Origin of the sequence: Kitasatospora sp. NPDC051914 (assembly GCF_040680995.1) — a bacterium.
Classification (GTDB): Bacteria; Actinomycetota; Actinomycetes; order Streptomycetales; family Streptomycetaceae; genus Kitasatospora.
In genome coordinates this window covers 1-56,119 of sequence record NZ_JBFAXX010000045.1, presented here as the reverse complement: position 1 = coordinate 56,119, position 56,119 = coordinate 1, and the positions used below count along the sequence as shown (strand labels likewise).

The following is a 56,119-nucleotide window of genomic DNA, read 5'->3' as shown; positions in this document are numbered from 1 at the left end:
GCGGCGACCTCGACCTCGGACTGGCCGACGCCGACGGTCTCCACGAAGATCACGTCGCAGCCGGCACCGTCCAGCACCCGCAGGGCCTGCGGTGCGGTCCAGGAGAGTCCGCCGAGGTGGCCGCGGGTGGCCATGGAGCGGATGAACACCTCGGGGTCGGTGGCGTGGTCCTGCATCCGGACGCGGTCGCCGAGCAGGGCGCCGCCGGAGAACGGCGAGGACGGGTCGACCGCGAGCACGCCGACGCGCTTGCCGAGCCGGCGGTACGCGGAGACCAGCGCGGAGGTCGAGGTGGACTTGCCGACGCCGGGCGAGCCGGTGAGGCCGACGGTGTACGCGTTGCCGGTGTGGGGGGCGAGGGCCGCCATGGCCTCACGGAGCTGGGGGGCGGCGTTCTCCACCAGCGAGATCAGCCGGGCCACGGCCCGCGGGCGTCCCGCACGGGCCTGCTCGACCAGCGTCGCCACATCGACCATGAAGGTTCTTCTCCTCGATCCGAAGCGGGGGCGCACCGCGTGGGTTCTCCACGCCGTGCGCCCCCGACGGTCACGCCGAAAAGGTCAGCCCTGGGCGGGGACCTTGATGATCAGGGCGTCGCCCTGGCCGCCGCCGCCGCAGAGCGCGGCCGCGCCGGTGCCGCCGCCGCGGCGCTGGAGCTCGAGGGCCAGGTGGAGGACGAGGCGGGCGCCGGACATGCCGATCGGGTGGCCGAGGGCGATGGCGCCGCCGTTGACGTTGACCTTCTCGTCGGTGACGCCGAGGTCCTTCATGGACTGGTGGGCGACGGCGGCGAAGGCCTCGTTGATCTCGATCAGGTCGAGGTCGGCGACGGTCAGGCCGTCCTTGGCGAGGGCGTGGGCGATCGCGTTGGACGGCTGCGACTGCAGCGAGTTGTCCGGGCCGGCCACGTTGCCGTGGGCGCCGATCTCGGCGATCCAGGTGAGGCCCAGCTCCTCGGCCTTGGCCTTGCTCATCACGACGACGGCGGCGGCGCCGTCGGAGATCTGCGAGGCGGAGCCGGCGGTGATGGTGCCGTCCTTGGTGAAGGCCGGGCGCAGCTTGCCGAGGGTCTCGACGGTGGTCTCGCCGCGGATGCCCTCGTCCTGGCTGAAGAGGACGGGCTCGCCGCGGCGCTGCGGGATCTCGACCGGGACGATCTCCGCGTCGAAGATGCCGTTCTTCTGGGCGGCGGCGGCGCGCTGGTGCGAGGCGGCGGCGATCGCGTCCTGCACGTCGCGGGCGATGCCGAGGCGGGTGTTGTGGTTCTCGGTGGACTCGCCCATCGGGATGTTCTCGTACGCGTCGGTGAGGCCGTCGTACGCCATGGCGTCGAGCATCTCGATCGCGCCGTACTTGAAGCCCTCGCGGGACTTCGGCAGCAGGTGCGGGGCGTTGGTCATGGACTCCTGGCCGCCGGCGACGACGACGTCGAACTCGCCGGCGCGGATCAGCTGGTCGGCGAGGGCGATGGCGTCCAGGCCGGAGAGGCAGACCTTGTTGATGGTCAGCGCCGGGACGTTCATCGGGATGCCGGCCTTGACGGCGGCCTGGCGGGCCGGGATCTGGCCTGCGCCGGCCTGCAGCACCTGGCCCATGATCACGTACTGGACCTGGTCGCCGGTGATGCCCGCGCGCTCCACGGCGGCCTTGATGGCGATACCGCCGAGGTCTGCGCCGGAGAAGCCCTTGAGCGAGCCGAGCAGGCGGCCCATCGGGGTGCGTGCACCCGCGACGATCACAGAAGTAGTCATGAGACGAGCCCCTTCGCGCGTCAGGCATGAGGGTGGGGGGATGCGGCTCAATGTACTGACACGTAACCCGTGCGTCACCGGCGCAAGGGTGTGATCAGCGGCACTGTCACCCCCCAGTGAACACCGTGTCATCGCGGAGGTGTCGGATTCCGGCCGAAGTGCGGCCGCCCCGGGGGCGTGTGAGCAGGCTCGCACCCTCGGTGGTGGCCAAGGCTCGGCCCGATGCGCTGCACTGGTGCCACCCTCGTCGACTCCCACCTTGGAGGCCACCGCCGTGCTGACCCGTATCGACCACATCGGCATCGCCTGCTTCGACCTCGACAAGACCGTCGAGTTCTACCGCGCGACGTACGGCTTCGAGGTCTTCCACAGCGAGGTCAACGAGGAGCAGGGCGTCCGCGAGGCCATGCTGAAGATCAACGACACCGGTGACGGCGGTGCGTCCTACCTGCAGCTGCTGGAGCCGACCCGCGAGGACTCGACGGTCGCCAAGTGGCTCGCCAAGAACGGCGAGGGCGTGCACCACATCGCGTTCGGCACCGCGGACGTGGACGGCGACGCCGCGGACATCCGCGCCAAGGGCGTCCGGGTGCTGTACGACGAGCCGCGGATCGGCTCGATGGGCTCGCGGATCACCTTCCTGCACCCCAAGGACTGCGGCGGTGTGCTGACCGAGCTGGTGACCTCGGCCGGTTCGGAGCACTGAGCCCGGACGGAAGCGGAGGGGGTCGTACCGCAACGGCCCCCTTCCCGACCCGTCGGTAACCTCGGAAAACCTCCACTCGGCCATTCCGCTGCAAGCCGGGCACACTACAATGCCCAGGTGCGCCGGAGCTCCGGGAAGGACCGGTCCGAGGGGCACGGCCGAAGGCGGGAACGGGCGGGGCGACCCGACTGCTCCCACCGCAGGGGAGTCCATTGAGCGGGCACGGCTGAACAGTCGCAAGTCGGATCTGTCACCATTCTCCACTAGGCAAGAGTTCGCCCAGGAGTCCACTCGGACGGGGGAACGCGGCACGGCCGCGCACCACCGGCCCGGCGGACTCCGACCGCGGCAGGAACCGCGGCTGCAAGGACCAGTCGGTCCGGCCCCCAGGACAGGGAGAGGGGCGCCGGCACGGCCGGGTCGAGGACGCGACCAGGAGATGGATGGGACCGCGGAGTGCGGGGCTACGACCGCTACGAGGTTGAGGATCACCTCTCCAAGTTCGAGGCCGAGATGGATCGGACTCGCAAGGAGCGTGACAAGACCATCCAGCATGCCGAGGACCTCGCCTATCAGGTGGAGGTGCTCCGGGCCAAGCTGCACGAGGCCCGGCGGCAGCTGGCTCAGCCGCGTGCCTTCGACTCCGTCTCGGGCCAGGCCGAGCAGCTGCTCCGCACCGCCGAGATGCAGGCCGAGCAGCTCCGCGCCGATGCCGAGCGCCAGTTGCGCGAGTCCCAGGCCGCCACCCAGCGCCTGATGGCCGAGGCCGCCGAGCGCACCGCCCGCCTGGAGTCCGAGTTCGCCGCCCGGCGCCACCAGCTGGAGGAGGAGCTCAACGAGTTCCGCCGCTCCGCCGAGCGCCACGTCAAGGAGAACGTCTCCTGGGCGGAGCAGACCCGGGCCGGCACCGAGCAGGAGGCCCAGCGCCTGCTCCAGGACGCCCGCATCGAGGCCGAGCGGATGATGGCCGCGGCCCGTGCCGAGGCCACCGCCCTCGCCGACCAGGCCCGCGCCCAGACCGCCGCCGACGTCGACGCCGCCCGCGGCGAGGCCCAGGCCGCCGCCGAGGCCGCCCTGCACCGCGCCCAGACCGACGCCGAGCGGCTGCTGCGCGCCGCCTCCGAGCAGGCCCAGCAGGCCAGCGCCCAGGCCGAGGAGCTCCGCGGCAGCGCCGCCAACGAGGCCCAGCAGCAGCTCGCCCAGGCGCACGCCGCCGCCGAGCGCCGCCTCGCCGCCGCCCAGGCCGAGATCGGCGAACTCAAGCGGCAGGCCCTGGAGGACCAGGAGCGCGCCGAGGCCGCCCTCGGCCGTGCCCAGGCCGAGATCGAACGGCTCCGCGCCGAGGCCCTCGCCGAGGCGGAGCGCGCCCGGCAGGAGGCCGCCGACCAGCTGGCCGCCGCCCGCGACGCCGCCGAGCGCCTGCAGGCCGAGGCCGCGGCCGCGGCCTCGCAGCGGGTCGCCGACGGCGAGGCCGCCAGCGAGCAGCGCTCGCTCACCGCCAAGGCCGAGATCGCCAAGATGGTGGCGGCCGCCACCAAGGAGGCCGACCTCATCAAGGCCGCCGCCGCGACCGCCCAGGCCGAGGCCGACGCCGCCAAGGCGGCCGCCGCCGAGGAGAGCGAGCGGCTGCGCGCCACCGCCGAGTCCGTCGCCGCCGAGCTGAAGGCCGAGGCCGAGGCCGCCATCGCCGACCTGCGGGCCGAGGCCGAGGGCGAGGTCGCCGCACTCCGCGCCGAGGCCGAGGCCGCCGCCCAGACGCTGCGCGTCGAGGCCGAGGAGCGCGGCCGCACCGACGGCGCGAAGGACGCCGCCGTCCACCTCGCCAAGGCCGCCCGCCGGGCCGAGGAGGTGCTCGCCCGGGCCACCCGGGACGCCGACACCACCCGCGAGGAGGCCGCCGCCGAGGCCGAGCGGCTGCGCACCGAGGCCGCCGCGGAGGCCGAGCGGCTGCGCGCCGAGGCGATGGCCTCGGTCGAGGAGGCCCAGAACGCCGCCCTCGACGACGCCGCCTCCATCCGCGAGCAGATGGAGCGGATGCACGAGGAGGCCGCCCGGCTGCGCGCCGAGGCGGAGGAGCTGCGCGCCCAGGCCGCGGCCGAGGCCGACCGGGTGCGCAGCGACGCCCGCCGCCAGGCGGTCGTGCAGATAGAGGAGTCGGCCAAGAGCGCCGAGGAACTGCTCACCCGCGCCAAGAAGGACGCGGACGAGCTGCGGGCCAGCGCCGCCAACGACACCGAGCGGCTGCGCGCCGAGGCCAAGGACCAGGCGCTCGCCACCCAGGGCCGCGCCGAGCAGACCCTCGCCCGCGCCCGGACGGAGGCCGAGAAGCTCCTCGACGCCGCCGACCAGCAGGCCCAGGACGCGCTTGCCGCCGCCCGGGCCACCGCGGCCGACCACCGCACCACCGCCGAGCGGGAGACCGCCGAGCTGCGCCGCGAGGCCGCCGAGGACGTCCGCCGGATGCGTGCCGACGCCGAGGAGGCCGCGCAGGCCCGGCAGGCCGAGGCCGAGGAGGCCGCCGGGGCGGTCCGCGCCGAAGCCGCCGCCGACGCCGAGCGCGAGCGGGCGGAGGCCACCGCCGACGCCGAACGGCTGCGCGCCGAAGCCGCCGCCGACGCCGAGCGCGAGCGGTCCGAGGCCGCCGCGGAGGCGGAGTCCGTCCGCGCCGGGGCCGAGGCCGCCGCCGAGGCGCTGCGCGAGGAGAGCCGCCGCGAGCGGGAGGCCGCCTCCGACGGCCTGCGCCGCGAGCAGCAGGAGACCGCCGAGCAGCTGGCCGCCGCCCGTGCCTCCCGGGAGGCCGCCGAGCGCGAGGCCGCCGAACTCACCATCCGTACCGCGGCCGAGACGGCCGCCGTACGGGAGGCCGCCGAGGCCGAGGCCCGGCAGCTGCGCACCGAGGCCGCGGAGGCCCTCGCCGCCGCCCGCGAGCAGGCCGACACGCTGGCCGCGGACGCCGCCGAGCAGTTGGAGAAGGCCCGTACCGAGGCCGAGGAGACGCTCCGCAGGGCCCGCGACGAGGCCGGTGCGCTGACCGCGGGTGCCGAGGAGGAGGCCGCGGCCGTCCGCCAGTCGGTGGCCGGCCTGCACGAGGCCGCGTCGAAGCAGATCGCCGAGCTGAAGGCCGCCGCCGAGCGCGACGCCGCCGAGGTCCGCGAGCTCGCCGACCGGGAGACCGCGGAACTGCGCGAGCGGATCGCCGCCGAGGTCGCCGCCGAGCGGGAGGCCGTCGCCGCGGAGATCGAGCGGCAGCGGGCCGAGGCCGCCGCGTTCGACACCGCCCTGCGCCAGGAGGCGGAGACCGAGCGGGCCGCCGCGAAGGAGTTCGCCGAGCAGCACCGTGCCGAGGCCGAGGCCGAGGTGCGCCGCATCCTCGCCGACGCCGAGGAGCGGGCCGGTGCCGCGGTCGCGGAGGCCGAGGAGTTCTCCGCGGCGCTGCGCACCGAGGCGGAGGAGTACGCCCTCGCCACCCGGAAGCTCGCGGACGACTACGACGCGTCCACCCGCAGCCGGGCCGACGCCTACGACATCGAACTCCGCGAGGCCGCCGAGCACTTCGACCGCGCCACCCGCGAGCAGGCCACCTCCGTGCTGGAGAAGGCCTTCACCGACGCCGAGCAGCTCGGCGAGGAGGCGCAGACCACCGCACTGGCGACCACCGCGGCCGCCGAGGAGCAGGCCGACGCGATGGTGGCCGCGGCCCGCAAGGAGGCCGAGCGGCTGATCGCGGCCGGCGAGGCCGCGGGCCAGGCCGAGGTCGAGAAGGCCCGGTCGGACGCGGACGCGCTGCTCTCCGAGGCCCGCCGGGACTCCACGGCGATCCGTGACCGTGCCCAGGAGCTGCGCGAGCGCACCGACGCCGAGATCGAGGCGCTGCACGAGCGGGCCCGCAAGGAGAACGCGCAGGCCATGAAGTCGGCCGGCGAGCGGGTGGACGCCCTGGTGACGGCCGCCCAGGAGCAGCTGACCGAGGCCGAGGACCAGGCGGTGGCCACCGTCGCGGAGGCGGAGGAGCGGGCGGCGAAGCTGGTCGCGGCCGCCGAGGAGCGGGCGTCCGAGCTCACCTCGGAGGCGTCCGCGGAGGCCAGCAAGGTCCGGATCGCGGCCGTCCGCAAGGCCGAGGGCCTGCTCAAGGGCGCCGAGCAGAAGCTCGCCGACTCCACCGACCGCGCCGAGCGGCTGATCGAGAAGGCCGAGGCCAAGCTCGCCTCCACCGAGGAGGAGGCCGACCGCAAGCTGGAGGAGGCCTCCGCCGAGGCCGAGAAGCGGCTGGCGAAGGCCGACGAGTCGGCGTCGGAGCAGCTGCGGCTGGCCGAGGAGGAGGCCGAGCGGGTGCTCGCCGAGGCCCGGGCCGAGGCCAAACGGATCACCGACGAGGGCCGTCGGGAGCTGGACGAGCTGGTGCGCCGGCGCAAGGACATCAACACCGAGATCTCCAGGGTGCAGGACGTCCTCTCCGCGCTGGAGGCCTTCGAGGCGCCGTCGCCGGTGCAGCAGGCCAACGGGGGAAGCAGTGCCAAGAAGGACGGGCCCCGCGCCGGAGCCGGTGTGGGCGCCCAGCGGTCCGCGGGCAGCCGCCCCGGGAACCCGCCACCCGATTGAGCGGACATTGTCCGCGAAGCATCGGCATTTCGCCGATGACACACCGATAACGTGTCAGGATTCCCTCAACCATCTCAGCGGTCTGACGACAGGAAGCCCAACATCCCATGAGCGACAGTCACTCCCCCCACGGCTTCGACCTGGTGCGCCGTGGGTACGAGCGCGCCCAGGTCGACGAGCGGATCACCAAGCTGGTGGCCGACCGTGACAGCGCGCTGGCCCGCATCGGTGCGCTGGAGAAGCGCATCGAGGAGCTGCACCTGGAGACCCAGACCGCGCAGGCGGCGGTGACCGAGGCGGAGCCCTCGTACGCCGGCCTCGGCGCCCGGGTTGAGAAGATCCTCCGTCTCGCCGAGGAGGAGGCGAAGGACCTGCGCGACGAGGCGCACCGCGCCGCGGAGCAGCACCGCGAGCTGGCCGAGGCCGCCGCCCAGCAGGTCCGCACCGAGGCGGAGAACTACGCCAAGGACCGCAAGGCGAAGGCCGAGGACGAGGGCCTGCGGATCGTCGACAAGGCGAAGAGCGACGCGGCGCAGCTGCGGGCCGAGGCCAACAAGGACGCGCAGAACAAGCGCGAGGAGGCGGACGCCCTCTTCGAGGAGACCCGCACCAAGGCCGCGCAGGCCGCCCTGGAGTTCGAGACCAACCTGGCCAAGCGCCGCGAGCAGTCCGAGCGCGACCTGGCGGCCCGTCAGGCCAAGGCGGAGAAGCGCCTCGCCGAGATCGAGCACCGCGCCGAGCAGCTCCGCCTGGAGGCGGAGAAGCTGCGCACCGACGCCGAGCGCCGGGCCCGCCAGACGGTGGAGACCGCGCAGCGCCAGGCCGAGGACATCGTGGCCGACGCCAACGCCAAGGCCGACCGCGTCCGCAGCGAGTCCGAGCGCGAGCTGGCGGCGCTGACCAACCGCCGCGACTCGATCAACGCGCAGCTGACCAACGTGCGCGAGATGCTCGCCACGCTGACGGGTGCGGCCGTGGCCGCGGCCGGCTCACCGTCCGACGACATGGGCCTGCCCGTCCAGCAGTCGCGCTGACGCACGTGCCGTGAGCCGGCCCCCGCCCCACCGGGCGGGGGCCGGCTCGCTGTTCACCGGCCGGTCGACGGACCGTCAGTCCGAATCCGAGCGCCCGTCGCCGCGGCCGCGGGAGGCTGATCGGCCATGCGACTCACCCGTACCGCCGTGCTCGCGGCGGCCGCCCTGGCCCTCACCGCCCCCGTCTGTGCCACCGCCACCGCGGCGGAGCCGCCCGTGCCGCGGCACGACGGCACCTGGACGTACCGCTCCCCCGCCCCGATCGGCGGCGGGTTCGCACTCGGCGGCTTCAGCGACCTCTTCCCCGCCGACTCCTCGGGCCGCGAGTTCTGGACGGTCACCGACCGCGGCCCGAACGCGGACGCCCCGGCGGACACCGACAAGATCTTCCTGAAGCCGGACTTCACCCCGCAGGTCCTGCGCATCCGCCTCGCCCGCGACGGCGGCATCGAGGTCCTGCGCCGCATCCCGCTGCGCGTGCCGCACGGGCGGACCGACCCGGTCACCGGCACCCGTTTCCTGACCGGCCTGCCGCCCGCCGCGCTGACCGCCGAGCGCCCGGTGGACATCGCCGGCAAGGTGCTGCCGAACGACCCGTACGGGCTCGACAGCGAGGGCTTGGTGCGGCTGCCGGACGGCTCGTTCTGGATCAGCAGCGAGTACGGCTCCAGCCTGCTGCACTTCTCCGCGCGGGGCGTGCTGGACACCGTCCTGGTGCCGGCCGGTTCGGCGTACACGGCGCCCGGGGTGCGGGTGCTGCCGATCCTGCCCGCCGTGGAGGCCAAGCAGAAGAACAACAAGGGCCTGGAGGGCCTGACCGTCTCCGCCGACGGCCGCACGCTGTACGCGGCGCAGCAGACGCAGCTGTCCAACCCGGACTCCAAGGCGGCGAAGAAGTCACTGGTGCAGCGGGTGTTCCGGATCGACGTCTCGCGGACCCCGCGGGTGACCGGCGAGTTCGCCTACGCCCGGGAGGCGGACAGTGCGACCGACGGCGGCTGGTCGACCTCGGCGATCGCCTGGCTGGGCCCGGACCGGCTGCTGGTGGAGGAGCGGGACGCGGTGCGGCCGACCGTCCACACCCGGCTGTTCGAGGTGGACTTCCGTTCGGCGACCGACCTGCACGGCACCCGCTGGGACGACCCGGCGACCGTGCCGGCGCTGGAGCTCGACCCGTCGGCGGTGGTGCTGGGGACCAAGCGGCTGGTGTTCGACGCGGCGGCGGCGGGCCTGGCCAACGGCAAGATCGAGGGCATCGCGGTGCGGCCGGCGCAGCGCGGTGCGGTGGAGCTGTTCCTGGTCGGGGACAACGACTTCGGCGTGGAGGCGGTGAAGGACGGCGCGGTGGTGCCGAACAACGCACCGGGCCGGGTCGACCGCTACACCCTGCCGGCGGGCTCGGTCTCGCTGTCCCGCCGCTGAGCCTCGGCGGACCCCGGGCGGGTCGTCAAGGGCGATCGGGAACCGGATGAGGGGCGCGGGGAACTGTGCGAGGCGGGAGGCGCTGCGCCGTCCCTCCCGATTCGCGCGGTTCCCCGCGCCCCCGTGGGGCCGACCCCGCGCGGCTCAGCGGACGCGCTTGAGCAGGTCGCGGACGGCCGCGTTGAAGGTCTCCGGCGCCTCCAGCGAACTGAGGTGGCCGACTGCGGGGATGACGGTGAGTTCGGCGTCCGGCAGGGCCTCGGCCATCAGCCGGGCCTCGCTGAGCGGGGTGACGGCGTCCGCCTCGCCGACGATGACGGCGGCCGGGACGGTGACCTTGCGCAGCGCGTCCAGGGAGTCGCCGCGGGCGGCCATCGCGCGCTGGGCCCAGGCGACGGCGTGCGGCGGGGCCTCGGCGATCATCGCGCGGACGTGGGCGACCAGCGACGGGTCGGTGGCGGGCCCGAGCAGGCCGTCCTCGATCTTCTCGTCGGCGAGGATCTGCACGCTGGCCCGGGCCTCGACGGCGCGGGCGATCCGCTCGCGGTTGGCGCGGGCCTGCTCGGTGTCGGGGGTGGCCTTGGTGTCGGCGAGCACCAGGCCGGCGAGCCGGTCGCGGTGGCGGCGGGCGAAGGCCATCGCCGTGTAGCCGCCCATGGAGAGGCCGCCGACCACGGCCTTCTCCAGCCCGGCGGCGTCCAGCAGCCGGGCGACGTCGTCGGCGACCGCGTCGAGCGAGGGCTCGTCCTCGCCGAGCGGGGCGGCGCCGAAGCCGCGCTGGTCGGGGACGATCACCCGGGCGGACTCGCCGGCCGGGCCGGGCAGCCGCTCCAGCTGGCAGGCCCACATCCGGGCGGAGAGCGGGAAGGCGTGCAGCAGGACGATCGGGGTCCCGGTGCCGTTCTCTTGCGCGGCCGGCGCGCTGGGGAGGCTCATGCAGCCACCGTATTGCGGCTCGCCGAGGGGGCGCAGCCACCGCAGCCGTATGTCCTTTTTGTCATAGCCTGGCGAGGACTGAGGGAGCGGGAATGATCGAGCTGCACGATCTGACGAAACGCTACGGCGACACCTTGGCCGTGGACGGACTGAGCTTCCAGGTCCCGCGGGGCGTGGTCACCGGCTTCCTCGGGCCGAACGGCGCCGGCAAGTCCACGACGATGCGGATGATCCTCGACCTCGACCGCCCGACGGCCGGCCGGGTCACCCTGGACGGCCGGCGGTACGGGCAGCTCTCCGAACCGCTCACCTACATCGGCGCACTGCTGGAGGCGAAGGCCGTCCACCCGGGCCGCACCGCCCGCGACCACCTGCTGTGGATGGCCCAGAGCAACCGGCTGCCCCGGCACCGGGTGGACGAGGTGCTCGAACTGGTGGGTCTGAGCGCGGTGGCCCGCAAGCGGGCCCGCGGGTTCTCGCTGGGCATGAGCCAGCGCCTGGGGATCGCCTCGGCGCTGCTGGGCGACCCGGAGATCCTGATGTTCGACGAGCCGGTGAACGGGCTCGACCCGGAGGGCATCGTCTGGATCCGCACCCTGATGAAGGGCATGGCGGCGGAGGGCCGCACGGTGTTCGTCTCCTCCCACCTGATGAGCGAGATGGCGCTGACCGCCGACCACCTGGTGGTGATCGGCCGCGGGCGGCTGCTCGCGGACCTGCCGATGGCCGACTTCATCAAGCAGAACTCCCGCTCGGCGGTGCGGGTGCGCACCCCGCAGCCGGAGACGCTGCTGGACGCGCTGCACCGGGCGGGCGTCGGCGCCGAGCCCGGTCCGGACGGCTCGTGGGAGGTCCCCGACGGCGACCTCGCCTTCCTCGGCGAACTCGCCGCCGAGCACCGGATCACCCTGCACGAGCTGAGTCCGCAACAGGCCTCCCTGGAGGAGGCGTTCATGCAGATGACCGCGGAGTCGGTGGAGTACCGGATCGGCTCGGGCGAGGGCGGGCAGGACCGCCCCGCGGTCGGCCCGGCGGGCACGGCACGGACCGGCCCTGCACAGGCCGCACCGGCAGGGGCCTGGGGCTCCGACTGGCAGGCCCGCAAGCAGAAGGAGAACTGAGATGGCCGCCTTCCCCGCGATCCTGCAGTCGGAGTGGACGAAGCTGCGCAGCGTCCGCTCCACGCTGTGGACGCTCGGCCTGGCCTTCGTGGTGACCCTCGGCCTCGGTGCGCTGATCAGCGTCCTCGCCAACAACAACTTCGAGGACTTCGCGCCCGAGGGCTCGCCGTTCGACGCCACCGGGACGTCCTTCGCGGGGATCATCCTGGGCGAGATCGCCATGGTGGTGTTCGGGGTGCTGGCGATCGGCAACGAGTACAGCAGCGGCATGATCCGGGTGTCGCTGGCGGCCGTGCCGCAGCGGGCCACCCTGCTGGCCGGGAAGTTCGCGGTGATCGGCGCGGTGGCGTTCGCGGTGGCGCTGGTGACCGTCTTCGTCACCTTCTTCACCGGCCAGGCGCTGCTCGGCGTCCACAGCACCTCGCTGGGCGAACCGCACGTGCTGCGGGCGGTGTTCGGGGCGGCCGGCTACCTGACGATGATCTGCCTGTTCTCGGCCGGGGTCACCGCGATGCTGCACAACCAGACGCTGGCGCTCGGCGTCCTGGTGCCGTTCTTCTTCCTGCTGTCGCCGATCCTGAGCGCCGTACCCAAGGTGAAGACGGTGGCGCACTACTTCCCGGACTACGCGGGCCAGCGGATGCTGCTGGTCTACCAGGAGTCCGGGCAGCCGTACGGGCCGGGGCAGGGCTTCCTGATCTGCCTCGTCTGGACGCTGGCCGCACTGGGCGGCGGCGTCCTCGTGCTGCGCAGCCGGGACGCCTGAGGGAGCCCCCGGGCGGCGGTCAGTGCCGGGGGGCGTTGCGGGCGCGCTGGATGCCGGCGCCGCGGCGCTCCCTGGCCCCCCAGCAGGCGCGGTGCCAGTGCCGCCGGTCCTCGACCCCCTGGCCGTAGTCGGGCCAGGCAACCACGTGGCCGACCCCGGGCGGGATCTCCTGGTCGCACCCGGGGCAGCGGTAGAACCGGCCGGGGGCGCCGGCGACCGTCTGCACGACCCAGTCCTCGCCGCGGTAGCTCTCGGTGCGGCGCAGCCCTCCGAACGGGGCCGCCGGAGCGTCCTCGCGGTCGGTGGAGCTCTTCACACGATTGCGACGCGGGGACACGCCGAACCACCTCTCGACAGGGCACGGGGACCCCTCCAGGGTACGGGCCGACGCGTCGCCGAATGTGCCCGTATCACGAGATCGACAGGCTCTCTGGTGTTTTGGGTGAGATACACCCGATCTCCTGGGAAATTGGTGAAACCGCGTGCCTTTGGCACATGACATCGGCTACTCACGAGGTGAGACAGCGGGGTTCGTAGTCCCTGCGGACCCCCGAGGAGGCACCCGATGACCGAGACCAGCCGACGGCCCGACACCGACACGCCCCTGGGAGCGGGCGGCGCACCCGAACCGGGCACCGCCCTGCTCCCCCGCCCGGCGGCGACCGACCGGATCGCGGTCGGCGCGTTCCTGCTCTCCGCCCAGTTCCCGGGGCAGGGCCACGCCGAGGTGCTGACGCGCACGGTGGACGCGTCCGTCGCCGCGGAGCGGGCCGGGCTGGAGGCGGTCTGGCTCGCGGAGCACCACTTCGTGCCGTACGGCATCTGCCCGGACGCCGCGACGCTGGCCGCGCTGCTGCTCGGGCGCACCCGCCGGATCGGCGTCGGCACGGCGGTCAGCGTGCTCTCCACGGCCCACCCGGTGGCCCTCGGCGAGCGGGCGGCGCTGCTGCACCTGACCTCGGGCGGGCGGTTCACGCTGGGCGTGGGCCGCGGCGGCCCGTGGATCGACCTGGACGTCTTCGGCACCGGTCTGGAGGCCTTCGAGTCCGGCTTCCCGGAGCGCCTCGACCTGCTGCTGCGCTGGCTGAACGGCACCCGGGTCGGCGCCGACGGGCCGCAGTTCTCCTTCCCCGAGGTCGCCGTGGTGCCGCGGGCCGGCGAGCCCGCCCGTCCGGGCCTCGCCGACTGGCTCGGCCTCGGCCGCCCGGGGCCCGACGCCGACCCGCTGCGGAACTTCCCCCGGCAGCGCCAGGAGCTCGGCGAGCAGCCGCAGTCCGGCCCGCCGGTGGTCGTCGCCTGCACCTCGCCGACGGGGGTGCGGACGGCCGCCGAGCGCGGCCTGCCGATGCTGCTCGGCATGCACTCCGGCGACGAGGACAAGCAGCAGATGCTGGCCGCCTACCGGGAGGCCTGGAGAGCCTGCGGGCGCGGCGAGGAGCAGCTGGCCCGGGTGGAGCGGGAGCACGTGGCGGCGGGCGTCGTCCAGGTCGGGGACCGCACCACGGCGGCCCGGGCGAGCCTGCTGCGGGCGATGCCGGGCTGGTTCGAGTACGGGCTCGGGGCGCACCGCACCGTCGACGGCCGGGAGCGCCGGATGCGCGACCCGCGCGCCTACACCGAGCTGCTGTGCGACCTGCACGCCGTGGGCACGCCTCGGCTCTGCGCCGACCGGCTGCTGGCCACCGCCGAGCGCACCGGCATCCGCCGCTTCGCGCTGCTCGCCGAGGGCTCCGGCGACCGCGAGGCCACCCTGCACAACATCGAGCGCCTCGGCGCGGAGGTCCTCCCGGAGCTGGAGTAGGACGCGCCGCGGGGCCGGCCAGGGGCGCTCCCCGGCCGGCCCCGCGGGCGGCGTCAGCAGTCGCGCAGTTCCGGCGACTGGTTGAGCAGCTGGGCCCGCACGGACGTGAAGCGCCGGTAGCGCTCCTCGTTCGCCGCGGACGGGGCGAAGACCGCCACCCGGTGGCAGTTCTGGAACGCCAACTGCACGCCGAAGTGCCGCTGGAGGGCTCCCCGGATCGCGTCGCTGGCCATCGCGCGCAGCAGCTGGCCGCGGGCCTGCTCGCTGGGCGGCGGGACGTGGTTGTCGGCGAAGTCGGTGCCGTCGACCTTCGTCTGGGCGACCAGCGAGCTGATCAGCTCCCAGGCGTACGGGAGGGAGGTACGGACGCAGTCGACGAACTCCCTCTCGTCGACCTCGCCTCTCTCGGCCTTCTCGAGCAGGGCCGGTGAGACGTCGAGCGACATTGGGTTCTCCTCTCGCGGTCCACCGCGGCGCGGCCCGCCGGGGTGGTCTTGCGGTCGTGCTCGGTCGGTGCAGTCGTGCTCGGTTCGTGCGCGCGGACGGACCGCCCCGCCGCCGGTCTGACGGCCGGTCGGCGCGACGGTCGGTCGAGCCGCCCCCGAGAGGCCCGGAACGGGCGCCGCGGGAGCGTGGGTGACGGTGGACGGGGTGGCACCCGGGCGCACGACCGGCGCGCGGGCGTGCGCCGGCGCGTCAGCGTCCGGTCGCGCAGGGCGACGGACGCTCACACCAGGGTGACAGGCGATTGCTCAGTGCGACTGCGGATTGCGTCGAATACCATCGGAATCGGTGCCGCAGTAGCCAGATTGGCCGGATCGTGTCGGACCGTTCATCGCGAAGTCTCCGTCCCCGTGGGGCGGCGACCGACCGGCGGCGCCGGGCGGAGGCCGCGTGCACGGCGTGTGACCGTGCGGACACCATGGTTCGCCGAATCCGCGATTCCTTCACCCGCCCCCGCGGAATCGCATCAACTGGCCCCAGTGGGCTAGCGTGGTCGACCGTGCGTCTCGTAATTGCCCGCTGCTCCGTCGACTATGCCGGACGGCTCTCCGCCCACCTCCCGTCCGCCACCCGTCTCATCCTGGTGAAGGCCGACGGGAGCGTCAGCATCCACGCCGACGACCGCGCCTACAAGCCGCTCAACTGGATGTCGCCGCCCTGCACGCTCAAGGAGGCCGACGGCACCTGGACGGTCGTCAACAAGGCCGGCGAGAAGCTGATCATCTCCCTGGAGGAGGTGCTGCACGACTCCTCGCACGACCTCGGCGTCGACCCCGGTCTGGTCAAGGACGGCGTCGAGGCGCACCTCCAGGAGCTCCTCGCCGACCGCATGGAGGTGCTCGGCAGCGGCTGGTCGCTGATCCGCCGCGAGTACCCGACCGCGATCGGCCCGGTCGACATCCTCTGCCGTGACTCGGACGGCGCCACGGTCGCCGTCGAGATCAAGCGGCGCGGCGAGATCGACGGCGTCGAGCAGCTCACCCGCTACCTCGAACTCCTCAACCGGGACCCGCTACTGGCCCCGGTCAAGGGCGTCTTCGCCGCCCAGGAGATCAAGCCGCAGGCCCGCGTGCTCGCCACCGACCGCGGCATCGGCTGCGTGGTGCTCGACTACGACGAGCTCCGCGGCATCGACGACGACAAGCTCAAGCTCTTCTAGGCCCGCCGAACGCGGTCGGGCACCCCTCGGGATCGCGAGGGGTGCCCGACCCGTCCTACGGACCCGACGGGGACACGCTGCCCGACGGGCTGGCGCTCGACGAACCGGTCGGAGACGGGCTCGTGGACGCGCTGGGGCTCGGCTTCGGCGAGGTCGGCGCGGCCGTGGTGCCGGTCGGGGTCGACGGGTGGGTGGGCTGGCCCGGGGTCGCGGTACCGGACTTGGTCGAGGTCGGCTTCCTGCTGCCGCTCGCGCTCGCCGAGGCACTCGCCGAGTCGGAGGCCGAGGCCGAGGGGCTGTCGGACGGGCTCCCGCCGGGTGCGGGCGCGGTGGCGCTGCCGCTGTTGAACGGGATGTCGGCGCCGGAGGAACCGTCGTCGACCGAGGTGCCGGGCAGCGTCCGGCCCGGATCCGCGGAGTCGTCCCCGCCCGTGCCGAGCCCGACCGCGGCGCCGATCACGCCCAGGGCGACCACCGCGGCCGCCGCGGCGACCACCGCACGCCGGGCCTCGCCGGCCCGCGCGGAGCCGGCCAGCCGCCAAGGCGCCCGCGCGATGGCCCGGATGACGGGCCGTCGGCCCACCGGCGCGAGTTCCTGCCCGCCCGCCGGCAGTTGCCGGGCCTCGGACTTGAGCAGGTCGAGCATCCGCCGTCCGGCCGCTCCCGTCCGCGGGTCGCCGAACGCGGCCCGCAGTGCGACCGCCGACTCCAGCTCCGCCAGCGCCCGCTGGTCGGCGCGGGTGCACAGCGCCAGCACCCCGAGCTCGTGGTGGAACCACGCCTCCTCCGCGGTGGCGCGCAGTGCCCTGGCGGCCTCCAGGCCGAGCTTGAGGACGCGTTCCCACGCCCCCCAGCGCAGCGACAGGGCCAGTGCCGGGGCGGCGGCCCTGGCCAGCCGCAGCACGGCCTCCGGGCGGTCCGCGGCGCGGTCGGCCAGCAGGACGCCGACGACGACCTCGGCCTCGGCGGCGATCTGTTCGGTGGTGACCGAGCCGTGCCCGACCCACCAGGAGAAGTGCTCGGCGGCGCCGTACGCGACTGTGCCCGGCTCGAAGCGGCCGGCGAGGAGTTCCTCGACGCCGGTGGTGAGCCGGTGGTGGCCGCCGACCGAGACGGCGAGTCCGGCGTCGACGAGTTCGCGCAGGGCGCTCTCGCCGAGGCCGACGTCGATCAGGGCGGGCAGGTGCGGGGCGGTGGGGCACTCGCCGCCGAGCGCGAGCGACAGCCGCAGGACGGCCTGCGCGGGCTCGCTGAGCCCCTCGGCGAGCCGGACGGCCGGCGCCGCGCTCTCCGCGACGGTCGGCAGCGGCACGGTGCGCCGCAGTTCGCCCTCGAGGACCGCCGGGTCGTCCGGCTCCTCGATCTCCTTGACCAGGCCGAAGACGTGGTTGCGGTCCTCCTGGGCGGCGACCAGGGTGTCCACCGCGAGGTCGCGCTGGCGCAGCAGGGCGGCGGCCTGGACGAAGCGCAGCGGCAGGCCCTCGGACTCGAACCAGAGGTCGACGGCCCAGGCCCGTTCGGCCTCGTCGAGCTGACGGCCCGCCAGGCGGCCTGTGAGGGCGAGGCAGGCGGACTTGGCGAGGCCGGCCACCGGGTGGTCCTCCAGCCGGGTGCCGGGCGGCAGCAGCGGGCTGCCGGGGGGCACGGTCACCAGGAAGGCGCAGTCCGGTGCGGCGTCGAGGAGGTCGTTCAGCTCGTCGGTGTCGACGTCGAGGTCGTCGATGACGACGACGGCGCCGACCTGGGCTAGCAGGGCGGCCGCGGTGCGGCTGTCCGGCCGGTAGTCGGGCGCGTGGTGGGTGGCGGCGAAGAGGTCCTGCAGGATGTCGGCGCCGGTGCGGCGGTGGCCGCTGAGCCGGACGACGCCGTCGGGGGCGATGCCGTCCGCGGCGTCGGCGACGGCGGCGAGCAGGGTGCTGCGGCCGGAGCCGGACTGGCCGACGAGCCGGACGGAGCGGCCCTCGGAGAGCATCGCGACGAGTCGCCGGATGTCGTCCTCGCGGTCCAGCAGCGGGAGGTCGGCGGGGGCGCTGCCGAGGGCGAGCGGGCCGACGGCGGGGCTGGGGCCGAGTTCGGGGCGGCCCTGGGGGCGGTCGAGGGCGCGGCGGGGTTCCGGCCGCCAGCCCTCGGGGCACGGGCGCGCCTCGGAGCCGTCAGGGCCCCCGACGGCCAGCAGCAGGTCTCCGGAGACGACCTCGCCGGTGCGGGGGCGCACGCCTTCCTGCCCGAATTCACCGGTCGGCTGTCCCACGTTCCTGCTCCGCCCCATGGTGGGCCGCCGGGATCGGTGCCCGGCGGCGCGTCGGACGGCCGCCCTGCGGGCCGTTGGCCCGCGCAGCCGTGCTTGTGAGCGCAGACTTTTCCACACTCGCCGCGCGCAGCACAGACCGGTACCCCGAAGTAGCTTCCGGGGGCGGGCGGGGTCAGGCGGTGGGCAGGGCCAGCGGGCCGGCCGGCAGGGTGCCGAGGGCGGGCAGGCTGGTGCCGTAGGCGTCCGGGACGGTGCCCTCGACGGCGAGGATGCGGTGCAGGCGGGTGGCGACCAGCAGGCGCTGCAGCTGGGCGGGGACGTGCCGCAGGACGAGGCGGCGGCCGATCCGGCCGGCCCGCCGGTGGGTGCCCATGATGACGCCGAGGCCGGTGGCGTCCCAGAACTCCAGGCGGCCGAGGTCGAGCACCAGGTCGCCCTTGCCGCCGTCGACGGCGGCGTGCAGGACGGCCCGCGCGTCGGCGGCGCTGCGCACGTCGAGCCGGCCCTCGATGGCCAGGCCGCTGTGGTCGCCGGTGATGCGCACGCTCTCCTCCTCCGCTCGCCGTTCGGGTGTTCCGGGGCCCGGGCCGGGCGGGCGTCGTGTCGTGGACGCCGCGCGCCGGGGGCCGCGCCGGTCTCCCCCTCGTCTGACGGTCAACCAACTCCGCAGGTTGCTCCCCTTCGGCGGAGTCCGGGCCAACTTCACCCGTCCGAGGGAATATACGCAGGAACTCCCCATACCTACGCTCGATTACCGCCCAAATCACCCGTCTGCGGCAGCATCGTGAGCAAACTCACCCGCGCGGGTGCGCCGTTGTGAGGGCCGGGTCACACGGTGGGCCGCACGCTCTCGGGGTCGTGCGGCGCACCGGTGTCCGCGGGCGGTTGCGGTCAGCCCTCGTACGGGTAGAAGCCGCGGCCGCTCTTGCGGCCGAGGTCGCCGGCGGTGACCATGCGGGCCATGATCTCCGGGGCGGCGAACTTCTCGTCCTGGGTCTCCGCGTAGATGTTGCGGGCGGCGTGCAGCAGGATGTCGACGCCGGTGAGGTCGGCGGTCTGCAGCGGGCCCATCGGGTGGCCGAAGCCGAGGCGGCAGGCGGTGTCGATGTCCTCGGCGGTGGCGACGCCCGACTCGTAGAGCTTGGCGGCTTCGACGACCAGGGCGGTGATCAGGCGGGTGGTGATGAAGCCGGCCACGTCGCGGTTGACGACCACGACCTCCTTGCCGACGCCCTCGGCGTAGGCACGGGCGGCGGCCAGCGTCTCGTCGCTGGTCTTGTAGCCGCGCACCAGCTCCACCAGGCGCATCAGCGGCACCGGGGAGAAGAAGTGCACGCCGACGACGCTCTCCGGGCGGGAGGTGGCGGCGGCGATCCGGGTGATCGGGATGGCGGAGGTGTTGGAGGCGAGCACCGCGCCGTCCTTGGCGATCTTGTCGAGCTCGCGGAAGACGCCCTCCTTGACCTCGAGCTTCTCGAAGACCGCCTCGACCACGATGTCCGCGTCGCCGACCGCGCCGAGGTCGGTGGTGGTGGTGATCCGGCCGAGCGCCGCCTCCGCCTCCTCGGCGGTCATCCGGCCCTTGGCGGTGAACTTCTCGTACGAGGCCCGGATGCCGTCGAGGCCGCGCTGCAGCGCCGCCTCGGTGACGTCCCGCAGCACCACCGGGTGCCCGGCCTGCGCCGAGACCTGGGCGATACCGGCGCCCATCAGGCCCGCGCCGATCACGGCGATCCGCTGGGTGGGTGCGTTGCTCATGGCTTGGTCTCCCGAGTGCTGGTCCCGCCCCGGCAACCGGGGCCCGGGCGTCTGGCTGAGGGCGGCCCGGGGCAGGATCACCCCCCGGAGCCGCGCCGCTCACGGCCCGGACTCTAATGCCCTCGGGCCCTCCGTGGTGAGAATGTGAAGTGTGATCTGTACCCGACGGCGGAGGGGTTTGGCCCAATGACCGCGGTGCACCCGCTGCTGGCCCTCCTGATCGGCCTGGGGCTGACCGGAGTGCTGGTGCTGCTGCTGCGCTGGACGTACGGGCGCGGCCATTCGCTGGTGGCCCGCCGCCCGCACACCGGCAACCCGGACGAGTACGGGCTGCTGGTGAGCGTCGCGGCCCCGGCGGACGCCTCCGAGGCGCGGCGGATGTCCGCGCTGCTGACCGCCGAGGGCGTGCGGCACACCCTGGTGGAGACGAGCGCCGGGCCGCGGCTGATGGTGTGGCCGGACGACTCCGCGAAGGCCCGCGCGGCGCTGGACCGCCGCTGACGCGCCGTCACGACGCCCGCGCACGGCGGCAACGGGCCCGTGGCGGGCTCCGGCGGGCCGTGCACGGCCGCGGATCAGCCGGCGGGCAGGATGCCGAGCTCCTGGGCCAGAACGGCCGCCTGGACCCGGCTGCGCAGCGCGAGCTTGGCGAGGATCCGGCTGACGTGCGTCTTGGTGGTGCCCTCGGCCATGCCGAGCCGTTCGGCGATCTGGGCGTTGGAGAGCCCGGCGCCGAGGCAGGCCAGCACCTCGCGCTCGCGGGCGGTGAGCCCGTCGACGGCCGCCCTGGCCTCCGCCGTGGCGGAGCGGGCGGGCCGGGCGAAGGCGGAGATCAGCCGCCGGGTGACGGACGGGGCGAGCATGCCGTCGCCACGGGCCACCGTGCGGATGCCGTCGATCAGGCCCTCGGCGTCGACGTCCTTGAGCAGGAAGCCGGCCGCGCCGGCGCGCAGCGCGCCGTAGACGTAGTCGTCGAGGTCGAAGGTGGTGAGCACCAGTACGTGGGCTGCGTCGGCGGCGACCACCCGCCGGGTGGCCTCCACGCCGTCCAGCCGGGGCATCTGAATGTCCATCAGGACGACGTCGGGCCTGAGTTCCAGGGCGAGGCGGACGGCCTCCTCGCCGTCCGCGGCCTCGCCGGCCACCTCGATGCCCGGCTCCGCGCGCAGGATCATCACCAGGGCGGCCCGTACCGCCGCCTGGTCCTCCGCGACCAGTACCCGGATGGTCATCCGTCCGTCCCCCTCGTCTCGCGCGGCAGCACCGCCCGTACCCGCCAGCGGCCGTCCTGCGGCCCCGCGTCGAAGTCGCCGCCCAGCAGCTGTGCGCGCTCCCCCATGCCGACCAGCCCGGCCCCGGCGCCCTGCAGCGCCCGGCCGGCGCCCTCACGGTACGGGCTGTCCACCGCGATCACCACGTCCGCCGGCCGGTAGTCGACGGTGAGCCGCACGGTGCCGGGCGCGGCGTGCTTCACCGCGTTGGTGAGCGACTCCTGGACGATCCGGTAGGCCGCGAGCTCCAGCGGGGCGGGCAGCTCGCCCGGTTCGCCCGACTGGGCGGCCTCGAAGGCCAGTCCGGCGTCCCGGCCGGCGTCCCTGGCCCGGCCGATCAGCGCGTCCAGTGCGGAGAGCCGCGGCGCGGCGTACGAGCCGTCGGCGTGCTCGCCGTCGGAGAGCGGCCCGGGTGCGGCGCCGCGGCGGAGCAGGCCGATCATGCGGCGCATCTCGGCCAGGCCCTGGACGCTGTTCTCCCGGATCACGGCCAGTGCGGCCACCACCGGGTCGTCCTCGGGGACCTGCCGGCGGCGGGCCACCGACTGCGCGCCGGTGGCGTGGATGGCGACGGCCGACAGGTGGTTGGCGATGACGTCGTGCAGTTCGCGGGCCATCCGGGCGCGTTCGGCGGTGACCGCGGCCCGGCGGTCGAGCTCGGCGAGGAGCGCGGTCTGCTCGGCGCGCAACCGCTCGGTCTCGGCGCGGTCCTGGTGGCGGCGGAGCAGGTCGGCCGTCCACACCGGGGTGAGGAAGACCAGCCCGCAGAAGCCCGCCACCAGCAGCGCGTCGGGCGCGTCGCGGTACACCAGGGTGAGGCCGGAGAGCACCAGGGTGGTGGCGCCGCCGGTGAGGTGCAGGACCTTCGCCATCCGCGGCGGCCCGTAGAGCACCGCCGCGTACAGCAGGTCGGTGTACATCACGACGGTGGCGAGGACGGAGCCGGCGAAGATGCAGGCGGCGAAGACCAGGCCGCCGAGCGAGGCCGTCCAGATCGTGCGGGTGCGCCGGAACAGCTCCAGCACGGCCATCGCCAGCAGTGGCAGCGCCGCCACCCAGCGGGGGATGCTGCTGCTGTCGTAGGCGCCGTAGGCGATCAGCAGCAGGCCGCCGAGCAGCCCGGCGAGGGCGATCACGGCGTCCTGCCGGCGCGGGGTGAGGGTCACGGCACCATCCCACCATCCCTCCGCCGCACCCGGACCTGCCTTCCGGAGGAGCCGCCGGTACATCGAAGGTCTCATGCGGGATCGCCCCCGGCGACGACGGAGCGGGCCCCCACGCGCGGCAGGCTGGGGGCATGGTTTCCCTGATCGTGGCCGGCGAGGTCGGCTTCTGGGTGGTGCTCGCCGCGGCGCTGGCCGCACGGTACGTGCTGCACCTGCGCCGGGTCAGCACCGGTCTGCTGGTGCTGCTGCCGGTGGTGGACCTGGTGATCCTGGCCGCCACCGTGGCGGACCTGCGGGGCGGCGCGACCGCGGACTGGACGCACGGGCTGGCCGCCAGTTACGTCGGCTTCTCGGTGGCGTACGGCCACTACCTGGTGCGGTGGGCGGACGGCCACGCCGCCCACCGGCTGGCCGGCGCCCCGAAACCGGCCGGGCCGCCGAAGTACGGCTCGGCGCGTGCCGCCCACGAGTGGCGGATGTTCGCCCGCACGGTGGTCGCGGCGGCGCTGACCGTGGCCCTGGTCTTCGCCGTGCAGCGGCTGGTCGGCGACGCCCCGCGCACCGAGGGCCTCGACCCGTGGTACCCGCGGATGGCCCTGGTGGTCGGCATCAACCTGCTGATCGCCGGCAGCTACACCGTCTTCCCCAAGCGCGAGCCGGGGCACCGCACCGCGCAGTAACCCCGTCGAAGGCACATGGGCAACCCATCGGGGTGCCGCGGCTAGCGGTTCTCGCCCGGCACCCAGAGGACGTCGCCGATCTCCTTGTTGGCCGTCCGGGCGAGGATGAACAGCAGGTCGGAGAGCCGGTTGAGGTACTTCGCGGTGAGCGGGTTGACGGAGTCCCCGTGCACGTCGATGGCGGCCCAGGTGGAGCGCTCGGCCCGACGGACGACGGTGCAGGCGAGGTGCAGGTGGGCGGCGCCGGGGGTGCCGCCGGGGAGGATGAAGCTGCGGAGCTTCTCCAGGGCGGCCAGGTAGTGGTCGCAGTCGGCCTCGAGCTTGTCGATGTAGCCCTGCTCGACCCGCAGCGGCGGGTAGGCGGGGTTCTCCACGACCGGGGTGGCCAGGTCCGCGCCGACGTCGAAGAGGTCGTTCTGGATCCGGGTGAGCACGGCGACCAGGTCGTCCGGCAGGGCGCCTGCGGCGATGGCGACGCCGATGGCGGCGTTGGCCTCGTTGGTGTCGGCGTACGCGATCAGCCGCGGGTCGGTCTTGGTGGTGCGGCTCATGTCGCCGAGGGCGGTCGTGCCGTCGTCGCCGGTGCGGGTGTAGATGCGCGTCAGGTTCACCATGGCCGCAGCCTAGCGCCGACGCGGAGCCGTTGTTAGGCGGTGTTAACCAGCCCACACGGGGTCACGCGACGTTGACCCTCTGGCCGGGCGGGGCGGCCTCGAGCCAGGCGAGGAAGCCGGTGAGGGCGTCCTCGCTCATGGCGAGCTCCAGCGGGGCGCCGTTGTGCAGGCATCGCAGCACGACCGAGCCGGAGAGCAGGGCGAGCTCCTCCTGGCCCTCGGGATAGCGGCGGCCGAGCACCTCGATCTCGGTGCGCGGGAGCACCCGGCGCGGGCGGGGGGCGTAGGAGAAGACGCGGAACCATTCGATGGAGTCGCCGCTGTACCGCCCGATACCGAAAACCCACCCCTTGCCGTCGGTCGTGTGGACCGGGGCCGGGGTGGGTTTGCCGTTCTCGTCGAGGTCGGGCTGCGTGGAGGCGTCGGCCGGCATTTTGAGCCGGAAACTGCAGTCGAACGTGCCGCCTACTCGCTGGATGACGCGGCGGCGTACCGCGAACGCCATCAGTCCGACCACGGCGGCGGCCACGATCGCCGCGCACACCACAAGGGCGAGGACCATGCTCACCGACCTCCTCGCTCCAGCGTCCCCGTGACGACCGGGTCACGGCCGCCTTTTCCTACCAACTGATACGACAGTCCCGGGGTCACGCTTCCGCGTCCCCGGGACCGTCGGTCGACCCCGCTGTCAGGGTCCGGTGCTCAGGCGTGGGCCTTGAGACCGCGCGTGGCCGCCAGGCGGACCTCGGCGCGGCGCTCGGCGTGCGCGTCGAGCTCCGACTTCGCGTTCTCCAGCGCGCGCTCGGCACGGGCGACGTCGATCTCGTCCGCCAGCTCGGCCACCTCGGCGAGGATGGAGAGCTTGTTGTCGGCGAAGGAGATGAAGCCGCCGTGCACCGCGGCGAGGACGGTCCCGCCGTCGGTGGTGCGGATGGTGACCGGACCGGTCTCCAGCACGCTCAGCACCGGGGTGTGACCGGGCATGATGCCGGTGTCACCGGAGGCCGTACGGGCGACAACGATGGTGGCCGCACCGGACCACACCTTGCGGTCGGCTGCGACCAGCTCGACGTGCAGCTCAGCCAACGTGGGCTCCTAGGCTCTTGAAACCGCCGATTTCTCGATGGTTTCGGTAAGAATAACGGGCCCGTCCCCCTGTGATGAAACCAGGGACACGGAGATGACCGGAATCACAGCCGCTGTGCGCCGTGAGGGGTGGCCCCCGGAAGACGGGGACCACCCCTCACGGTCACTCGGCCGTCACGCCGGCCTGATTACTTCTTCGCCAGCTCGGCAGCGTTCTTCTCGAGGTCCTCGATGCCACCGCACATGAAGAAGGCCTGCTCCGGGACGGAGTCGTACTTGCCGTCCGCGATCGCGTTGAAGGCCTCGATGGTCTCCGACAGCGGCACGGTCGAGCCGTCGACGCCGGTGAACTGCTTCGCCACGTAGGTGTTCTGCGAGAGGAAGCGCTCGATGCGGCGGGCGCGGTGGACGGTGATCTTGTCCTCCTCGCTCAGCTCGTCGATGCCGAGGATCGCGATGATGTCCTGGAGGTCCTTGTACTTCTGGAGGATCCCCTTGACGCGCACCGCGGTGTCGTAGTGGTCCTGCGCGATGTAGCGCGGGTCCAGGATGCGGGACGTCGAGTCCAGCGGGTCGACGGCCGGGTAGATGCCCTTCTCCGAGATCGGGCGCGACAGAACGGTGGTCGCGTCCAGGTGGGCGAAGGTGGTCGCCGGCGCCGGGTCGGTCAGGTCGTCCGCGGGGACGTAGATCGCCTGCATCGAGGTGATCGAGTGACCGCGGGTCGAGGTGATGCGCTCCTGCAGGAGGCCCATCTCGTCGGCCAGGTTCGGCTGGTAACCCACCGCGGAGGGCATGCGGCCGAGCAGGGTCGACACCTCGGAACCGGCCTGGGTGAACCGGAAGATGTTGTCGATGAAGAGGAGCACGTCCTGCTTCTCGACGTCGCGGAAGTACTCCGCCATGGTCAGCGCGGAGAGCGCGACGCGCAGACGGGTGCCCGGGGGCTCGTCCATCTGGCCGAAGACCAGCGCGGTCTTGTCCAGAACGCCCGAGTCGACCATCTCGTGGATGAGGTCGTTGCCCTCACGGGTGCGCTCGCCGACACCGGCGAACACCGACACACCACCGAAGTTCTCGGCGACGCGGTAGATCATCTCCTGGATCAGAACGGTCTTGCCGACACCGGCGCCACCGAACAGACCGATCTTGCCACCCTGGACGTACGGGGTGAGGAGGTCGATGACCTTGATGCCGGTCTCGAACATCTCGGTCTTCGACTCGAGCTCGGAGAAGTTCGGGGCCTTGCGGTGGATCGGCCAGCGGGTCGTGACCGTGGCCTCGAACTCCGCCTTGTCGACGTTCAGCACCTCGCCGAGGGCGTTGAAGACCTTGCCCTTGGTGATCTGACCGACGGGGACGGAGATCGCCGCACCGGTGTCGGACACCTGGGCGCCACGGATCAGACCGTCGGTCGGCTGCATCGAGATGCCGCGGACCAGGCCGTCGCCGAGGTGCTGCGCAACCTCGAGGGTCAGGGTCTTCTTGCCCGTGCCGTCGGGGTTGTCCACCTCGACGTGCAGGGCGTTGAACATGTCCGGAATCGCGTCGACGGGGAACTCCACGTCGACGACCGGGCCGATGACCCGCGCGACGCGGCCCGTCGCCGTGGTCGGCTCAACAGTGGTGGTCATACTCATTCGCTCCCGCGGCTCGCGTCAGCGAGCGCGTTGGCGCCACCGACGATCTCGCTGATTTCCTGGGTGATCTCGGCCTGACGGGCCGAGTTGGCAAGCCGCGTGAGCGACTTGATGAGCTCTCCCGCGTTGTCGGTCGCGCTCTTCATCGCGCGCCGGCGGGCGGCGTGCTCCGAAGCGGCCGACTGCAGCAGCGCGTTGTAGATCCGGCTCTCGACGTACCGCGGCAGCAGGGCGTCCAGGACGCCCTCCGCCGACGGCTCGAAGTCGTACAGCGGGAAGATCTCGTGCTTGGCCTTGGACTCGTCGCTGAGCTCGACCTCGTCCAGCTTCAGCGGCAGCAGTCGGGCGTCGACCGCCGTCTGCGTCAGCATCGACTCGAACTTCGTCGAGACCAGGTGGAGCTCGTCCACGCCGCCGGTCTCCGCGGTGAACGCCTCGATGAGGTCGCTCGCCACGGTCTTGGCGTCGCCGTAGGTCGGCTTGTCCGAGAAGCCCGTCCACGACCCCGCAACCTCAAGGCTACGGAAGTTGTAGTACGAGACGCCCTTGCGACCGACGATGTAGGTCACCACGTCCTTGCCCTCGTCGCGGAGCTTCGCGCTGAGCGCGACGGCCTGCTTGATGGCGTTGGTCGAGTAGCCGCCGGCCAGGCCGCGGTCCGCCGTGATCAGCAGGACGGCGGCCTTGGTGGCCTGCGGGTTCTCGGTGGTGAGCGGGTGCTTGGCGTTGGACCGGGTGGCCACCGCCGTCACCGCCCGGGTGAGCTCATCGGCGTACGGAGTGGAGGCGGCCACCGCGCGCTGCGCCTTGACGATGCGCGACGCGGAGATCATCTCCATCGCCTTGGTGATCTTCTTCGTCGCGGTGACAGAGCGGATCCGGCGCTTGTAGACCCGAAGCTGTGCTCCCATTGGGTCGTTACGTCCTTTCCCTCGTTACCGGACTCAGGCCTGCTCGGACAGGAGCTTGCCGTCAGCCGTGGTGTAGCCCTGCTTGAAGCCCTCGATCGCGCTGGTCAGCGCGTCGATGGTGCCGTCCTCGAGCTTCTGGGTCTCGACGATGCCGGCGAGGATGCCCTTGTGCTCCAGGCGCAGGTGGTCCAGGAACTCGCGCTCGAAGCGGCGGATCTCGGTGACCGGGACGTCGTCCAGCTTGCCGGTGGTGCCGGCCCAGATGGAGACGACCTGCTCCTCGACGGGGAACGGCTGGTACTGACCCTGCTTCAGCAGCTCGACCATGCGCGCACCGCGCTCCAGCTGGGCCTTGGAGGCCGGGTCCAGGTCGGAACCGAAGGCGGCGAACGCCTCCAGCTCGCGGTACTGGGCCAGGTCCAGGCGCAGGCGGCCGGCGACCGACTTCATGGCCTTGATCTGGGCGGAGCCACCGACGCGGGAGACCGAGATGCCGACGTTCACGGCCGGGCGGATGCCGGCGTTGAACAGGTCGGACTCCAGGAAGCACTGGCCGTCGGTGATGGAGATGACGTTGGTCGGGATGTACGCCGAGACGTCGTTGGCCTTGGTCTCGATGATCGGCAGACCGGTCATCGAGCCGGCGCCCAGCTCGTCGGAGAGCTTCGCGCAGCGCTCCAGCAGGCGGGAGTGCAGGTAGAAGACGTCACCCGGGTAGGCCTCGCGGCCCGGCGGGCGGCGCAGCAGCAGGGAGACGGAGCGGTAGGCCTCGGCCTGCTTCGACAGGTCGTCGAAGATGATCAGGACGTGCTTGCCGTCGTACATCCACTCCTGGCCGATGGCGGAGCCGGTGTACGGGGCGAGGTACTTGAAGCCGGCCGGGTCGGAGGCGGGAGCAGCCACGATGGTGGTGTACTCCAGCGCGCCGGCCTCCTCCAGGGCGCCGCGGACGGACGCGATGGTGGAGCCCTTCTGGCCGACGGCGACGTAGATGCAGCGGACCTGCTTCTTCGGGTCGCCCGAGCGCCAGTTGTCGCGCTGGTTGATGATCGTGTCGATCGCGACCGCGGTCTTGCCGGTCTGGCGGTCGCCGATGATCAGCTGACGCTGACCGCGGCCGATCGGGGTCATCGCGTCGATGGCCTTGATGCCGGTCTGCATCGGCTCGTGGACCGACTTGCGGACCATGACGCCGGGGGCCTGCAGCTCCAGGGCGCGGCGGCCGGTGGAGGCGATCTCGCCCAGGCCGTCGATCGGGTTGCCCAGCGGGTCCACGACGCGGCCGAGGTAGCCCTCGCCGACCGGGACGGAGAGGACCTCGCCGGTGCGCTGCACCGTCTGGCCCTCCTCGATGCCCGAGAACTCACCGAGGATGACGACACCGATCTCGCGGGTGTCGAGGTTCAGCGCGAGGCCGAGGGTGCCGTCCTCGAACTTCAGCAGCTCGTTGGCCATGACCGAGGGGAGACCCTCGACCTTGGCGATACCGTCCATGGCCTCGGTGACCGTGCCGACCTCTTCACGCGAGGCGGCGTCCGGCTGGTACGACTGGACAAAGTCGGCCAGCGCGTCCCGGATCTCCTCCGGACGGATCGTAAGCTCCGCCATCAGGCTTCCCTGCTCTCCTAGTTTGCGATCCTCGGCCCGCCATTGAGGGCCGCAAGTGCTCGACTCTCGGCCGGGTCGGGGTGAACCGGCCGTACGTTTTGCCGGTTCACTCGGTGTGAACCGACGCCCGACCGAGGGTCGGATGATGCTCTTCTTCGGTCAGCCTTCGAGGCCCTGACGAGCGCCCTCGAGGCGGCTCGCCACCGTACCGTCGATGACCTCGTCGCCGATCTGCACCTTCACGCCGCCGGCGACCTCGGGGTCGACGTCGATGTTCAGGTGGACCTGCTTGCCGTACAGGCCGGCCAGGGCGGCGGAGAGCCGCTCCTTCTGCCGGTCCGACAGCGGCACGGCGCTGGTGACCAGGGCCACCACGCGGCCGCGACGAGCGGCAGCGAGCTTGGAGTAGGACTCGAGACCCTGTTCCAGGCTACGGCCACGCGGGGTGGTGACCAGGGAGACGACCAGGCGGACGGTGCCCGCGTTGGCGCGGCCGCCGAGCAGCTTCTTGACCAGGGCCGCCTTGGCGGCGGCGTCGGCCTTCGGCTCGGTGAGCGCGGCGCGCAGCTCGTGCGAGCCCGCGACGACCCGGCCGAACCGGAACAGCTCGTCCTCGACGTCGTCCAGCGCACCGGCCTTGTCGGCGGCGATGACCTCGGCGTACGCCGAGAGCTCCTCCACCGCGTCGACCAGGTCGCGCGCGGCGGACCAGCGGGACCGGACGAGGCCGGAGACCAGGTCGACGGTCGCGCCGGAGACCTGGCCCGACAGCAGCCTCGCGACGAACGCGGCCTTGTCCTGGCCCGACCGGGAGGGGTCGGTCAGCACGCGGCGCAGCGACACCTCGCGGTCCAGCAGGGCCGTGACGGCGGCGAGCTCCTCGGCGAGCTTGGCCGCATCCACCGAGGTGCTGTCGGTCAGGCTCTCGAGGTTCTCCCGGCCGGCGGCCAGGGCCTCCCGGCTGGCGCCGATCACTTGGCACCCGCCGAGCTGGCGGCCTTGGCCTCGAGCTCGTCGAGGAAGCGGTCGATCACGCCGCTCTGCCGGGCGTGGTCCTCGAGGGACTCACCCACGATGCGGGAGGCCAGCTGGGAGGCCAGCGAACCCACGTCCTGGCGCAGGGCGGCAGTCGCCTGCTTCTTGTCGGCCTCGATCTGGGCGTGACCGGCGGCGACGATGGCCTCGCGCTGGCGCTGGCCCTCCTCGCGCATCTCGGCCACCAGAACGGCGCCCTGCTCACGGGCGTGCTCGGTGATCCGAGCGGCCTCGTGACGCGCCTCGGCGAGCTCGGCGCGGTACTGCTCCAGCAGGGCCTGGGCCTCGGCCTGAGCAGCCTCCGCACGCTCCATACCGCCCTCGATGGCGTCACGACGCTCCTGCAGCACCTTCTCGATGCTGGGGAGGAGCTTCTTGCCGAGGAAGCCGAAGACGATGAAGAAGCAGAGCAGGCCGATGATGACCTCGGGCCACGCGGGAAGGAGCGGGTTCATCTGCTCCTCTTCCGCGAGGAAGACCACGGGGTTCATATCTGAACCTTTCGTCGAAACGGGCTACCGGTGTGCCGGAAATTACTTGCCGAACACGAACGGCATGACGATGCCGATGAGCGCGAGCGCCTCGGTCAGCGCGAAGCCGATGAACATGTTGGAGCGGATCAGGCCGGCAGCCTCGGGCTGACGGGCCATCGCCTGCACGCCGTTACCGAAGATCAGACCGACACCGATGCCGGGGCCGATCGCGGCGAGGCCGTAGCCGACGGAAGCGATGGAACCGGTGACCTCAGCGAGAGCGGACATCTCAGCTAATCCTTTGCGGGATGGAGTACCGGTGGGTGTTGGCCACCGGGAGTTCGGGGGCGCAGCCTGGGGCTGCGGTGCTCAGTGCGCCTCTTCGAGGGCACCGGCGATGTAGCTGCTGGCGAGCATCACGAAGATGTAGGCCTGCAGGAACTGGACCAGCAGCTCGAAGGCGGTGAGGCCGACGGCCACCACGAAGGAGGCGGAGCCGTAGAGGGCGCCGAGGCTCGGGCTGAGCAGGTACCAGGAGGCGACCGAGAACATGACGATCAGCAGGTGGCCGGCGAACATGTTCGCGAAGGCTCGGACCGCCAGGGTGAAGGGGCGGACGAAGATGTTCGAGAAGAACTCGATCGGCACCAGGATGAACATGACCCAGCCGGGGATGCCGGACGGCCAGCAGAGGTTCTTCAGACCACCGACGAAGCCGTGCTTCTGGAAGGTCAGGCCCATGTAGGTCAGCCACACGACGAGCGCGAGGCCGGCCGGGTACGCGATGCGCGCCGTCACCGGGAACTGGGCGAACGGGATGATGGACATGATGTTCATCACCCAGACGAAGAAGAACATCGAGACCAGCATCGGGACGTACTTCTCGCCCTTCTTGCCGATCGTCTCCAGCACGATGCTGCGCTTGACGAAGTCGTAGCCGATCTCGCCGACGAGCTGGAGCTTGCCGGGGAGCAGCTTCGGCTTGGCGAAGGCGGCCCAGAAGAAGGCGACCACCAGCAGGGCCACGATGATCGACAGGAGCATCGGCTTGGTGAAGTCGACGCTGCCGATGGTGAAGATCGGCTTGAAGTCGAACTCGTTCAGGCCAGGAGCGGGGAACCCGCAGCCAGCGTCACTGAAGTGGCAACTGCCAGAGGCGAGCAGCGCGGATTCAGTACCCACCACGGACTCCTTCGTCATGACGCATGGTTACGGCAACCTCGGTGTGTCGGCGCGGCGCGGGGCCACGGAGCGGCACTGGAACTTGTTGGATTTCTCGCGGACCCTGCACGGCGCGTATCCCTGCCGCGGGATCTTCGAAGACTTCGGGGAGTCGGGGGGCGATCCGTCCGATGATCGGAGAGACCCGGCCGCATCTCGTACTCCGCCGTTGGGACGGACGATAGCAGCCCGTCAGGAGGGCATAAACACCGCCCCCCTCGCGAGGGGGACAGCCCGCCCCACTCACGGTTGACGCCCCGATTTGGGCTTGTCGTCCCGGGATTCGGGGTCGACGTAGTAGATCTTGGCCTTCATCGCGCCGCGCACCTGGAAGCCCGTCCAGATCAGCGCGCAGCCGAGCAGCGTGAAGCCGAAGGCCTTGGTGTCGAAGAGGGTGGTGTGCTTGAACACCGCCAGGACGACCGCGACCAGCAGGATCTGCGTCGTGTAGACGAGCAGCGCGGCTGCCATCATGATCTGCGGGTTGTTCCTGGTGAGCCGGTCGAGTGCGACCTGGCCGAAGCTGAAGAACGCCATCACCAGCAGCGTTGCGAAGACTGCGCCGATCAGTCCCTTGGCCCCCACGACCGCGAAGGCGATCACAGCGGCGATCAGGCCGGCGACCGCAGTGGGGATTGCGGCGCCTCGGATGATCCGGGCGTCGTGGGACGGCATGTCGGCAACTCCGGCGGCATGTCGGCAACGGGGGACTGGCATTTGGGGATGCGCGGCGGTGACACCGCACCGGGAACCACAGCCGCAGGCCGGCCGATCGACGGCGAGCCCGTCGATGAGACCGACCGGGGGCGGGAGGACTCCACCCGTCAGGTCTTTCGGCGTGTTCTCGGTACTCGTGAACGGTATCACAAACTATTTGATGAGAGCTTTACCATGAACGTGTGGCACCTGTCACACCAATGGCCCAAGGGTGCCGCCGACCGGGTGAGCCCTCCCCGCGCGGATCTTGACGGAACGTCAGCCGTCCGCGGAGGGTGTCAGCCCTTGGCCCGGCTGCGCGGGCCGACCGCGGTGGCACCGCTGCCGATCCGGCTGAGCAGCGCCTTGTCCTTGGCGGAGAGCTCGGCCATCGCGGGGGCCCCGGTCTCCGCCTCCTCGGCGGCGGGCTCCGCGGCCGCGGCGGCCTCCGCGGCGACCGCCGGATCGGCGACGGACTCCTCCGTCCGGCCCTTGCGGTAGCGGGGCGGCACGATGGCCTGCACGGCCCGCGGGGCGTGCGGGCGGAAGCGCGGCATCAGCAGCACCACCAGGCCGACCAGGCAGAGCCCGGCGAAGGCCAGCACCACGGTGCGGCCGGTGTTGGTGACCGAGAAGGCGACCGTGCCGAAGGCGATCAGCGCGGCCCAGAAGTACATGATCAGCACGGCCCGGCTGTGCGAGTGGCCCACCTGGAGCAGCCGGTGGTGCAGGTGCTGCTTGTCGGCGGCGAACGGCGACTTCCCGGCCCAGGTGCGGCGGACGACGGCGAGCAGCAGGTCGGCCAGCGGCAACGCGATGACGGTCAGCGGCAGCAGCAGCGGGATGTAGATCGGCACCAGGGCGTGGACGGTGGCGGTCTGCGACCCGGTGACGGCGGTGACCAGGTCGGGGTCCACGCGGCCGGTGATCGAGATGGCGGCGACGGCCAGCATCAGGCCGAGCATCATCGAGCCGGAGTCGCCCATGAAGATCCGGGCGGGGTGCAGGTTGTGCGGCAGGAAGCCCAGGCACATGCCGATCAGGACGGCGCTGAACAGCACGGCTGGCGCGGCGTCGTTGACCCCGTAGCCGATCCACAGCCGGTACGAGTACAGGAAGAACGCCATCGCGGCGATGCAGACCATGCCGGCCGCGAGGCCGTCCAGGCCGTCGATGAAGTTCACCGCGTTGACCATGACGACGACCAGCGCAACGGAGATGATCATGCCCTGGGTCGGGGTGACGGCGACCGGGCCGACGCCGGGCACCGGGATCGAGATGACCGTCACGCCCTGCCAGACCATGACACCGGCGGCGATCATCTGGCCGCCCAGCTTCACCAGGGCGTCGACGCCCCACTTGTCGTCCAGCACGCCCAGGATCCACATGATCCCGGCACCGGCGAGCAGGGCCCGGATGTCCGCGCTCTGGATGAACAGCCGACCGATGTTGGTCAATTGGGAGGCGACCAGCAGGCCCGCGCAGAGCCCGCCGAACATCGCGATGCCGCCGAGCCGGGGGGTGGGCTCGCGGTGCACGTCGCGTGCCCGCACCGCGGGCATGGCACCCGCCGCGATCGCGAACTTCCGCACCGGGCTGACCAGCAGGTACGTCACCGCCGCCGTGACGAAGAGCACCAGCAGATACTCACGCACCACTGGCCTCCTGCATCACGGTCCGACGGATGAGTACGGAGCGTACTCCCGGGAGAGTTCGGGGTTCGAGGTGCGTCGCCACGGTCACACCTTATTGAGTCGGACGAGAAGTGTGTGCACCGCGGTTCTCCTCCGCGGCCCGCCGGCTCCCGGTACGGCTCAGCGGCGGCCCGCGAACTCCCTGGCCAGCGCGCGCACCCGCTCGGAGATCCGGGGCTGCGGCCCGCTGCGCAGCAGGTCGCCGATCAGCCCTCCGACCTCGGCGAGCTCGGTCGGCCCCATGCCCTGGGCGGCCGCGGCGCCGGTGCCCAGCCGGATGCCGGAGGCCTCGGCGGCCGGTGCGGGGTCGAACGGCAGCGCGCACTTGCCGAGCATCAGCCCGGCCGCCGCACAGCGCCGCTCGGCCTCGATGCCGCTCACACCGAGCGGGCTGACGTCGGCGGTGACCAGATGGGTGTCGGTGCCGCCGGTCATCGGCCGCACACCGCGCTCGGCCAGCGCCCCGGCCAGGGCCCGGGCGCCGTCGACGGCCCGCCGCACGTACGCCGCGAAGTTCTCGCCGGAGGCCTCGGCGAGGGCCACCGCCTTGCCGGCCACCTCGTTCATGGCGGCCCCGCCCTGGGTGAACGGGAAGACCGCGCGGTCCACCCGGTCGGCGAGCTCCACCGTGCACAGCAGCATGCCGCCGCGCGGCCCGCGCAGCAGCTTGTGGGTGGCGGCGACGGTGACGTCCGCGTACGGCACAGGGGAGGGCGCCAGGCCCGCCGCGACCAGCCCGGTGATCTGCGCGGCCGAGGCGATCAGGTAGGCGTCGACGTCGTCGGCGACCGCGCGGAAGCCCTCCCAGTCGACGTGCCGCGGGTAGGAGATGCCGCCGGCGATGATCGCCTTGGGGCGGTGCCGGCGGGCGAGGTCGCGGACCTGCTCCATGTCGATCCGGCCGTCCTCCTCGCGCACGCCGTAGCCGACGAACTCGAACCACCGGCCGGAGAAGTTGGCCCGCGAGCCGCAGCTGAGGTGGCCGCCGTGCTGCAGCGACATCGCGAGCACCGTGTCGCCGGGCCGCAGCAGCGCCGCGTAGGCCGCGAGCATCGCCGAAGTCGCCGACCTGGGCTGGACGTTGGCGTGCGGGGCGGCGAACAGCTGGCGGGCCCGGTCGATCGCGAGCAGCTCCGCGGTGTCGGCCAGCGCGCAGCCGGTGTGGTGGCGGCGGCCCGGGTAGCCCTCGGCGTACTTGTCGATCAGCGGCCCGCCGAGTGCGGCCAGCACGGCCGGGCTGGTGACGTTCTCGCCCGCCAGCAGCTGCAGGCTCTCCGCCCGCCGCTCGGCCTCGGCGGACAGCAGGTCGGCCAGTAGTGGATCGGCCCTGCGGAGCGCCTCCGAGGCCTCCCAGTGCCGCCCGCCGGCGGGGGGAGCGTCGGTCTCGGTCGGGCCGTGCACGGTGGGGGTGACGGACATGGCGCAGCTCCCGGAAGCGGCGGTCAGATCCCTCCAGCGTAGGTCGGGGCCGTCGGGGCGGCCCGTCCGCGCGCGGTGGCGTGCCGCCGTCAGGGATGCTGCACTCCGCGAGCACCCGGCATGCACGATTTCTCCACCCTATCCCCCGAAATCCCCCACGGCCGTCGCACGCCCTGAAGGGCCCGCGGACGCCGCACGCGCCCACCCCGTCCCCGTACGCCCCGCAGGACGCCGCTCAGAGGCGTCCGTGCACCCCGGTCAGGGCGGTCACCACGGGGTCGAGGGCGTCGAATATCTCCTCGCCGCAGTTGCGGAACATGCCGATCGGCGCACCGTACGGGTCGTCCACCTCGTCCGACTCCGGCGAGGACGCCAGCAGCCAGCCGCGCAGCGCGGCGGCGGCCCGCACCAGGGCGCGGGCCCGCTCGGGCAGCTGCACGCCGCCACGCGGGTCGGGCAGGGTGCCGGGGTCGATCCGGCGCACCAGCCGGGTGAACTCCTTGAGCGTGAAGGTGCGCAGGCCCGCCGCGTGGCCCATGGAGATCACCTGGGCGCGGTGGTCGAGGGTCGCGGTGAGCACCAGGTCGGCGTCGATCACGTGCTCGTCCAGCAGCTCGCGGCCGGCGAAGCCGGCGCTGTCCACGCCGTACTCGCCGAGCACGGTGGCGGCGTGCGCCTCCATCGGGGCGCCCTCGTGGCCCCAGGTGCCGGCGCTCTCCACCACGAAGCGGCGGGAGGCGGCGCCGAGCCTGGCGTCCAGCTCGTGCCGGGTGAGCCGCTCGGCGATCGGCGAGCGGCACACGTTCCCGGTGCAGACGAAGAGGATGCGGAAGGTGTCGGCCGGACGCGGCACGGCCGCCCGGTACGGGGCGGCGTCGAACCGGGCCGGGCCGGGGCCCGCGGCGTACAGCGACGCAGCGGTCAACTGCCGGCCTCCAGGTCCGGGACGACCTCCCTCAGCTGCTCGACGCTGATCGCGCCCGCCCGCAGCACGACGGGGGTCTTGCCGGTGACGTCGACGATGGTGGAGGCCGTGGCGTGGTCCGCGCGGCCGCCGTCCAGGTAGACCGAGACGGCGTCGCCGAGCTGGCCCTGCGCCTCGTCGCAGGTCGCGGGCGAGGGGCCGCCGGTCTTGTTGGCGCTGGAGACGGCGAGCGGTCCGGTGGTGTTCAGCAGCTCCAGGGCGACCGGGTGCAGCGGCATCCGCACGGCGACGGTGCCGCGGGTCTCGCCGAGGTCCCAGCGCAGCGAGGGCTGGTGCCGGGCGACCAGGGTCAGCCCGCCCGGCCAGAAGGCGTCGACGAGCTCCCAGGCCTGCTCGGAGAAGTCGGTGACCAGGCCGTGCAGGGTGGTCGGGGAGCCGACGAGCACCGGGGAGGGCATGTTGCGGCCGCGGCCCTTGGCGTCCAGCAGGGCGCCCACCGCCTCCGGGGAGAAGGCGTCGGCGCCGATGCCGTACAGGGTGTCGGTCGGCATCACGACCAGCTCGCCGCGGCGGATCGCCGAGGCGGCCTCGCGCAGCCCGGTGGCGCGGTCCCCGGTATCGGCACAGTCGTAGCGGCGGCTCATCGGTGCGGTCCCCTTCCGAAGTTCACTGCGAAGTCACGAAGTCACGAGATCACTGGCCGGCCGGCCCCGCGGCGCCGTTCGGGCCGCGGTGCACCGGGTCGGCCTGCTTCACAGCGACGCCCGGCGGGCGGTCGTGAAGCGCGGACGGTTGTTGAGGTCGCGGTGGTCGGCGGCGTCCGTCCAGCCGCCGTCCTCGTTGAAGATCCACGGCACCTGGCCGCCCTGGGTGTCGGCGTGCTCCACGACGACCGCGCCGCCGGGGCGCAGCAGCCGGGCGGCGACCCGCTCGATGCCGCGGATGGCGTGGAGGCCGTCCTCGCCGGAGAACAGCGACATCTGCGGGTCGTGGTCGCGGGCCTCGGGCGCCACGTACTCCCACTCGGTGAGCGGGATGTAGGGCGGGTTGCTGATGACCAGGTCGAAGCGGCCGTCCCAGGCGTGCTCGCCCTCGAACGCGCGGGTGGCGTCGCCCTCGTGCAGGACGACCCGGGCGCGGTCGGGGCTGGCGGCCACGTTGCGGCGGGTGTAGGCGAGCGCGCCCTCGTCCAGTTCGAAGGCGTGCACGGTGGAGCGCGGCAGCTCCTGGGCGAGAGCGAGCGCGATGGCGCCCGAGCCGGTGCACAGGTCGACGACCAGCGGCTCGGCGACGTCCATGTCGCGGACGGCGTTTATCGCCCACTCGACGACCGTCTCGGTCTCCGGCCTGGGCACGAAGACGCCGGGGCCGACCTCGAGTTCCAGGTAGCGGAAGAACGCCCGCCCGGTGATGTGCTGGAGCGGCTCACGGGCCTCGCGACGGGAGACGGCCTCCCAGTACCGGGCGTCGAAGTCGGCGTCCGGCACGGTGTGCAGCTGGCTGCGCTTGACGCCGTGGATGTGCGCCGCGAGCTCCTCGGCGTCGAAGCGCGGCGACGGCACACCGGCCGCGGCCAACCGCTGGGTGGCCTGCGCCACCTCGGCGAGCAGCAGGTTCATCCGATCACACCTCTGACTTCTCGGACGACGGGCTCGGTACTCAGTTCTCCTGGGCTGCTGCCAGCTTGGCCGCTGCATCGGCGTCCACACAGGACTGGATCACCGCGACCAGGTCGCCGTCCAGCACCTGGTCCAGGTTGTAGGACTTGAAGCCGGTGCGGTGGTCGGAGATGCGGTTCTCCGGGAAGTTGTAGGTGCGGATGCGCTCGGAGCGGTCCACGGTGCGGACCTGGCTGCGGCGGGCGTCGGAGGCCTCCCGCTCGGCCTCCTCCTGGGCCGCCGCCAGCAGACGCGAGCGCAGGATGCGCATCGCCTGCTCCTTGTTCTGCAGCTGGCTCTTCTCGTTCTGGCAGGAGGCCACGATACCGGTCGGCAGGTGGGTGATCCGGACGGCCGAGTCGGTGGTGTTGACGGACTGGCCGCCAGGGCCGGACGAGCGGTACACGTCGATCCGCAGGTCGTTGGCGTGGATCTCCACCTCGACCTCCTCGGCCTCGGGGGTGACCAGCACGCCCGCGGCGGAGGTGTGGATGCGGCCCTGCGACTCGGTGGCCGGCACGCGCTGCACGCGGTGCACGCCGCCCTCGTACTTCAGCCTGGCCCAGACGCCCTGGCCGGGCTCGGTGCCGCCCCTGGTCTTCACGGCGACGGAGACGTCCTTGTAGCCGCCGAGGTCGGACTCGTTGGAGTCGATGACCTCGGTCTTCCAGCCGATCCGCTCGGCGAAGCGCAGGTACATCCGGAGCAGGTCGCCGGCGAAGAGCGCGGACTCCTCGCCGCCCTCGCCCGCCTTGATCTCCAGGATGACGTCCTTGTCGTCGCTCGGGTCCCGCGGGACGAGCAGCAGCCGCAGCTCCTCGGTGAGCTCCTCGCGGCGGGCCTCGGCGGCCTTCGCCTCGGCGAGGAACTCGGGGTCCTCGGCGGCGAGCTCGCGGGCGGCCTCGATGTCCTCGCCGGTCTGCTTCCAGGCGCGGTAGGTGCGGGTGATCGGGGTCAGCTCCGCGTAGCGCTTGGCCAGCTTGCGGGCGTTCGCCTGGTCGGCGTGGACGGAGGGGTCGGCCAGCCTCGTCTCGAGGTCGGCGTGCTCGGCGAGGAGCTCTTCGACTGCCTCGAACATGGGGTGGGCCTACTTCCCGTGAGTACCGGTGGTGCGAGGGGGGTGGTCCGGCCGCCGTACGGCGGCGCGGAGCGGGGAGATGCGAACGGCGCCGGCCCGACGCCCCCGCGGATGCGCGGGGACGCCGAGACCGGCGCCGTGGAAGCGCTAGGCCTTGCCGCCGCTGTGCTTCTTGCCGAAGCGAGCCTCGAAGCGGGCCACGCGGCCACCGGTGTCCATGATCTTCTGCTTGCCGGTGTAGAACGGGTGGCACGCCGAGCAGACCTCGGCGCGGATCTCGCCGCTGGTCTCGGTCGAGCGGGTGGTGAACTCGTTACCGCAGGTGCAGGTCACCTTGGTCACGACGTACTCGGGGTGAACGTTGGCCTTCAAGGGTCTCTCCTAGGTTTCGGGAGGGCACCGGGTCGGCGGCAGGCAGCCGCGCGTGAACCGGGACCGACGGACCAGTGTGCCAGCACCGGCCGTGTCTTCCCAAACCGGGAGGCGGCCCCGGCTATTCCCGGCCCGCGGCGCCGGCCGGGCTGCGGCTCGCGGTGGCGCCCGGGGTACGGGCCGCGGCGCCGGCCGAGGGGCCGGGCGTGCTGTCGGCGGGGTTGGAGGGCTGGATGCTGACCACCGACTGCGGCACCGAACCGTCGGCCCGCAGGGCCGCCCACAGCTGCGTGGCCTGCGGTGAACGCGGCACGACCCGGTTCGGGTCCGTGGGGGCGGAGACCACGGGCAGCGTCACCATCGTCATCTGCTCCGGCCCGATGCCCTTGAGGGTGTTGGCCAGGCCGACCAGGGCACTGACCGAGGCGAGGTCGGAGTCCGTGGTCATCGAGCGGGTGAGCTTGTCGGCGATCGACCACAGGTGGGCCGGGTTGGAGGTGAGCCCCAGCGCACCGACCTGCTTCATGATCGACTTCACCATCTGCTGCTGCAGTTCGATCCGGCCGAGGTCGCTGCCGTTGCCGACGCCGTGCCGGGTGCGGACGAAGGCCAGCGCCTGCGCGCCGCTCAGGTGGTGGTCTCCGGCCGCCAGGTGCAGGCCGCTGTCGCGGTCGGAGATGTCGACGGTGGTGGTGACGTCCACCCCGCCGATCGCGTCGATCAGGCTCGCGAAGCCCGCGAAGTCCACCTCGACGAAGTGGTCCATCCGCAGCCCGGTGAGCTGCTCGGTGGTCTTCACCGCGCAGGCGGGCCCGCCGACCTCGTACGCGGAGTTGAACATGGCGCTGCGCAGGGCCGGGGTGGAGCTGCCGTCCGGGCCGGTGCAGGCGGGGCGGGCGACCAGGGTGTCGCGCGGGACGCTGATCACCGAGGCGGCGGTGTGCTCGCGGTTGACGTGGACCACCATCGCGGTGTCCGAGCGGGCGGTGTCGCCGACGGCGCCGCCCGCCAGCGAGCCGTTGGCGCCGGCCCGGGAGTCCGAGCCGAGCACGAGGATGTTGAAGGCGCCGCCTACGGAGGCGGGCGGACGCCCGGGGCCGAGCTGGGTGTCGATGTCGACGCTGCGGATGTTGCCGTTCAGCTTCCAGTAGGCGTAGCCGGCGACACCCGCACCCACCAGGAGCAGCCCGACGGCGGTGAAGACCGCGATGTGCAGCACGCGGCGACGCCTGCTGCGGGGTTTGCGCTGGTCGGACATCCCCTCCCCTTTCTGCTCGAACGGGGCTTTTCGAGCATAAGGGAATCGGGGGCCCGCCGATCGGCGGGCGATCCGGGGCGGCCGGGCCCGGGGTCCGTCTTCAAAGGTCGTGGGCGACCCGTCAGGGGCCGGCGGGCAGCGCCGGCCCGGAAAAAGGGCGAGGCCCCCCACCGCGGATGCGGTGCGGGGCCTCGCCCTGCGGCGCGGGGCCGGATCAGTCGCCGGAACCGGGAGTGGTCTTGGCGATCTGCATCAGGAACTCGGCGTTGCTCTTGGTCTGCTTCATCTTGTCCAGGAGCAGCTCGATGGCCTGCTGCGAGTCGAGCGCGTGCAGCACCCGGCGGAGCTTCCAGACGATCGCCAGCTCCTCGTTGCCGAGCAGGATCTCCTCCTTGCGGGTGGAGGACGCGTCGACGTCCACCGCCGGGAAGATCCGCTTGTCGGAGAGCTTGCGGTCGAGCTTGAGCTCCATGTTGCCGGTGCCCTTGAACTCCTCGAAGACCACCTCGTCGGCACGGGAGCCGGTCTCCACCAGGGCGGTGGCGAGGATGGTCAGCGAGCCCCCGTTCTCGATGTTGCGCGCGGCACCGAAGAACTTCTTCGGCGGGTAGAGCGCGGTCGAGTCGACACCGCCGGACAGGATGCGGCCGGAGGCGGGCGCCGCCAGGTTGTAGGCACGGCCCAGGCGGGTGATGGAGTCCAGCAGGATCACCACGTCGTGGCCCAGCTCCACCAGGCGCTTGGCCCGCTCGATGGCGAGCTCGGCGACGGTGGTGTGGTCCTCGGCCGGGCGGTCGAAGGTCGAGGAGATGACCTCGCCCTTCACCGACCGCTGCATGTCGGTGACCTCTTCCGGACGCTCGTCGACCAGGACGACCATCAGGTGGCACTCGGGGTTGTTGTGGGTGATCGCGTTGGCGATCGCCTGCATGATCATCGTCTTGCCGGTCTTCGGCGGGGCGACGATCAGACCGCGCTGGCCCTTGCCGATGGGCGACACCAGGTCGATGATCCGGGTCGTCAGCACGCCCGGGTCGGTCTCCAGGCGCAGCCGCTCCTGCGGGTACAGCGGGGTCAGCTTGCCGAACTCGGGGCGGTTGCGGGCACCGTCCGGGTCCATGCCGTTGACCGAGTCGAGGCGGACCATCGCGTTGAACTTCTCGCGGCGCTCGCCGTCGCGGGGCTGGCGCACCGCACCGGTGATGGCGTCGCCCTTGCGCAGGCCGTGCTTGCGCACCTGGGCGAGCGAGACGTAGACGTCGTTCTGGCCCGGCAGGTAGCCGGAGGTCCGGACGAACGCGTAGTTGTCGAGGATGTCGAGGATGCCCGCGACCGGGATGAGGACGTCGTCCTCGCCGATCTGCGGCTCGGCGGTGCCGCCGCCCTCGAAGCCCTCGCGGCGGCCGCGGCCCCGGCGGTCGCGGTAGCGGCCGCGACGGCCGCGACGGCCGTCGCCGAACTCGTCGTCGTCGTAGCCGCCGGCCTGCTGCTGCCCGGCGGGCTGGCCCTGTCGGCCGGCCTGGCTGTCCTGCTGGGTGCCGGCCTGCTGCTGGCCGCCCTGGCGCTCGGCCCGGTCGCGGTCGCGGCGGTTGCGGCGGTCGCGGCGGGACTCGCGGGCCTCGCCGTCCTGCGCCTCGGCGGTCTCGGTGCGCTCGCCGGCCTCGCGGCGGTCGCGCCGGTCGCGCCGGTCGCGGCGCTCGGCGGTGCGGCCCTCGCCCTCGGCGGTGCGGGGCTCGGCCGCCCGGGTCTCGGCCTTGGCCTCGGCGACGACGGTGCCGGCGGGCTCCGCGGCGGCCTCGGCGGCGGGGGCGCCGGCGGCGGAGGTGGCGCGGCGGCGGGTGCGCTCGGCACGGGCCGGGGCGGCCTCCGCGGCGGCCTGGACCGGGATCTCGATCTGGGCCTGCGGCTGCTCCGCGGCCGCGGCGGCAGCGGCGGTGGCGCGGGTGCGGCGGGCCGGCTTCTCCTCGGCGGGGGCGGCGGCGGGCGCCTCCTCGGCCTTGGCGGCGGTCTTGGCGGCGGTGCGCTTGGCGGCCGGGGCGGGCGCGGTGCCGCCGGCGAGCAGCGGGTCCCCGCCGCTCTTCTCCTTGATCGCCTCGATGAGCTGGCTCTTGCGCATGCGTCCGGTACCGCTGATTCCGAGGCCCGTGGCGAGCTTCTGGAGCTCGGCCAGGACCAGGCCGTCGAGGCCTGCGGCGGCGCTGCGACGGCGCCTGGCCGGGGCCGCGGGGGCGGCGGCTGCGTCCGACGCGTCTGCGTCCGGGCGCGCGCCCATCAGATCGGTGGTGTCGCTCACTAAGGGTCCTTCCCTGGAGCGGACGTCGGCCTGTCTGGCTCGGCGACCGGTTGTGCTGTCCTGACCAACGCCGAATCACGCTGGTCCGAGGCGGTTGTCCCCCCGAAAGGACGAGCCGATCGGGAGAAGCGATGCGAAGTGCGGTGCACTGTGGTGCGAAGTGGCGCGGTGGGCCGGTCTCGTGCCGGCCTCGCTGCCTGTTTGGTTCCCGGGCCCCCGTCGCGTGGCGGTACCTCGGGCTCCGCCCGCCCGTGCCTCAGTGGGGAGGCCGCGGGTGGGAGTCAGGTGCCGTCACGGCTTCGGGATGCGCCGCAGTCGCGCAGGCAGGCTGCGTACGCGCTGTGGTGGGCTCCCGGAAAATCGTGGTCCCGTCCTTCCGGACCCTGCAGGTGCGGACACTGCCAACCTGAAGGGGCGGGATCGGGACGTGGCGCACCGAGCCCCGGAGGACGTCTGGTGCAGCAATGAGGTTAACACTACCGACCCCCTGACACATTCCCCAGCCCTGTTCTTGTCAATCGTGTCCGTTCCCGCGGTTGTGGCCGCGTGCTGCTCCGGCTCACACGTCGAGCGGCAGTACACACGCACCGGTACGGTCCAACTCCAGCCGGTGGGCGGCGAACTCGGGCCCGGCGAGGCCGAGCACCTTGTCGGCGGACGCCTCGTCGGCGAGCGCCAGCACGGTGGGGCCCGCACCGGAGATCACGGCGGGGACGCCCTGCGCGCGCAGCACGGCCACCAGGGCGGCGCTGTCGGGCATCGCGGAGGCGCGGTAGTCCTGGTGCAGGCGGTCCTCGGTGGCCGTGAGCAACAGCTCGGGACGGCGGGTGAGGGCCTCGACGAGCAGCGCGGCACGGCCGGCGTTGACGGCGGCGTCGGCCAGCGGGACGGTCTTGGGCAGCAGGCCGCGGGCGGTCTCGGTGAGCACCTCGGTGGCGGGCACGAAGACCAGCGGGACGACCTGGTCGGACGGGTCGAGCACGATGGTGCGGGCGCCGTCCTCGGCCGTCCAGGCCACCGTGAAGTTGCCGCGCAGGCAGGCCGCGACGTTGTCCGGGTGGCCCTCCAGCTCGGAGGCGAGGGCGAGCAGGGCGTCGTCGTCCAGTGCGGAGGCCCCGCCGATGGTGACCGCGCGGGCGGCGACGATGCCGGCGCAGATGGCGGCCGAGGAGCTTCCGAGGCCGCGGCCGTGCGGTATCCGGTTGGCGCAGACGACCTCGAGGCCGCGCGGCTGGCCGCCGAGGCGGTCGAAGGCGGCCCGCATGGAACGGACGACCAGGTGGCGCTCGTCGCGGGGCAGGCTGTCGGAGCCCTCGCCGGCGATGTCCACCGAGAGCCCGGAGTCGGCGACCCGGACGACGATGTCGTCGTAGAGACCCAGGGCGAGTCCGAAGGCGTCGAAGCCGGGGCCGAGGTTGGCGCTGGTCGCGGGGACCCGGACCCGGACGGCGGCGGCACGGAACGCAGGACCGGCCATGCGGTGGACTCTCCTGGGGAATGAGGGCTGCCCGACGGGATGGGGCCAGCGGTGGTACGGCGGCGGAGCCCTGGACTCTAGAGACCCGGCGGTGCGGGAATTCGCGCATCATGCGCCTCCCGACGTAACCAGCCTATCGAAGACAGGTTCCACAGCGGTACACCCCGCTCGGCACCGATCTGCCGTGTTGCCGTTCATGGCCGGAAACCATGCGGAAATCAGCCTGGAAATCGGCGCTGAATCAACACGTAAGTGTCACTGCAGGACGGCCGCGGGCCGACCCCCGGAAGGGTCGGCCCGCGGTGCGCGTCGGCTGAGCCGGCGTCAGTCGAGCAGTCCGAGGCGCCGCGCGGCGGACTCGGCGTCGACCGGGACGATCTCGGGGCGCTGCGGGGCGCCGGCCACGGCCCAGTCCGGGTCCTTGAGACCGTTGCCGGTGACGGTGCAGACGATCCGCTGGCCCGGGTCGACCAGCCCGGCCTCGGCCTTGGCCAGCAGGCCGGCCACGCCGGAGGCCGAGGAGGGCTCCACGAAGACGCCCTCGCGCGAGGCCAACAGCCGGTAGGCGGACAGGATCTGACGGTCGGTCACCTTGTCGATGAGGCCGCCCGACTCGTCCCGCGCGGCGATGGCGAACTCCCACGAGGCGGGGTTGCCGATCCGGATGGCGGTGGCGATGGTCTGCGGGGAGCGGACGGGGGCGCCGTCCACGATCGGGGCCGAACCGGCCGCCTGGAAACCCCACATGCGCGGGGTGCGGGCGGCCAGGCCGTCCGCGGCGTACTCCCGGTACCCCTTCCAGTACGCGGTGATGTTGCCCGCGTTGCCGACCGGCAGGACGTGGATGTCGGGGGCGTCGCCGAGCATGTCGACGATCTCGAAGGCGGCGGTCTTCTGACCCTCGATCCGCACCGGGTTCACCGAATTGACCAGCGCCACCGGGTACTTCTCGGACAGCTCGCGGGCGAGCGTGAGGCAGTCGTCGAAGTTGCCGTCCACCTGCAGGATCTGGGCGCCGTGGATGATGGCCTGGCCCATCTTGCCGAGCGCGATCTTGCCCTGCGGAACCAGCACGGCCGGCACCATGCCGGCCCGCACCGCGTAGGCGGCGGCGGAGGCGGAGGTGTTGCCGGTGGAGGCGCAGATGACCGCCTGGGCACCCTCCTCCTTCGCCTTGGAGATGGCCATCGTCATGCCGCGGTCCTTGAAGGACCCGGTGGGGTTGGCGCCCTCGACCTTGAGGTAGACGTCGCAGCCGGTGCGCTCGGACAGCACCCGGGCCGGGACGAGCGGCGTGCCGCCCTCCAGCAGGGTCACCACCGGGGTGGCGTCGGTGACCGGAAGCCGGTCGCGGTACTCCTCGATGAGGCCGCGCCACTGGTGGGTACGGGCGCCGCTCACTCTGCTCTCGGCGATCGCGTTCATGATCGATTACTCCCCTTCGACCCGCATGATGCTGGCCACGTCGCGCACGCTGTCCAGCGCACGGAGCTTGTCGACCGTCGCCGACAGCGCGGCGTCGGTGGCGCGGTGGGTGACCACGACGAGCGAGGCGTCGCCGTCGCGGCCCTGCTGGCGCACGGTGTCGATGGAGACGCCGTGCTCGGCGAAGACGGACGCGACCTGGGCCAGCACGCCCGCGCGGTCGTCGACGTCCAGGCTGACGTGGTAGCGGGTGACGACCTCGTCCATCGGCTTGGCCGGCAGCCTGGTGTACACCGAGTCGCCCGGACCGGTGGCACCGGCCAGCTTGTTGCGGCAGACCGCGACCAGGTCGCCGAGGACGGCGGAGGCGGTCGGCGAACCGCCGGCGCCCGGGCCGTAGAACATCAGCCGGCCGGCCGCCTCGGACTCCACGAACACCGCGTTGTACGCCTCGCGGACGGAGGCCAGCGGGTGGGTCAGCGGGATCATCGCGGGGTGGACCCGGGCGGTCACCGACTCGCCGTCGGCGGCGCGCTCACAGATCGCCAGCAGCTTGACCACGCAGCCCATCTGCTTGGCGGAGGCGATGTCCGCGGCGGTCACCTCGGTGATGCCCTCGCGGTACACCTCGGCGGCGGTGACCCGGGTGTGGAAGGCGATGCCGGCCAGGATCGCGGCCTTGGCGGCGGCGTCGAAGCCCTCGACGTCCGCGGTGGGGTCGGCCTCGGCGTAGCCCAGCGCGGTGGCCTCCTCCAGCGCCTCGGAGTACCCGGCGCCGGTGGAGTCCATCTTGTCGAGGATGAAGTTGGTGGTGCCGTTGACGATGCCCAGCACCCGGTTGACCTTGTCGCCGGCCAGCGACTCGCGCAGCGGGCGGATCAGCGGGATCGCACCGGCCACCGCGGCCTCGTAGTACAGGTCGACGCCCGCGGCGGCGGCCTTCTCGTGCAGCTCGGCGCCGTCCTGGGCGAGCAGCGCCTTGTTGGCGGAGACCACCGAGGCGCCGTTCGCGAAGGCGGACAGGATGTGCTGTTTGGACGGCTCGATGCCGCCGACCACCTCGACCACCACGTCGATGTCGCCCCGGTTGACCAGGGCCTCCGCGTCGGTGGTGATGAGGTGTTCGGGCACCCCGGGGCGCGGCCGGCCGGCCCGGCGCACGGCGATCCCGGCGAGTTCGACCGGCGCGCCGATCCGCGCGGCGAGGTCGTCGGCCGTCGTCGTCATGATGCGCGCCACCTCGGAGCCCACCACACCACAGCCCAGCAACGCCACCTTCAGCGGGCGCGTACGCATCATCCGACTCCGCTCTGCATTCTCGGTCTCCGCCGGGCGATTCCCCTTGCCCGACGGTATTCGGTCTCTACCAGTCTCCGGGACTTTCCGCGCAGATCTACGGCCGGTCCATGATCTGAGACAAGAATTTCGTCAGCCGATATCGAGACGCAGGAGATCCTCCTCCGTCTCGCGCCTGACGATCACCCGGGCCGCACCGTCGGAAACGGCGACCACCGGAGGCTTGAGTGCGTGGTTGTAGTTGCTGGCCATCGACCGGCAGTACGCGCCGGTGGCCGGCACCGCGATCAGGTCGCCGGGGGCCAGGTCGGCCGGCAGGAAGGCGTCCCGGACCACGATGTCGCCGGACTCGCAGTGCTTGCCCACCACGCGGACCAGCATCGGCTCGGCGTCGCTGCTGCGCGAGACCAGCGCCACGGAGTACTCGGCGTCGTACAGCGCGGTGCGGATGTTGTCGGACATGCCGCCGTCCACGCTGACGTAGGTGCGCAGGCCCTCCAGCAGCTTGACGGTGCCCACCTCGTACAGGGTGAACGCGGTCGGGCCGACGATCGCGCGGCCGGGCTCGACGGAGAGCCGCGGGGTGCTCAGCTGCGCGGCGGCGCACTCGCGGCGGACGATCTCCGCCAGTGCGGCGGCGATCTCGGCCGGCTCGCGCGGGTCGTCCTCGCTGGTGTACGCGATGCCGAGGCCGCCGCCGAGGTCGATCTCGGGCAGCTCGATGCCGTGCTCGTCGCGGATCTGCGCGAGCAGGCCGACCACCCGGCGGGCCGCGACCTCGAAGCCGGCGGTGTCGAAGATCTGCGAGCCGATGTGCGAGTGGATGCCGCGCAGCTCCAGGCTCTCCGGGTGGGCCAGCACCCGGCGCACCGCCTCCGCGGCCGCGCCGCCGTTCAGCGACAGACCGAACTTCTGGTCCTCGTGCGCGGTGGCGATGAACTCGTGGGTGTGCGCCTCGACGCCGACCGTGATCCGGATCAGCACCGGCTGCCGGACGCCCTGCCGCTCGGCGACCGCCGCGAGCCGCTCGATCTCCTCGTAGGAGTCGACGACGACGTGGCCGACCCCGGCCTTCACCGCCTGCTCCAGCTCGTGCACCGACTTGTTGTTGCCGTGCAGCGCGAGGCGCTCCCCCGGCATGCCGGCGGCCAGCGCGACGGCCAGCTCGCCGCCGCTGCACACGTCGAGGTTCAGGCCCTCCTCGTGCAGCCAACGGACGACCGCCTTGGAGAGGAAGGCCTTTCCGGCGTAGTAGACGTCCGCGTCGGTCCCGAAGGCGTCCCGCCAGGCGCGGGCCCGGGCCCGGAAGTCCGCCTCGTCCATGACGTACGCCGGGGTGCCGAACTCCGCCGCCAGCGCCTTCACGTCGAGGCCGCCGACGGTGACGGTGCCGTCCTCGGCGCGGGCGACGGTCTTCGACCAGACCTTGGGGTCGAGCGCGTTCAGGTCGGCCGGCGGGGCCTGGTAGTGGCCCTCGGGCAGCACGTCGCCGTGGCGGGGGCCTGCGGGGTGGGCGGAGCGGCTCATCGTGTTCGCTTCCTTGCCTTGCGGGGCTTATGGCGAGGGGCGGCGAACGGTCTCCGTCGACCGTCCGCCGCCCCCGCCGTGCGCATGGGGGTTGTTGCTTACATCCGCTCGGGGGCGGATACGCCGAGCAGCGTCAGGCCGTTGGCGAGCACCGTGCGCGTCGCCTCGACCAGCCAGAGGCGCGCACGGTGCGTGTCCGTGAGCTCCTCGTCGCCCTTCGGCAGGAACATGCAGTTCTCGTACAGGCGGTGGTACTTGCCTGCGAGGTCCTCGAGGTAGCGCGCGACCCGGTGCGGCTCGCGCAGCTCGCCGGCCGTGGCGATGACGCGCGGGAACTCGCCCAGCGCGCCGAGCATGTCGCTCTCCCACTGGGTGGCGAGCAGCTCCGGTTTGAAGTCCTCGGCCGCACCCTTGTCGACGCCGAGCTCGGCGGCCTTGCGCGCGACGCCGCACATCCGGGTGTGCGCGTACTGCACGTAGAAGACCGGGTTCTCGTTCGACTGGCTGGTGACCAGGTCGATGTCGATGGTGATGGTGGAGTCGGTGGAGGAACGCGCCAGCATGTACCGCGCCGCGTCCACGCCGATCCAGTCGACGACGTCGTCGATGGTGATGATGTTGCCGGCGCGCTTGGAGAGGCGGACCTCCTGGCCGTCGCGCAGCATCTTCACGAACTGGCCGATCCGGACCTCGATGTTGCGGTCCATGTCGTCGCCGGCGCAGGCCGCGATGGCCTTGAGCCGGTTGACGTAGCCGTGGTGGTCGGCGCCGAGCATGTAGACCGAGACCTCGGAGCCGCGGTCCCGCTTGCTCAGGTAGTAGGCGGCGTCGGCGGCGAAGTAGGTGGTCTCGCCGTCGGCCTTGATCAGGACCCGGTCCTTGTCGTCGCCGAAGTCCGTGGTGCGCAGCCAGATGGCGCCGTCCTGGTCGAAGACGTGGCCCTGCTCGCGCAGCCGGTCGATGGCCTGCTCGACGGCGCCCGAGTCGTGCAGCGACTTCTCGGAGAACCAGGTGTCGAAGTGCACCCCGAACTCTTCCATCGACCGCTTGATCTCGGCCACCATGAGCTTCAGGCCCTCGGCCCGGAAGACCTGGAGCTGCTCCTCCTCGGGCAGCTCGAGCACGCCGGGCACGCCGTCGGTGATCGCCTTGGCGATGTCGACGATGTACTCGCCGACGTAGCCGTCCTCGGGGACGGGCTTGCCGTTGGCGACCGCCTGCAGCGACCGGGCGAACTTGGTGATCTGCACGCCGGCGTCGTTGAGGTAGTACTCGGTGGTGACGTCGGCACCGGTGGCCCGCAGGACACGGGCCAGCGAGTCGCCGACGGCCGCCCAGCGGACGCCGCCGATGTGGATCGGACCGGTCGGGTTGGCCGACACGAACTCCAGGTTGATCTTCAGGCCCTTGAGGGCCTCGTTCCGGCCGTACGCCTGGCCGGCCTCGACCACCGTGCGGGCCAGCAGGCCCTGGGCGGCGGCGTCGAGGGTGATGTTCAGGAAGCCCGGACCGGCGATGTCGACCTTCGCGACGCCGGTGGTCTCTCGCAGGCGGGCGGCCAGCAGTTCCGCAACGGCTCGCGGCGGCATACCGGCCGGCTTCGCGAGCTGGAGGGCCACGTTGGTGGCGTAGTCGCCGTGGTCCCTGTTCTTGGGCCGCTCGACCGTCACGTGCTCGGGCACGGCGACGGCCAGCTCGCCCGCCTCTACGGCGGCGCTCACTGCGGCCTGGACTGCCTGGGAAAGCTCTGCGGGTGTCACGACGCCAAGCGTAGGCGAGACGGGGTGGCCGTCCGCCACTCGGTTTACCCGTTGAGACGCGTTGCACCAGGGAGCGGGACGGTCAAGCCCGGTCTGTTCGCCCAGAGCGGAATGCCACCGGGCGGTCGCCGCCCCCGAAGGCGTACCCGGGCGGGCGGCCCCCGCCCCCCTCCTCGGCAGCCGGGCCCGGCAGCATCAGCCGGCGCACCAGGGCCACCAGGTCGGCCGGGTCGAAGGGCTTGGCGAGGTAGCCGTCCACCCCCACCGACTCCCCCTTGTCGAGGTCGGCCGGCGTGCAGGCGCTCACGATGGCGATCGGCAGGGCCCTGGTCTCCGGGGCGGCACGGAGCCGGGCCGCGGTGCGGAGGCCGTCGAGCCGCGGCATCACCACGTCCAGCGTCACCACGTCGGGGCGCACCCGGCGGACGACCTCCAGGCACTCGGCGCCGTCGGCGGCGGTGACCACCTCGAAGCCCTCGAGCTCCAGGTTCACTCTGATCAGCTGGCGGATCACCTCGCTGTCGTCCACCACGAGGACCCGCCCGGACGTTCCCGGCACATCACCGAGGGTAGCCGCGCGCCCACCCTTCCGTCCGGCCTTTGCCGAGTTCCGCCCTCCGGGCACGGCCGCGGCCGCTCCGAAACCCGTGCACGGATCGCCGTCCGGGCCTGGTAGTGTTCTCCACGTCGCAGCAAGTCGCGACGGCCGAAAGGCCCCCGTAGCTCAGGGGATAGAGCACCGCCCTCCGGAGGCGGGTGCGTAGGTTCGAATCCTACCGGGGGCACTTCTGTGTAAGTGAAGCGAAAGCCCAGCTCAGCGGATCGATCCGCGAAGCTGGGCCTTCGTCGTTTTCCGGGCGAGTTTCCGCCCGTGCCACTCACGTGCCAGATGCGTCCGGCTCCCTCGGCTCGGGAACCCGCCGGCGGCCCCTCCCCCGGGCCTTCTTGATGGCGGAGTCCATCCCGCGGGCGATCAGGAGGTCCCGCTCGCCCCGCATGTGCTGGTAGCGCAGGGCCGCATCCATGGTCGAGTGCCCCATGCGGTGCATCAGCTCCCGGGTGCTCGCCCCGGTGTCGGCCGCCAGGTTGTTGCCGGTGTGCCGGAGGTCGTGGAAGCGGATGCTGTCCGCCTCGGTCTCGCCCAGAGCCCGGCTCCAGTCCACCTCGGAGTCGGCCAGCGCGGTTGTCCACACGTTGTGGAAATTGCTCCGCCGCAGCAGACCGCCCCGAGGGCCGACGAAGACCCGCCCGGCAGCCCCGTCCTCTCCGAACCAGCGCAGGTGCTCAGCCAGCTCCACCACGATGGAAGAGGGGAAGGCCACCGGCCGCACACCCGCGTCACTCTTGGGCCGCTTGACCTTGAGCTGGCCGGTCTGGAGTTCAGCTTGGGCCCGCCGCACCCGGACGATCCCTCGGTCCAGATCGACATCCCGCCGGCGGAGTGCGGCGAACTCGCCGAACCGGAGCGTGGAGAAGGCCGCCATCAGCACGAGTGCCCGGTAGCGCGGCTCGATCGAGTCGGCGATCGCGTAGACCTCCTCGATGGTGAGCACCGGCCGCTCGGCGGAGTCCTCCTTGTCCGCCCCCTTGATCCGGCACGGGTTCCGCTCGATCAGGCCGTCCTCGTCCGCGGCCGTGTTCAGGATGGCCCGCAGCACCCGGTACGACTTCGCGACGGTCGCCGCGCCGATCTCGGCTTCGAGCATCGCGGAGCGCCACGAGCGGACACCGGCTGTCGTGATGGCTGCGACCGTCCCTGCCCCGAAGGTCGGCTTGATGTAGAGGCGGAGCACGCCCTCGTACCGCTCCAGGGTCCGATCGGCGAGGCCCCGCTCCCGCAGCCAGGTGTCCGCGTAGTCGCCGAAGTTCACCTGCCCCGCGTCCGGGTCTTTGAGCTGGCCGCGCGCCATGTCGGCTTCGATCAGCGTCAGGGCCAGCTCGGCGTCCGTCTTGGTCGGATAGGTCTGCTCAGCCGAGCGGAGCTGGCCGGTCACCGGGTGCCGGTAGCGGGCCTGCCAGCGGCCGGAGGGGAGCTGGCGGACCGAGCCGAAGCGCCGGCGGTTGCCCTTTGTGTTCGCCATCAGGCCACCACCCGCAGGCGGCGCGGCCGGGACACGGCCCGGACGGTGTTCGACTCGATGAAGTCGGCGAGGACGCTCTCCTTGATGCGGACGTGGCGTCCGACCTTCACGAAGGCGATCCGGCGTTCGGCGATCAGGCGGCGCGGGAAGCGCTCCTTGCTGGTCTCCCAGGTGCCGAGCAGCTTGGCAACCTCCTCCACAGTCAGCAGGCGGTCCATGTGCTGTTGTCCTCCTCTTGGGCGAGTTGGGTCATGAGTTCCTGGCGGTCGGTGGTGCGGCGTTCGTTCAGCTCGCGGGCGACGGCGGCGGCGAGCATCGATTCGCCGGGCGAGTTGCCCGCTCCGGCGAAGCTCCAGTGCGCGACGACGAGGGTCTCGGCGTCGGCCAGGTCGTCAAGGTCGGGCAGGCCAGCGGCCAGCAGCCGCTCGCGCAGGCCCTGGCGTGCCTCGGCGGCGCGGTAGTCGGCGCGGACCTGGCGGAGCGCGCCGAGGGTGGTCGAGTAGGTGGGCGACTTCGAGGAGAAGTGGCCGCGGAAGCCGAGCATGTGGGACCAGTGCGCCAGCAGCCGGTCCGGATACAGGCCGTCCAGGTCCCAGCAGGTCTCGATCAGGCGCCGGGTGTGGGTGGGCAGCTGGTGCCGGTCGAGTTCGTGGCGCTCCAGGATGCGCCGGTCCACGGTCTCGGTGGCCTCTGCCGACTTGGTGGCGTACTTGGCGACGTAGGAGGCGACGGCCTGTTCGGAGATCTCGCCGGAGCCGAAGGCGCCGATCGGCCGGACGTCCACCTGCGCGCCCCAGCGCAGGACCCGGGCCGGGTGTTCTCCGGCGGCGGCGACGGGCACGGCGGCACGCTGGGCGGCGGCGCGGATCGCGGCGTCCAGCAGGGCCACGGTCGCCCAGTCGGGCGGGGGTGAGTCGGGTCCGGTGGGGCCGTCGATGCGGATCACCGCGTGGAAGTGCACGGCCCCGCGGCGCTGGTACTCGGCGACCTTCCCGAACGAGAGCTTCGCCTGCTCCTTGAACTCCCGCTGGTAGAGGCCGGCCATCTTCGCCATGACCCGGAACAGGTAGATCGTGAAGCGCCGCCACAGGTCCGGGGCGTGGTTGTTCCACAGCACCGCGTGCGCGTAGTCGTACCGGTCCGCATCGAGCGGAGTGCCGAGGATCGGCGAGCCCGCGGGGTGGGCGGTGCCGCAGCGGCAGACGCCCCGCTCGGGCCGGTTGTGGACCGGGCCGAACGACGGCGCGGTGAGGGTGGCGAACACCCGCGGGTGGGAGCGCACCGCCACCGGCACGCCCTTGTCCTGGTCCCCGGCGAGCCCGGCCCGGATCAGGTGGAAGGTGTCCGCGGAGTAGGTACGGGCGCAGGACGGGCAACGGGACGCCCGCCGGTTCCCGCACGCCACCTTCAGGCGGTGGCCGGGCTCGTGCTGGGTCGAATACCGGTGCCAGACCGCTCCGGTCGGGGCGTGGGTGAGGGTGCGGAAGCCCTGGAGGTGGATCGGGTTCGCGCAGCCGCCGGTCCGGCGGATCTGCTCCTGGAGCTTGGGCAGGTCCCCGCGGGCGGCGAGGCGGGCCAGGTCCGCAACAGCGAGCCGGTCCGCCTCGGCGGTGGGCCGGTGGGTCACCACGCAGTCCCCGTCCCGCGGCAGGGGCGGCAGTCGGGCCCGGGGACCGGCTCGGCGCCCTGCTGGCGGAGCCAGGTGAAGCCCCAGCCGAAGCACTCCGGGCAGCAGTCGGTTTCGGTGGCCGACGGTTCCACCAGCACCAGGACGACCGTGGGCTCGGCGGTGGTGGTCGGGGTAGTCATGCGGCCACCGCCAGCGTTCCGGCCCGGCGGGCGCCGTGGGCGGTGCAGGGGCGGAAGAACGGGCTGTCGTCGGTGGCTTCGGCGAGCGGGATCGGCACCCAGCCGGTGTGGCCGTCGTTCTCGTCCCACACCCGGACGTGGCACGGGCAAGCACCGCCCAGGCCGTACAGGTGGCTCACGCAGTCGCACGGCACCGGCAGGCCGACGGTGCCGGACAGCGCGCCGTCCAGGTCGACCACCCGCAACGTACCGAAGCAGGACGGGCACGAGCCGGAGACGCTGGAAGGCAGCGGGGAGAGGGGCGTTGCGGGCATGATGGAACCCCCTTCGAGGGAGCCCGGGGCGGTGACGTGCTTGGCGGCTTGGACACCGCCCCGGGGCAAAGGACTGACGATCAGTTCTTCTTCGCGTTCTTGCGGTCCGAGCGCTCCTCGGACGCGATCGCCACACGCCACAGCAGCGACTTCATCTCGCCGGACGCCGGCCGCGACTGTCGGCTCTCGTCCGCGGTCTGGGTCTCGTACGGCCCGGAGCCCGGGGTGTTGACCCACTCCCGGATCAGCGCGCTGTCGTGCTCCCGGTTCTCCCGGAACTTCTTGAACATCTCGCTCTCCCTGTTCGAGTGAAGGAAGGGGGCGGTGACGTGCATGGCGGCTTGGACACCGCCCCCACCGAGTGCTTGGCGGCTGGTGCTACATCTCTAGAGAACCAAGCATCTCTAGAGATGTCAACGGCTTGTCGGAGCTCGCTGCGGGCAGACGTCAGCCCTAGGATGTCTAGAGAAGAGGGAGGAGGGCCGATGGCCAGCGGCAACAGCGAGAAGCAGCCCAAGTACCAGCGGATCGCCAATGCGCTCAAGGCGGCGATCGAGTCCGGCGAGTACCGGCCCGGCGATCGACTGCCGGGCGAGAACGACCTGATGGAGACCTATGGCGTGGCCCGCATGACGGCCCGCCAGGCACTCGGCGTTCTGCAGAGCGAGGGCATTGCCGAGGCCCGGAAGGGCGCCGGTGTCTTCGTCCGGGATTTCAAGCCCCTCCGCCGACGGGGCATCCAGCGCCTGGCCCAGGAGCAGTGGGGATCGGGCCGCTCGATCTGGTCGGCCGACATCGAGAACCGCACGCTGGTCGTCGACCAGGTCGCCGTCACCGAGGAAGGTGCGCCCGAGCACGTCGCCCCGGTGCTCGGCGTGGAGCCCGGCGAGGCTACCTGCGTCCGCAGCCGTCGCTTCGTGCTGGACGGCAAGCCGGTCCTGCTCTCGACCTCTTACCTGCCCGCGCAGCTGGTCGCCGGGACGCGCATCACCGAGGAGGACACCGGCCCCGGCGGGACGTACGCCCGGCTGGCCGAGATCGGCGCCAAGCCCGTGCACTTCCGCGAGGAGATTCGATCCCGGATGCCCACCGCCAACGAGACCGCGAGGCTCGGACTTGGCGCTGGCACCCCGGTCATCCTGGTCTGCCGCACGGCATTCGCCGAGGAGGGCCAGGCGGTCGAGGTCAACGAGATGACCCTCGACGCGGCCTCATACGTGCTGGAGTACGACTTCGACGCGTGACCAGCTCACACCCCAAGCCACGGCGGGTAGTTGGTGGGGAGGGGTGAGGGGTTGTTACGAGTTTCTCTACTTCATCAAGGCGCCTCGCTCCGCTCGGCGGGCGGGGCGGGCGGAGCCCACGGGGAAGGCACATCACGGCGGGATCGGAGATCACCGGCGAGATTCCCGGCCTCCTGGAACTACTGGACGTAGCCTCACAATGTTCGGGGTGCCGCGCCTGCGGCGCGGCGGCGCCGGCCGTCCTCCGGCGCGCGCCCCGCCTCCTGTCTTCGCCCCGGCT

At 72.6% G+C, this 56,119-nt stretch carries 53 protein-coding genes and 1 tRNA gene (1 of these 54 cut by a window edge); 12 read left to right on the top strand and 42 right to left on the bottom strand.

Translation table 11 applies throughout. The features are described from left to right. Together meaB and AB0M03_RS26890 are read right to left on the bottom strand one after the other, a co-directional pair. On the bottom strand, positions 1–476 hold the 5' portion of the coding sequence (meaB, locus tag AB0M03_RS26895) for a methylmalonyl Co-A mutase-associated GTPase MeaB (protein WP_363495182.1). Its footprint begins 487 nt before the window's first position; the window shows 476 of its 963 coding nt (coding positions 1–476); the start codon lies at positions 474–476; its stop codon lies beyond the left edge, outside the window. Between the two features lie 84 nt (positions 477–560). Beyond that, positions 561–1,751 carry an acetyl-CoA C-acetyltransferase gene (locus AB0M03_RS26890; protein ID WP_363495179.1) on the bottom strand — a complete coding sequence of 397 codons (1,191 nt, stop codon included), beginning with the start codon at positions 1,749–1,751 and terminating at the stop codon, positions 561–563. A 274-nt stretch (positions 1,752–2,025) separates the two neighbouring features. Here AB0M03_RS26890 and mce point away from each other — a divergent pair, with 274 nt between their 5' ends. The 4 genes from mce to AB0M03_RS26870 all read left to right on the top strand — a co-directional run bounded on the left by mce (position 2,026) and on the right by AB0M03_RS26870 (position 9,512). Then, the gene (gene mce, locus AB0M03_RS26885; RefSeq protein WP_363495235.1) at positions 2,026–2,457 is read left to right on the top strand and encodes a methylmalonyl-CoA epimerase; all 432 of its coding nucleotides are present in this window, start codon (positions 2,026–2,028) and stop codon (positions 2,455–2,457) included. A 456-nt stretch (positions 2,458–2,913) separates the two neighbouring features. Beyond that, on the top strand, positions 2,914–7,056 hold the full coding sequence (locus AB0M03_RS26880) for a hypothetical protein (protein WP_363495176.1): 4,143 nt from the start codon (positions 2,914–2,916) through the stop codon (positions 7,054–7,056). 107 nt (positions 7,057–7,163) lie between these two features. Then, positions 7,164–8,090 (top strand): cellulose-binding protein, encoded by a 927-nt coding sequence (locus tag AB0M03_RS26875; protein ID WP_363495173.1) that lies wholly within the window; start codon positions 7,164–7,166, stop codon positions 8,088–8,090. A gap of 126 nt (positions 8,091–8,216) precedes the next feature. Next, complete coding sequence (locus AB0M03_RS26870; protein ID WP_363495170.1) at positions 8,217–9,512, top strand: esterase-like activity of phytase family protein; 1,296 nt, start codon at positions 8,217–8,219, stop codon at positions 9,510–9,512. 144 nt (positions 9,513–9,656) lie between these two features. On the opposite strand, the gene AB0M03_RS26865 is transcribed toward AB0M03_RS26870, so the two are convergent. Continuing rightward, positions 9,657–10,448 (bottom strand): alpha/beta hydrolase, encoded by a 792-nt coding sequence (locus AB0M03_RS26865; protein ID WP_363495167.1) that lies wholly within the window; start codon positions 10,446–10,448, stop codon positions 9,657–9,659. A 92-nt stretch (positions 10,449–10,540) separates the two neighbouring features. On the opposite strand from AB0M03_RS26865, the gene AB0M03_RS26860 reads away from it, so the two are divergent. Together AB0M03_RS26860 and AB0M03_RS26855 are read left to right on the top strand one after the other, a co-directional pair. After that, a complete protein-coding gene (locus AB0M03_RS26860) occupies positions 10,541–11,569 on the top strand; it encodes an ATP-binding cassette domain-containing protein (protein WP_363495164.1) in 1,029 nt (342 codons plus the stop codon). Position 11,570: 1 nt separating this feature from the next. Then, positions 11,571–12,335 carry an ABC transporter permease gene (locus AB0M03_RS26855; RefSeq protein WP_363495161.1) on the top strand — a complete coding sequence of 255 codons (765 nt, stop codon included), beginning with the start codon at positions 11,571–11,573 and terminating at the stop codon, positions 12,333–12,335. Between the two features lie 19 nt (positions 12,336–12,354). Here the strand turns inward: AB0M03_RS26855 and AB0M03_RS26850 are convergent, their stop codons facing one another. Beyond that, positions 12,355–12,672, bottom strand: a complete 318-nt coding sequence (locus AB0M03_RS26850; protein ID WP_363495158.1) for an ATP/GTP-binding protein — start codon at positions 12,670–12,672, stop codon at positions 12,355–12,357. A gap of 333 nt (positions 12,673–13,005) precedes the next feature. Here AB0M03_RS26850 and AB0M03_RS26845 point away from each other — a divergent pair, with 333 nt between their 5' ends. Next, positions 13,006–14,136, top strand: coding sequence for an LLM class flavin-dependent oxidoreductase (locus AB0M03_RS26845; RefSeq protein WP_363495232.1), 1,131 nt, complete (start codon positions 13,006–13,008; stop codon positions 14,134–14,136). Between the two features lie 53 nt (positions 14,137–14,189). On the opposite strand, the gene AB0M03_RS26840 is transcribed toward AB0M03_RS26845, so the two are convergent. Beyond that, positions 14,190–14,582, bottom strand: a complete 393-nt coding sequence (locus AB0M03_RS26840; RefSeq protein WP_363495155.1) for an SCO5389 family protein — start codon at positions 14,580–14,582, stop codon at positions 14,190–14,192. 557 nt (positions 14,583–15,139) lie between these two features. Here AB0M03_RS26840 and nucS point away from each other — a divergent pair. Then, the gene (gene nucS, locus AB0M03_RS26835; RefSeq protein WP_363495152.1) at positions 15,140–15,799 is read left to right on the top strand and encodes an endonuclease NucS; all 660 of its coding nucleotides are present in this window, start codon (positions 15,140–15,142) and stop codon (positions 15,797–15,799) included. A gap of 55 nt (positions 15,800–15,854) precedes the next feature. Here nucS and AB0M03_RS26830 read toward each other — a convergent pair whose 3' ends face one another. From AB0M03_RS26830 to AB0M03_RS26820, 3 genes are all read right to left on the bottom strand, one after another. Beyond that, positions 15,855–18,050 (bottom strand): ATP-binding protein, encoded by a 2,196-nt coding sequence (locus AB0M03_RS26830; protein ID WP_363495149.1) that lies wholly within the window; start codon positions 18,048–18,050, stop codon positions 15,855–15,857. Positions 18,051–18,222: 172 nt separating this feature from the next. After that, entirely contained in the window at positions 18,223–18,594 is a 372-nt protein-coding gene (locus AB0M03_RS26825; RefSeq protein ID WP_363495146.1) for an STAS domain-containing protein, read from the bottom strand. A gap of 347 nt (positions 18,595–18,941) precedes the next feature. Further along, positions 18,942–19,808, bottom strand: coding sequence for a 3-hydroxyacyl-CoA dehydrogenase family protein (locus AB0M03_RS26820; protein WP_363495143.1), 867 nt, complete (start codon positions 19,806–19,808; stop codon positions 18,942–18,944). A 186-nt stretch (positions 19,809–19,994) separates the two neighbouring features. Here AB0M03_RS26820 and AB0M03_RS26815 point away from each other — a divergent pair, with 186 nt between their 5' ends. Beyond that, complete coding sequence (locus AB0M03_RS26815; protein WP_363495141.1) at positions 19,995–20,309, top strand: hypothetical protein; 315 nt, start codon at positions 19,995–19,997, stop codon at positions 20,307–20,309. 74 nt (positions 20,310–20,383) lie between these two features. Here the strand turns inward: AB0M03_RS26815 and AB0M03_RS26810 are convergent, their stop codons facing one another. Both AB0M03_RS26810 and AB0M03_RS26805 read right to left on the bottom strand, forming a co-directional pair. Then, on the bottom strand, positions 20,384–21,040 hold the full coding sequence (locus tag AB0M03_RS26810) for a response regulator transcription factor (protein WP_363495138.1): 657 nt from the start codon (positions 21,038–21,040) through the stop codon (positions 20,384–20,386). Next, positions 21,037–22,245 (bottom strand): histidine kinase, encoded by a 1,209-nt coding sequence (locus tag AB0M03_RS26805; protein ID WP_363495135.1) that lies wholly within the window; start codon positions 22,243–22,245, stop codon positions 21,037–21,039. The genes AB0M03_RS26810 and AB0M03_RS26805 overlap by 4 nt, the downstream gene beginning before the upstream one ends. Before the next feature lie 131 nt (positions 22,246–22,376). Between AB0M03_RS26805 and AB0M03_RS26800 the strand changes: the two genes are divergently transcribed. Then, positions 22,377–22,925 (top strand): hypothetical protein, encoded by a 549-nt coding sequence (locus tag AB0M03_RS26800; protein ID WP_363495133.1) that lies wholly within the window; start codon positions 22,377–22,379, stop codon positions 22,923–22,925. 41 nt (positions 22,926–22,966) lie between these two features. On the opposite strand, the gene AB0M03_RS26795 is transcribed toward AB0M03_RS26800, so the two are convergent. From AB0M03_RS26795 to AB0M03_RS26670, 26 genes are all read right to left on the bottom strand, one after another. Further along, positions 22,967–23,539, bottom strand: a complete 573-nt coding sequence (locus AB0M03_RS26795; protein WP_363495131.1) for a cob(I)yrinic acid a,c-diamide adenosyltransferase — start codon at positions 23,537–23,539, stop codon at positions 22,967–22,969. A 61-nt stretch (positions 23,540–23,600) separates the two neighbouring features. Beyond that, entirely contained in the window at positions 23,601–24,101 is a 501-nt protein-coding gene (locus tag AB0M03_RS26790) for a DUF2550 domain-containing protein (protein WP_363495129.1), read from the bottom strand. Positions 24,102–24,241: 140 nt separating this feature from the next. Continuing rightward, on the bottom strand, positions 24,242–24,625 hold the full coding sequence (locus AB0M03_RS26785) for a F0F1 ATP synthase subunit epsilon (protein ID WP_363495127.1): 384 nt from the start codon (positions 24,623–24,625) through the stop codon (positions 24,242–24,244). 188 nt (positions 24,626–24,813) lie between these two features. Then, positions 24,814–26,259: a F0F1 ATP synthase subunit beta gene (gene atpD, locus AB0M03_RS26780; protein ID WP_363495125.1), complete on the bottom strand. Its 1,446-nt coding sequence runs from the start codon at positions 26,257–26,259 to the stop codon at positions 24,814–24,816. 2 nt (positions 26,260–26,261) lie between these two features. Next, positions 26,262–27,176 (bottom strand): F0F1 ATP synthase subunit gamma, encoded by a 915-nt coding sequence (locus tag AB0M03_RS26775; protein ID WP_363495123.1) that lies wholly within the window; start codon positions 27,174–27,176, stop codon positions 26,262–26,264. A 33-nt stretch (positions 27,177–27,209) separates the two neighbouring features. Continuing rightward, positions 27,210–28,784, bottom strand: coding sequence for a F0F1 ATP synthase subunit alpha (atpA, locus tag AB0M03_RS26770; protein ID WP_363495121.1), 1,575 nt, complete (start codon positions 28,782–28,784; stop codon positions 27,210–27,212). Positions 28,785–28,943: 159 nt separating this feature from the next. Further along, a complete protein-coding gene (locus AB0M03_RS26765; protein ID WP_363495120.1) occupies positions 28,944–29,759 on the bottom strand; it encodes a F0F1 ATP synthase subunit delta in 816 nt (271 codons plus the stop codon). After that, positions 29,756–30,310, bottom strand: coding sequence for a F0F1 ATP synthase subunit B (locus AB0M03_RS26760; RefSeq protein WP_363495118.1), 555 nt, complete (start codon positions 30,308–30,310; stop codon positions 29,756–29,758). Before AB0M03_RS26760 ends, AB0M03_RS26765 begins: the two co-directional genes overlap by 4 nt. Positions 30,311–30,352: 42 nt before the next feature. Next, positions 30,353–30,580 carry an ATP synthase F0 subunit C gene (gene atpE, locus AB0M03_RS26755; RefSeq protein ID WP_095873146.1) on the bottom strand — a complete coding sequence of 76 codons (228 nt, stop codon included), beginning with the start codon at positions 30,578–30,580 and terminating at the stop codon, positions 30,353–30,355. 81 nt (positions 30,581–30,661) lie between these two features. Then, positions 30,662–31,492, bottom strand: a complete 831-nt coding sequence (gene atpB / locus AB0M03_RS26750) for a F0F1 ATP synthase subunit A (RefSeq protein WP_363495116.1) — start codon at positions 31,490–31,492, stop codon at positions 30,662–30,664. A 264-nt stretch (positions 31,493–31,756) separates the two neighbouring features. Then, positions 31,757–32,188 (bottom strand): hypothetical protein, encoded by a 432-nt coding sequence (locus AB0M03_RS26745; protein WP_363495114.1) that lies wholly within the window; start codon positions 32,186–32,188, stop codon positions 31,757–31,759. Positions 32,189–32,508: 320 nt separating this feature from the next. Continuing rightward, a complete protein-coding gene (locus tag AB0M03_RS26740; RefSeq protein WP_363495112.1) occupies positions 32,509–33,864 on the bottom strand; it encodes an MraY family glycosyltransferase in 1,356 nt (451 codons plus the stop codon). A 159-nt stretch (positions 33,865–34,023) separates the two neighbouring features. Continuing rightward, a complete protein-coding gene (locus AB0M03_RS26735; RefSeq protein ID WP_363495111.1) occupies positions 34,024–35,322 on the bottom strand; it encodes a serine hydroxymethyltransferase in 1,299 nt (432 codons plus the stop codon). 235 nt (positions 35,323–35,557) lie between these two features. After that, positions 35,558–36,175 carry a protein-tyrosine-phosphatase gene (locus AB0M03_RS26730; RefSeq protein ID WP_363495229.1) on the bottom strand — a complete coding sequence of 206 codons (618 nt, stop codon included), beginning with the start codon at positions 36,173–36,175 and terminating at the stop codon, positions 35,558–35,560. A 68-nt stretch (positions 36,176–36,243) separates the two neighbouring features. Then, a complete protein-coding gene (locus AB0M03_RS26725) occupies positions 36,244–36,891 on the bottom strand; it encodes an L-threonylcarbamoyladenylate synthase (RefSeq protein ID WP_363495109.1) in 648 nt (215 codons plus the stop codon). A gap of 108 nt (positions 36,892–36,999) precedes the next feature. Beyond that, a complete protein-coding gene (gene prmC / locus AB0M03_RS26720) occupies positions 37,000–37,866 on the bottom strand; it encodes a peptide chain release factor N(5)-glutamine methyltransferase (RefSeq protein ID WP_363495107.1) in 867 nt (288 codons plus the stop codon). 40 nt (positions 37,867–37,906) lie between these two features. Continuing rightward, positions 37,907–38,983 (bottom strand): peptide chain release factor 1, encoded by a 1,077-nt coding sequence (gene prfA / locus AB0M03_RS26715; RefSeq protein ID WP_363495105.1) that lies wholly within the window; start codon positions 38,981–38,983, stop codon positions 37,907–37,909. A 147-nt stretch (positions 38,984–39,130) separates the two neighbouring features. Then, complete coding sequence (gene rpmE, locus AB0M03_RS26710; protein WP_263103648.1) at positions 39,131–39,355, bottom strand: 50S ribosomal protein L31; 225 nt, start codon at positions 39,353–39,355, stop codon at positions 39,131–39,133. Between the two features lie 121 nt (positions 39,356–39,476). Continuing rightward, on the bottom strand, positions 39,477–40,613 hold the full coding sequence (locus AB0M03_RS26705; protein ID WP_363495103.1) for an LCP family protein: 1,137 nt from the start codon (positions 40,611–40,613) through the stop codon (positions 39,477–39,479). Between the two features lie 214 nt (positions 40,614–40,827). Beyond that, positions 40,828–42,906, bottom strand: coding sequence for a transcription termination factor Rho (rho, locus tag AB0M03_RS26700; protein WP_363495101.1), 2,079 nt, complete (start codon positions 42,904–42,906; stop codon positions 40,828–40,830). A 559-nt stretch (positions 42,907–43,465) separates the two neighbouring features. Further along, on the bottom strand, positions 43,466–44,383 hold the full coding sequence (thrB, locus tag AB0M03_RS26695; protein WP_363495100.1) for a homoserine kinase: 918 nt from the start codon (positions 44,381–44,383) through the stop codon (positions 43,466–43,468). A gap of 324 nt (positions 44,384–44,707) precedes the next feature. Further along, the gene (gene thrC / locus AB0M03_RS26690) at positions 44,708–45,808 is read right to left on the bottom strand and encodes a threonine synthase (RefSeq protein ID WP_363495098.1); all 1,101 of its coding nucleotides are present in this window, start codon (positions 45,806–45,808) and stop codon (positions 44,708–44,710) included. Positions 45,809–45,814: 6 nt separating this feature from the next. Next, on the bottom strand, positions 45,815–47,107 hold the full coding sequence (locus AB0M03_RS26685; protein ID WP_363495096.1) for a homoserine dehydrogenase: 1,293 nt from the start codon (positions 47,105–47,107) through the stop codon (positions 45,815–45,817). Positions 47,108–47,236: 129 nt separating this feature from the next. Further along, complete coding sequence (gene lysA / locus AB0M03_RS26680; protein ID WP_363495094.1) at positions 47,237–48,631, bottom strand: diaminopimelate decarboxylase; 1,395 nt, start codon at positions 48,629–48,631, stop codon at positions 47,237–47,239. Between the two features lie 98 nt (positions 48,632–48,729). Continuing rightward, a complete protein-coding gene (gene argS / locus AB0M03_RS26675; RefSeq protein ID WP_363495092.1) occupies positions 48,730–50,391 on the bottom strand; it encodes an arginine--tRNA ligase in 1,662 nt (553 codons plus the stop codon). Between the two features lie 82 nt (positions 50,392–50,473). After that, positions 50,474–50,950, bottom strand: a complete 477-nt coding sequence (locus tag AB0M03_RS26670; RefSeq protein ID WP_363495091.1) for a response regulator — start codon at positions 50,948–50,950, stop codon at positions 50,474–50,476. A 154-nt stretch (positions 50,951–51,104) separates the two neighbouring features. On the opposite strand from AB0M03_RS26670, the gene AB0M03_RS26665 reads away from it, so the two are divergent. Beyond that, positions 51,105–51,176: transfer RNA gene (locus tag AB0M03_RS26665), tRNA-Arg, on the top strand. Between the two features lie 93 nt (positions 51,177–51,269). Here AB0M03_RS26665 and AB0M03_RS26660 read toward each other — a convergent pair. The 6 genes from AB0M03_RS26660 to AB0M03_RS26635 form a co-directional block, all read right to left on the bottom strand. Further along, positions 51,270–52,472, bottom strand: coding sequence for a site-specific integrase (locus AB0M03_RS26660; protein WP_363495089.1), 1,203 nt, complete (start codon positions 52,470–52,472; stop codon positions 51,270–51,272). Beyond that, positions 52,472–52,690, bottom strand: a complete 219-nt coding sequence (locus AB0M03_RS26655) for a helix-turn-helix domain-containing protein (protein ID WP_363495087.1) — start codon at positions 52,688–52,690, stop codon at positions 52,472–52,474. Before AB0M03_RS26655 ends, AB0M03_RS26660 begins: the two co-directional genes overlap by 1 nt. Continuing rightward, positions 52,675–54,099, bottom strand: coding sequence for a replication initiator protein RepSA (gene repSA / locus AB0M03_RS26650; protein ID WP_363495085.1), 1,425 nt, complete (start codon positions 54,097–54,099; stop codon positions 52,675–52,677). The genes AB0M03_RS26655 and repSA overlap by 16 nt, the downstream gene beginning before the upstream one ends. Further along, positions 54,096–54,281, bottom strand: coding sequence for a hypothetical protein (locus AB0M03_RS26645; protein ID WP_363495083.1), 186 nt, complete (start codon positions 54,279–54,281; stop codon positions 54,096–54,098). The genes repSA and AB0M03_RS26645 overlap by 4 nt, the downstream gene beginning before the upstream one ends. Then, positions 54,278–54,595, bottom strand: coding sequence for a hypothetical protein (locus AB0M03_RS26640; protein ID WP_363495081.1), 318 nt, complete (start codon positions 54,593–54,595; stop codon positions 54,278–54,280). Before AB0M03_RS26640 ends, AB0M03_RS26645 begins: the two co-directional genes overlap by 4 nt. An 80-nt stretch (positions 54,596–54,675) precedes the next feature. After that, entirely contained in the window at positions 54,676–54,885 is a 210-nt protein-coding gene (locus tag AB0M03_RS26635; RefSeq protein ID WP_359978053.1) for a hypothetical protein, read from the bottom strand. A 195-nt stretch (positions 54,886–55,080) separates the two neighbouring features. On the opposite strand from AB0M03_RS26635, the gene AB0M03_RS26630 reads away from it, so the two are divergent. Then, on the top strand, positions 55,081–55,839 hold the full coding sequence (locus AB0M03_RS26630) for a GntR family transcriptional regulator (RefSeq protein WP_363495079.1): 759 nt from the start codon (positions 55,081–55,083) through the stop codon (positions 55,837–55,839). Positions 55,840–56,119 lie beyond the last annotated feature (280 nt).

Excerpts from the sequence above, each read along its gene's own strand:
- AB0M03_RS26890 (WP_363495179.1), bottom strand. The coding sequence starts at position 1,751 with ATGACTACTTCTGTGATCGTCGCGGGTGCACGCACCCCGATGGGCCGC.
- AB0M03_RS26875 (WP_363495173.1), top strand. The coding sequence starts at position 7,164 with ATGAGCGACAGTCACTCCCCCCACGGCTTCGACCTGGTGCGCCGTGGG.
- AB0M03_RS26870 (WP_363495170.1), top strand. The coding sequence starts at position 8,217 with ATGCGACTCACCCGTACCGCCGTGCTCGCGGCGGCCGCCCTGGCCCTC.
- AB0M03_RS26865 (WP_363495167.1), bottom strand. The coding sequence starts at position 10,448 with ATGAGCCTCCCCAGCGCGCCGGCCGCGCAAGAGAACGGCACCGGGACC.
- AB0M03_RS26860 (WP_363495164.1), top strand. The coding sequence starts at position 10,541 with ATGATCGAGCTGCACGATCTGACGAAACGCTACGGCGACACCTTGGCC.
- AB0M03_RS26855 (WP_363495161.1), top strand. The coding sequence starts at position 11,571 with ATGGCCGCCTTCCCCGCGATCCTGCAGTCGGAGTGGACGAAGCTGCGC.
- AB0M03_RS26840 (WP_363495155.1), bottom strand. The coding sequence starts at position 14,582 with ATGTCGCTCGACGTCTCACCGGCCCTGCTCGAGAAGGCCGAGAGAGGC.
- AB0M03_RS26820 (WP_363495143.1), bottom strand. The coding sequence starts at position 19,808 with ATGAGCAACGCACCCACCCAGCGGATCGCCGTGATCGGCGCGGGCCTG.
- AB0M03_RS26815 (WP_363495141.1), top strand. The coding sequence starts at position 19,995 with ATGACCGCGGTGCACCCGCTGCTGGCCCTCCTGATCGGCCTGGGGCTG.
- AB0M03_RS26810 (WP_363495138.1), bottom strand. The coding sequence starts at position 21,040 with ATGACCATCCGGGTACTGGTCGCGGAGGACCAGGCGGCGGTACGGGCC.
- AB0M03_RS26800 (WP_363495133.1), top strand. The coding sequence starts at position 22,377 with ATGGTTTCCCTGATCGTGGCCGGCGAGGTCGGCTTCTGGGTGGTGCTC.
- AB0M03_RS26795 (WP_363495131.1), bottom strand. The coding sequence starts at position 23,539 with ATGGTGAACCTGACGCGCATCTACACCCGCACCGGCGACGACGGCACG.
- AB0M03_RS26790 (WP_363495129.1), bottom strand. The coding sequence starts at position 24,101 with ATGGTCCTCGCCCTTGTGGTGTGCGCGGCGATCGTGGCCGCCGCCGTG.
- atpD (WP_363495125.1), bottom strand. The coding sequence starts at position 26,259 with ATGACCACCACTGTTGAGCCGACCACGGCGACGGGCCGCGTCGCGCGG.
- AB0M03_RS26775 (WP_363495123.1), bottom strand. The coding sequence starts at position 27,176 with ATGGGAGCACAGCTTCGGGTCTACAAGCGCCGGATCCGCTCTGTCACC.
- atpA (WP_363495121.1), bottom strand. The coding sequence starts at position 28,784 with ATGGCGGAGCTTACGATCCGTCCGGAGGAGATCCGGGACGCGCTGGCC.
- AB0M03_RS26760 (WP_363495118.1), bottom strand. The coding sequence starts at position 30,310 with ATGAACCCCGTGGTCTTCCTCGCGGAAGAGGAGCAGATGAACCCGCTC.
- atpE (WP_095873146.1), bottom strand. The coding sequence starts at position 30,580 with ATGTCCGCTCTCGCTGAGGTCACCGGTTCCATCGCTTCCGTCGGCTAC.
- atpB (WP_363495116.1), bottom strand. The coding sequence starts at position 31,492 with ATGACGAAGGAGTCCGTGGTGGGTACTGAATCCGCGCTGCTCGCCTCT.
- AB0M03_RS26745 (WP_363495114.1), bottom strand. The coding sequence starts at position 32,188 with ATGCCGTCCCACGACGCCCGGATCATCCGAGGCGCCGCAATCCCCACT.
- AB0M03_RS26735 (WP_363495111.1), bottom strand. The coding sequence starts at position 35,322 with ATGTCCGTCACCCCCACCGTGCACGGCCCGACCGAGACCGACGCTCCC.
- AB0M03_RS26725 (WP_363495109.1), bottom strand. The coding sequence starts at position 36,891 with ATGAGCCGCCGCTACGACTGTGCCGATACCGGGGACCGCGCCACCGGG.
- prmC (WP_363495107.1), bottom strand. The coding sequence starts at position 37,866 with ATGAACCTGCTGCTCGCCGAGGTGGCGCAGGCCACCCAGCGGTTGGCC.
- prfA (WP_363495105.1), bottom strand. The coding sequence starts at position 38,983 with ATGTTCGAGGCAGTCGAAGAGCTCCTCGCCGAGCACGCCGACCTCGAG.
- AB0M03_RS26705 (WP_363495103.1), bottom strand. The coding sequence starts at position 40,613 with ATGTCCGACCAGCGCAAACCCCGCAGCAGGCGTCGCCGCGTGCTGCAC.
- thrB (WP_363495100.1), bottom strand. The coding sequence starts at position 44,383 with ATGGCCGGTCCTGCGTTCCGTGCCGCCGCCGTCCGGGTCCGGGTCCCC.
- thrC (WP_363495098.1), bottom strand. The coding sequence starts at position 45,808 with ATGAACGCGATCGCCGAGAGCAGAGTGAGCGGCGCCCGTACCCACCAG.
- AB0M03_RS26685 (WP_363495096.1), bottom strand. The coding sequence starts at position 47,107 with ATGATGCGTACGCGCCCGCTGAAGGTGGCGTTGCTGGGCTGTGGTGTG.
- lysA (WP_363495094.1), bottom strand. The coding sequence starts at position 48,631 with ATGAGCCGCTCCGCCCACCCCGCAGGCCCCCGCCACGGCGACGTGCTG.
- AB0M03_RS26660 (WP_363495089.1), bottom strand. The coding sequence starts at position 52,472 with ATGGCGAACACAAAGGGCAACCGCCGGCGCTTCGGCTCGGTCCGCCAG.
- AB0M03_RS26655 (WP_363495087.1), bottom strand. The coding sequence starts at position 52,690 with ATGGACCGCCTGCTGACTGTGGAGGAGGTTGCCAAGCTGCTCGGCACC.
- AB0M03_RS26645 (WP_363495083.1), bottom strand. The coding sequence starts at position 54,281 with ATGACTACCCCGACCACCACCGCCGAGCCCACGGTCGTCCTGGTGCTG.
- AB0M03_RS26640 (WP_363495081.1), bottom strand. The coding sequence starts at position 54,595 with ATGCCCGCAACGCCCCTCTCCCCGCTGCCTTCCAGCGTCTCCGGCTCG.
- AB0M03_RS26635 (WP_359978053.1), bottom strand. The coding sequence starts at position 54,885 with ATGTTCAAGAAGTTCCGGGAGAACCGGGAGCACGACAGCGCGCTGATC.
- AB0M03_RS26630 (WP_363495079.1), top strand. The coding sequence starts at position 55,081 with ATGGCCAGCGGCAACAGCGAGAAGCAGCCCAAGTACCAGCGGATCGCC.